The organism is Microbacterium sp. MYb64, assembly GCF_002979495.1.
In the GTDB taxonomy this organism is placed as follows: Bacteria; Actinomycetota; Actinomycetes; order Actinomycetales; family Microbacteriaceae; genus Microbacterium; species Microbacterium azadirachtae_A.
In genome coordinates, this window is sequence record NZ_PCOW01000012.1 from 1 (window position 1) to 55,006 (window position 55,006).

Annotated in this window: 51 protein-coding genes and 1 riboswitch (1 of these 52 cut by a window edge); of the genes, 18 read left to right on the forward strand and 33 right to left on the reverse strand. The window is 71.4% G+C overall.

The features are described 5' to 3' along the window. Positions 1–135: 135 nt before the first annotated feature. Genes CQ044_RS11725 through CQ044_RS11735 form a run of 3 tightly spaced genes read right to left on the reverse strand, consistent with a single transcriptional unit; the run spans position 136 to position 2,856 of the window. Positions 136–1,203 (reverse strand): alpha/beta fold hydrolase, encoded by a 1,068-nt coding sequence (locus CQ044_RS11725; protein WP_105688636.1) that lies wholly within the window; start codon positions 1,201–1,203, stop codon positions 136–138. Between the two features lie 31 nt (positions 1,204–1,234). After that, positions 1,235–2,086, reverse strand: coding sequence for an alpha/beta fold hydrolase (locus CQ044_RS11730; protein WP_219844960.1), 852 nt, complete (start codon positions 2,084–2,086; stop codon positions 1,235–1,237). Further along, the gene (locus CQ044_RS11735) at positions 2,083–2,856 is read right to left on the reverse strand and encodes a 3-hydroxybutyrate dehydrogenase (RefSeq protein WP_045271228.1); all 774 of its coding nucleotides are present in this window, start codon (positions 2,854–2,856) and stop codon (positions 2,083–2,085) included. Before CQ044_RS11735 ends, CQ044_RS11730 begins: the two co-directional genes overlap by 4 nt. A gap of 63 nt (positions 2,857–2,919) precedes the next feature. Between CQ044_RS11735 and CQ044_RS11740 the strand changes: the two genes are divergently transcribed. Both CQ044_RS11740 and CQ044_RS11745 read left to right on the forward strand, forming a co-directional pair. Next, positions 2,920–3,834, forward strand: coding sequence for a LysR family transcriptional regulator (locus CQ044_RS11740; protein WP_105688638.1), 915 nt, complete (start codon positions 2,920–2,922; stop codon positions 3,832–3,834). 286 nt (positions 3,835–4,120) lie between these two features. Next, on the forward strand, positions 4,121–4,597 hold the full coding sequence (locus CQ044_RS11745) for a histidine phosphatase family protein (protein WP_105688639.1): 477 nt from the start codon (positions 4,121–4,123) through the stop codon (positions 4,595–4,597). A gap of 108 nt (positions 4,598–4,705) precedes the next feature. On the opposite strand, the gene rlmN is transcribed toward CQ044_RS11745, so the two are convergent. Further along, entirely contained in the window at positions 4,706–5,959 is a 1,254-nt protein-coding gene (gene rlmN / locus CQ044_RS11750; RefSeq protein ID WP_105688640.1) for a 23S rRNA (adenine(2503)-C(2))-methyltransferase RlmN, read from the reverse strand. 75 nt (positions 5,960–6,034) lie between these two features. Between rlmN and CQ044_RS19840 the strand changes: the two genes are divergently transcribed. Beyond that, on the forward strand, positions 6,035–6,634 hold the full coding sequence (locus CQ044_RS19840; protein WP_258133281.1) for a ribosomal protein L7/L12: 600 nt from the start codon (positions 6,035–6,037) through the stop codon (positions 6,632–6,634). 9 nt (positions 6,635–6,643) lie between these two features. Here CQ044_RS19840 and CQ044_RS11760 read toward each other — a convergent pair whose 3' ends face one another. Next, the gene (locus CQ044_RS11760) at positions 6,644–7,360 is read right to left on the reverse strand and encodes a DUF3592 domain-containing protein (protein WP_105688641.1); all 717 of its coding nucleotides are present in this window, start codon (positions 7,358–7,360) and stop codon (positions 6,644–6,646) included. 162 nt (positions 7,361–7,522) lie between these two features. On the opposite strand from CQ044_RS11760, the gene CQ044_RS11765 reads away from it, so the two are divergent. Continuing rightward, positions 7,523–8,347 carry an ankyrin repeat domain-containing protein gene (locus CQ044_RS11765; RefSeq protein WP_258133282.1) on the forward strand — a complete coding sequence of 275 codons (825 nt, stop codon included), beginning with the start codon at positions 7,523–7,525 and terminating at the stop codon, positions 8,345–8,347. 283 nt (positions 8,348–8,630) lie between these two features. On the opposite strand, the gene CQ044_RS11770 is transcribed toward CQ044_RS11765, so the two are convergent. Beyond that, positions 8,631–9,488: an NAD(P)-dependent oxidoreductase gene (locus CQ044_RS11770; protein WP_045271123.1), complete on the reverse strand. Its 858-nt coding sequence runs from the start codon at positions 9,486–9,488 to the stop codon at positions 8,631–8,633. 43 nt (positions 9,489–9,531) lie between these two features. Continuing rightward, entirely contained in the window at positions 9,532–10,293 is a 762-nt protein-coding gene (locus tag CQ044_RS11775; protein WP_105688642.1) for an SDR family NAD(P)-dependent oxidoreductase, read from the reverse strand. Between the two features lie 351 nt (positions 10,294–10,644). On the opposite strand from CQ044_RS11775, the gene CQ044_RS11780 reads away from it, so the two are divergent. After that, the gene (locus CQ044_RS11780) at positions 10,645–10,839 is read left to right on the forward strand and encodes a hypothetical protein (RefSeq protein WP_105688643.1); all 195 of its coding nucleotides are present in this window, start codon (positions 10,645–10,647) and stop codon (positions 10,837–10,839) included. 24 nt (positions 10,840–10,863) lie between these two features. Here CQ044_RS11780 and CQ044_RS11785 read toward each other — a convergent pair whose 3' ends face one another. Further along, entirely contained in the window at positions 10,864–11,202 is a 339-nt protein-coding gene (locus CQ044_RS11785; RefSeq protein ID WP_105688644.1) for an ATP-dependent DNA ligase, read from the reverse strand. A gap of 243 nt (positions 11,203–11,445) precedes the next feature. Between CQ044_RS11785 and CQ044_RS11790 the strand changes: the two genes are divergently transcribed. Next, positions 11,446–11,664 (forward strand): hypothetical protein, encoded by a 219-nt coding sequence (locus CQ044_RS11790; RefSeq protein ID WP_105688645.1) that lies wholly within the window; start codon positions 11,446–11,448, stop codon positions 11,662–11,664. A 13-nt stretch (positions 11,665–11,677) separates the two neighbouring features. Here CQ044_RS11790 and CQ044_RS11795 read toward each other — a convergent pair whose 3' ends face one another. Further along, on the reverse strand, positions 11,678–12,562 hold the full coding sequence (locus CQ044_RS11795) for an SDR family oxidoreductase (RefSeq protein ID WP_105688646.1): 885 nt from the start codon (positions 12,560–12,562) through the stop codon (positions 11,678–11,680). Between the two features lie 205 nt (positions 12,563–12,767). On the opposite strand from CQ044_RS11795, the gene CQ044_RS11800 reads away from it, so the two are divergent. The 4 genes from CQ044_RS11800 (at position 12,768) to CQ044_RS11810 (ending at position 15,588) form a co-directional block, all read left to right on the forward strand. Further along, on the forward strand, positions 12,768–13,022 hold the full coding sequence (locus CQ044_RS11800) for a hypothetical protein (protein ID WP_105688647.1): 255 nt from the start codon (positions 12,768–12,770) through the stop codon (positions 13,020–13,022). A gap of 120 nt (positions 13,023–13,142) precedes the next feature. Beyond that, positions 13,143–13,307: a hypothetical protein gene (locus tag CQ044_RS19590; protein WP_181158297.1), complete on the forward strand. Its 165-nt coding sequence runs from the start codon at positions 13,143–13,145 to the stop codon at positions 13,305–13,307. 74 nt (positions 13,308–13,381) lie between these two features. Then, complete coding sequence (locus CQ044_RS11805) at positions 13,382–14,107, forward strand: aminoglycoside 3'-phosphotransferase (RefSeq protein ID WP_105688648.1); 726 nt, start codon at positions 13,382–13,384, stop codon at positions 14,105–14,107. Between the two features lie 311 nt (positions 14,108–14,418). Next, positions 14,419–15,588: a sorbosone dehydrogenase family protein gene (locus CQ044_RS11810; RefSeq protein ID WP_105688649.1), complete on the forward strand. Its 1,170-nt coding sequence runs from the start codon at positions 14,419–14,421 to the stop codon at positions 15,586–15,588. Between the two features lie 194 nt (positions 15,589–15,782). Here CQ044_RS11810 and CQ044_RS11815 read toward each other — a convergent pair whose 3' ends face one another. The 3 genes from CQ044_RS11815 to CQ044_RS11825 form a co-directional block, all read right to left on the reverse strand. Further along, a complete protein-coding gene (locus CQ044_RS11815; RefSeq protein WP_105688650.1) occupies positions 15,783–16,193 on the reverse strand; it encodes a cupin domain-containing protein in 411 nt (136 codons plus the stop codon). A gap of 264 nt (positions 16,194–16,457) precedes the next feature. Next, positions 16,458–17,486: a zinc-dependent alcohol dehydrogenase family protein gene (locus CQ044_RS11820; protein ID WP_105688651.1), complete on the reverse strand. Its 1,029-nt coding sequence runs from the start codon at positions 17,484–17,486 to the stop codon at positions 16,458–16,460. Between the two features lie 11 nt (positions 17,487–17,497). Next, positions 17,498–18,772, reverse strand: a complete 1,275-nt coding sequence (locus CQ044_RS11825) for a multidrug effflux MFS transporter (protein WP_105688652.1) — start codon at positions 18,770–18,772, stop codon at positions 17,498–17,500. Positions 18,773–18,874: 102 nt separating this feature from the next. Between CQ044_RS11825 and CQ044_RS11830 the strand changes: the two genes are divergently transcribed. After that, entirely contained in the window at positions 18,875–19,768 is an 894-nt protein-coding gene (locus tag CQ044_RS11830; protein ID WP_105688653.1) for a helix-turn-helix domain-containing protein, read from the forward strand. 226 nt (positions 19,769–19,994) lie between these two features. Here CQ044_RS11830 and CQ044_RS11835 read toward each other — a convergent pair whose 3' ends face one another. Next, positions 19,995–20,786: a class I SAM-dependent methyltransferase gene (locus CQ044_RS11835; RefSeq protein WP_105688654.1), complete on the reverse strand. Its 792-nt coding sequence runs from the start codon at positions 20,784–20,786 to the stop codon at positions 19,995–19,997. Positions 20,787–20,924: 138 nt separating this feature from the next. On the opposite strand from CQ044_RS11835, the gene CQ044_RS11840 reads away from it, so the two are divergent. Then, entirely contained in the window at positions 20,925–21,713 is a 789-nt protein-coding gene (locus CQ044_RS11840) for a helix-turn-helix transcriptional regulator (RefSeq protein ID WP_105688655.1), read from the forward strand. 212 nt (positions 21,714–21,925) lie between these two features. Here the strand turns inward: CQ044_RS11840 and CQ044_RS11845 are convergent, their stop codons facing one another. From CQ044_RS11845 to CQ044_RS11855, 3 genes are all read right to left on the reverse strand, one after another. Further along, positions 21,926–24,040, reverse strand: coding sequence for an MMPL family transporter (locus CQ044_RS11845; RefSeq protein WP_105688656.1), 2,115 nt, complete (start codon positions 24,038–24,040; stop codon positions 21,926–21,928). A 294-nt stretch (positions 24,041–24,334) separates the two neighbouring features. After that, positions 24,335–26,116: a glycoside hydrolase family 3 protein gene (locus CQ044_RS11850; RefSeq protein WP_105688657.1), complete on the reverse strand. Its 1,782-nt coding sequence runs from the start codon at positions 26,114–26,116 to the stop codon at positions 24,335–24,337. 12 nt (positions 26,117–26,128) lie between these two features. Further along, positions 26,129–27,439, reverse strand: a complete 1,311-nt coding sequence (locus CQ044_RS11855) for an MFS transporter (RefSeq protein WP_105688658.1) — start codon at positions 27,437–27,439, stop codon at positions 26,129–26,131. A 209-nt stretch (positions 27,440–27,648) separates the two neighbouring features. Between CQ044_RS11855 and CQ044_RS11860 the strand changes: the two genes are divergently transcribed. Beyond that, on the forward strand, positions 27,649–28,293 hold the full coding sequence (locus CQ044_RS11860) for a TetR/AcrR family transcriptional regulator (protein ID WP_105688659.1): 645 nt from the start codon (positions 27,649–27,651) through the stop codon (positions 28,291–28,293). Positions 28,294–28,364: 71 nt separating this feature from the next. Here the strand turns inward: CQ044_RS11860 and CQ044_RS11865 are convergent, their stop codons facing one another. From CQ044_RS11865 to CQ044_RS11875, 3 genes are all read right to left on the reverse strand, one after another. Continuing rightward, the gene (locus CQ044_RS11865) at positions 28,365–29,162 is read right to left on the reverse strand and encodes an energy-coupling factor transporter transmembrane protein EcfT (RefSeq protein WP_105688732.1); all 798 of its coding nucleotides are present in this window, start codon (positions 29,160–29,162) and stop codon (positions 28,365–28,367) included. A gap of 32 nt (positions 29,163–29,194) precedes the next feature. Then, entirely contained in the window at positions 29,195–30,649 is a 1,455-nt protein-coding gene (locus tag CQ044_RS11870; RefSeq protein WP_105688660.1) for an ABC transporter ATP-binding protein, read from the reverse strand. Position 30,650: 1 nt separating this feature from the next. Further along, positions 30,651–31,292 (reverse strand): ECF transporter S component, encoded by a 642-nt coding sequence (locus tag CQ044_RS11875; RefSeq protein WP_105688661.1) that lies wholly within the window; start codon positions 31,290–31,292, stop codon positions 30,651–30,653. Beyond that, positions 31,288–31,397, reverse strand: a riboswitch (TPP riboswitch). (Overlaps the previous gene by 5 nt.) Before the next feature lie 107 nt (positions 31,398–31,504). On the opposite strand from CQ044_RS11875, the gene CQ044_RS11880 reads away from it, so the two are divergent. Next, complete coding sequence (locus CQ044_RS11880; protein WP_105688662.1) at positions 31,505–33,445, forward strand: D-alanyl-D-alanine carboxypeptidase; 1,941 nt, start codon at positions 31,505–31,507, stop codon at positions 33,443–33,445. A gap of 190 nt (positions 33,446–33,635) precedes the next feature. Here CQ044_RS11880 and CQ044_RS11885 read toward each other — a convergent pair whose 3' ends face one another. The 3 genes from CQ044_RS11885 to CQ044_RS11895 all read right to left on the reverse strand — a co-directional run bounded on the left by CQ044_RS11885 (position 33,636) and on the right by CQ044_RS11895 (position 38,979). Further along, a complete protein-coding gene (locus tag CQ044_RS11885) occupies positions 33,636–35,867 on the reverse strand; it encodes an ABC transporter ATP-binding protein (RefSeq protein WP_105688733.1) in 2,232 nt (743 codons plus the stop codon). Between the two features lie 59 nt (positions 35,868–35,926). Next, positions 35,927–37,654 (reverse strand): ABC transporter ATP-binding protein, encoded by a 1,728-nt coding sequence (locus tag CQ044_RS11890; protein WP_105688663.1) that lies wholly within the window; start codon positions 37,652–37,654, stop codon positions 35,927–35,929. Between the two features lie 209 nt (positions 37,655–37,863). Next, positions 37,864–38,979: an enoyl-CoA hydratase/isomerase family protein gene (locus tag CQ044_RS11895; protein ID WP_258133283.1), complete on the reverse strand. Its 1,116-nt coding sequence runs from the start codon at positions 38,977–38,979 to the stop codon at positions 37,864–37,866. Positions 38,980–39,167: 188 nt separating this feature from the next. On the opposite strand from CQ044_RS11895, the gene CQ044_RS19735 reads away from it, so the two are divergent. Next, a complete protein-coding gene (locus CQ044_RS19735; protein WP_219844961.1) occupies positions 39,168–41,651 on the forward strand; it encodes an ATP-binding cassette domain-containing protein in 2,484 nt (827 codons plus the stop codon). Between the two features lie 122 nt (positions 41,652–41,773). Here CQ044_RS19735 and CQ044_RS11905 read toward each other — a convergent pair whose 3' ends face one another. Both CQ044_RS11905 and CQ044_RS11910 read right to left on the reverse strand, forming a co-directional pair. Further along, entirely contained in the window at positions 41,774–42,238 is a 465-nt protein-coding gene (locus CQ044_RS11905; RefSeq protein ID WP_045271142.1) for a hypothetical protein, read from the reverse strand. Between the two features lie 608 nt (positions 42,239–42,846). Then, positions 42,847–44,169: a glutamate-1-semialdehyde 2,1-aminomutase gene (locus CQ044_RS11910; RefSeq protein WP_105688665.1), complete on the reverse strand. Its 1,323-nt coding sequence runs from the start codon at positions 44,167–44,169 to the stop codon at positions 42,847–42,849. A gap of 172 nt (positions 44,170–44,341) precedes the next feature. Between CQ044_RS11910 and CQ044_RS11915 the strand changes: the two genes are divergently transcribed. Beyond that, positions 44,342–45,469, forward strand: coding sequence for a hypothetical protein (locus CQ044_RS11915; RefSeq protein WP_105688666.1), 1,128 nt, complete (start codon positions 44,342–44,344; stop codon positions 45,467–45,469). A 34-nt stretch (positions 45,470–45,503) separates the two neighbouring features. On the opposite strand, the gene hemB is transcribed toward CQ044_RS11915, so the two are convergent. The 9 genes from hemB to hemE all read right to left on the reverse strand — a co-directional run bounded on the left by hemB (position 45,504) and on the right by hemE (position 53,079). After that, a complete protein-coding gene (hemB, locus tag CQ044_RS11920; RefSeq protein WP_181158298.1) occupies positions 45,504–46,508 on the reverse strand; it encodes a porphobilinogen synthase in 1,005 nt (334 codons plus the stop codon). After that, positions 46,505–47,299, reverse strand: coding sequence for a uroporphyrinogen-III synthase (locus CQ044_RS11925; RefSeq protein ID WP_374954858.1), 795 nt, complete (start codon positions 47,297–47,299; stop codon positions 46,505–46,507). Before CQ044_RS11925 ends, hemB begins: the two co-directional genes overlap by 4 nt. Positions 47,300–47,310: 11 nt before the next feature. Beyond that, a complete protein-coding gene (hemC, locus tag CQ044_RS11930) occupies positions 47,311–48,342 on the reverse strand; it encodes a hydroxymethylbilane synthase (protein WP_181158299.1) in 1,032 nt (343 codons plus the stop codon). Further along, positions 48,339–49,043, reverse strand: coding sequence for a hydrogen peroxide-dependent heme synthase (hemQ, locus tag CQ044_RS11935; RefSeq protein WP_045271146.1), 705 nt, complete (start codon positions 49,041–49,043; stop codon positions 48,339–48,341). The genes hemC and hemQ overlap by 4 nt, the downstream gene beginning before the upstream one ends. A 228-nt stretch (positions 49,044–49,271) precedes the next feature. Continuing rightward, a complete protein-coding gene (locus CQ044_RS11940; RefSeq protein ID WP_045271147.1) occupies positions 49,272–49,547 on the reverse strand; it encodes a hypothetical protein in 276 nt (91 codons plus the stop codon). After that, positions 49,537–49,941, reverse strand: a complete 405-nt coding sequence (locus tag CQ044_RS11945; RefSeq protein ID WP_045271148.1) for a phage holin family protein — start codon at positions 49,939–49,941, stop codon at positions 49,537–49,539. Before CQ044_RS11945 ends, CQ044_RS11940 begins: the two co-directional genes overlap by 11 nt. Position 49,942: 1 nt before the next feature. Beyond that, positions 49,943–50,365 carry a hypothetical protein gene (locus CQ044_RS11950; RefSeq protein WP_105688668.1) on the reverse strand — a complete coding sequence of 141 codons (423 nt, stop codon included), beginning with the start codon at positions 50,363–50,365 and terminating at the stop codon, positions 49,943–49,945. Between the two features lie 108 nt (positions 50,366–50,473). Further along, the gene (locus CQ044_RS11955; RefSeq protein ID WP_105688669.1) at positions 50,474–52,024 is read right to left on the reverse strand and encodes an NAD(P)/FAD-dependent oxidoreductase; all 1,551 of its coding nucleotides are present in this window, start codon (positions 52,022–52,024) and stop codon (positions 50,474–50,476) included. Then, positions 52,021–53,079 carry a uroporphyrinogen decarboxylase gene (gene hemE, locus CQ044_RS11960; protein ID WP_045271151.1) on the reverse strand — a complete coding sequence of 353 codons (1,059 nt, stop codon included), beginning with the start codon at positions 53,077–53,079 and terminating at the stop codon, positions 52,021–52,023. Before hemE ends, CQ044_RS11955 begins: the two co-directional genes overlap by 4 nt. Positions 53,080–53,518: 439 nt before the next feature. Between hemE and CQ044_RS11965 the strand changes: the two genes are divergently transcribed. Together CQ044_RS11965 and arr are read left to right on the forward strand one after the other, a co-directional pair. Beyond that, a complete protein-coding gene (locus CQ044_RS11965; protein WP_105688670.1) occupies positions 53,519–54,853 on the forward strand; it encodes a glutamyl-tRNA reductase in 1,335 nt (444 codons plus the stop codon). Between the two features lie 29 nt (positions 54,854–54,882). Beyond that, positions 54,883–55,006: the 5' portion of an NAD(+)--rifampin ADP-ribosyltransferase gene (gene arr, locus CQ044_RS11970; RefSeq protein ID WP_105688671.1), read on the forward strand. 287 nt of this gene lie beyond the right edge of the window; only the first 124 of its 411 coding nucleotides appear in the window; the start codon lies at positions 54,883–54,885; its stop codon lies off the right edge, out of view.

Sequence of the window (55,006 nt, forward strand, 5' to 3'; positions counted from 1 at the left end):
CAGCCTGATCCTGCGCCCGCGCCCGCGCGACCCGGCGCCCCTCCCTATGCCCCCTCCATCTTCGGGTCGTCCCCCTCAGCGGACGCCATGGCGTCCGCTCACGGGGACGACTCGGAGATAGGGAGAGAGGAGGGCTCAGAAGCCGAGGTGGGTGGCGAGCTCGCGATCGAAGACCTCGGCCTCGTCGAGGTGGGGCGCATGCCCGGCCTCGGGCAGGACGACCTCGCGATACTCCCCGCCGTTCGCGGCGTAGCGCTCGAGCACCGCCCTGGTCTGGGTCACCATCGGCTGCACGGGTGCGACCTCCTCCCCCGGCCAGCCAGGGATCACGCCGAGCGCGCCGAGCTGATTGAGGTCGAAGAACGAGGCGTCCGACACGATCGCGTCCTTCTCCCCGCGGATCCAGAGGATCCGGGGCTTCACGGCGAGATCCACGATGCCCGACAGATCCAGGTGCTGCGGCGCCATCGTGTTGAGCACGCCTCGGGTGCCGGCGGCGAATCCGGGCCAGCGGTCGGATCCGACCGCATCGCCCGGGTAGTTGTCGAGACCCGTCTTCGTGGTGAGCATCGACGCGACCCAGAGGTCCTCGTGCGGGGTCTGCGTCTCGGGCCGCGCCACGTACGCGGTGCGGTAGACGGTGCGCGGCGAGGTCTGCGCCTCATCCGTGGTGTCGCCTGCATCCAGTCGCGCCACGAAGTCGGGGTTCGCCCCGCCGCCGCCTGTGCCGGCGCCGTCGGCGTCGTTGCGCGCCCCGTCCGGGCCGTGCGTGCCGCCGAAGCCGTAGGGCGAGACCGGCGACTCCAGGGTGAGCGAGAGCACGCGCTCCGGCGCATCCAGCGCGACCTGCAGCACGACGCCGCCGCCCATGCTCCAGCCGACGAGGTGCACGGCGTCGAGGTCGAGGGCGTCGAGCACCCCGCGCACGTCGTCGGCGAAGTCGCGCAGCCCGCGGGCCGCGTCGACGGGCTTGGTCTCGCTGTCGCCGAAGCCGCGGAGGTCGATCGCGAGCGCGCGCACGTCCGCCGGGAGGGCGAGCATCGTCGGCTGGTAGAAGAGCGCCGACGACACATTGCCGTGCACGAACACGACCGACGCAGTCGGCGCCGCAGGATCTGCCGCGGGGCGTTCGAGCACGTTGGCGATGTAGCGCGGCGTCTCGATGCGGCGGGCGGTGATGCCCTCGAACAGGGTGGCGGTCATGTCGGCTCCTTCGGGAGAGCGGGGAATGCGGTCAGGGTCGGGCGTCCGCCTCGGCGGCGACGCGCACGGCGCCCCGCTCGGCGAACAGGATCGTGTAGTGGTTCACATCCAGTACTTCGACGATCCGCAGCTGCGGCACGAGTGCGCGGAACCGGTCGAGCGCTCCCGGAGCGTAGAGCGGATCCGCGTCGAGCAGCCCCCGCGGCGCGCGCAGCACCGTCACCGGCATGCGCAGCCCGCGCAGTGCGTCGAGGTACCAATCCGGCCCGTACAGCTCGCCGCCGTCCTGAAGCATTGCGGCGGCGACCGTGGAGGAGCGCAGGTGCGGGGCGGATCCGTCCAGGTCGTGTCGCGCGTAGGTCTCGACCGCGCTCGACCAGTCCCGGGCGAAGGCGGGATGGATCCGCCAGAAGTCCAGATAGGCGTCCTCGTCGGAGAACTCCATGGACAGCCGCTGCGCGGCCGGGCCCAGGAGCGCGGCGATGTCGAGGTCGTCGGCACTCGCCCCCTCCGGCAGCGCGAGCGGGAACCCGCCGTCGACGAGCACGAGGCGGGCAACGAGGTCGGGCCGCCTCGCGGCGAGCGCGACAGCGACGAACGCGCCCATCGAGTGCCCGAGGACCGCGCGCGCACCGCCGCCGTCCGCATCCAGCACCGCGGCGAGATCCTCGGCGTGCCGGCGCAGCCCGTAGGGCCCGGGAAGCGCGTTGCTGCGCGCCCTTCCCCTGAGGTCGGGGGCGAGGATGCGCCGCGCGGGCAGGAGAGCGGCGACCGTGTCCCAGGAGCGGCCGTTGGCGGTGATGCCGTGGATCGCGAGGACGGCCTCGGCGTCGGACGAGGGGCCGAAGGACGTGACGGCGAGTGTCTGGGGCGTGCCGGTCACCGTGCGCTCCATCCGCCGTCCATCGTGTACGACGCTCCCGTGACCGAGCCCGCGGTCGGACCGCACAGCCACCGGGCCAGATCCGCCACCTCCTCGGGCTCGAGAAGTCGCTTGATCGCCGATTCGACGAGCATGACCTTCTCGATGACGTCGGTCTCGGGGATGCCGTGCGTGCGGGCCTGGTCCGCGATCTGCTTCTGCACGAGGGGCGTGTTGACGTACCCGGGGTTGATGCAGTTGCTCGTGACCCCATGCGGGCCGCCCTCGAGCGCCGTCACCTTCGAGAGACCCTCCAGGGCGTGCTTGGCGGTGACGTAGGCCGATTTGTACTCGCTCGCGCGCAGGCCGTGCACGGAGCTGATGTTGACGATCCGCCCCCACCCGCGGGCGTACATCCCGGGGAGCACAGCCCGGATGAGCAGGAACGGCGCCGTGACCATGATGTCGAGCATGCGGCGGAACATCGCGGGGTCGAAGTCGACGATGGGCGCGACGGTCTGGAGCCCCGCGTTGTTCACGAGAATGTCGGCGTCGAAGGCGCGGGCAGCGAGCGCGTCCAGATCGCCGAGGTCGATCGCCAGAGCCTCGCCGCCGATCTCCGCCGCCACCGCGGCGGCCCCCTCCGCGTCGCGGTCCAGCAGCAGCACGTGCGCCCCGTCCTGCGCGAGCGCCCTGGCGCACGCCGCCCCGATGCCGCTTCCCGCTCCTGTGACGAGGGCGGTGCGCCCCCGGAGGTCGGTGTCGGGTCCCGGGGATCGCTGCGCTGCCATGCCTGCACGGTAGTTCACCCTCGCGCACGACGGAAGGGGATCCGGCTATGCAAAACTGCACAGATGGACGCGCACTTCCCCGCACCGCCGCTCAGCGCGGACGACCTGCTCGTGCTGCTCGCCGTCGCGCGCAGCGGCCGGTTCACCGCCGCCGGAGCGCAGCTCGGGCTGAACCACACCACCGTCGCGCGCCGCATCGCCGCCCTCGAGGCGCAGCTGGGCGGACGCGTGCTCTCGCGCGAGGGCGCGGGGTGGGAACTGACTCCGCTCGGCTCCCGCGCCCTGGCCGCGGCCGAGGGCGTGGAGCGGGCGCTCGGACGCCTGGACGGCGGCGACACCGCGCGCATCGGCGGGCTGATCCGGCTTTCCGCCACTGACGGCTTCAGCGGATTCGTGGCCGCTCCCGCGATGGCCGCGCTGCAGCGCGTCCATCCCGAGGTTCAGCTCGAGCTCATCACGGGCACCCGGCAGGCCTCGCATCAGCGCACGGGGGCCGACCTCGAGGTCGTGGTGGGGCGTCCCCAGGTGCGGCGGGCGCGCGCGATCCACCTCGCCGACTACGCGCTCGGCCTCTATGCGAGCCGCGACTGGCTGCGCGAGCATCCGGCGCCGCAGGATCCGGAGGAGCTGGCCGGGCAGCCGCTCGTCTACTTCATCGAGTCGATGCTGCACGTCGACTCCCTCGACGATGCGCGGCGCGCGGTTCCCGGCATGCACGACGCCGTGGCGAGCACGAACGTGTACGTGCACGTCGACGCCACCCGCGGCGGTGCGGGCTACGGGCTGCTGCCCGCGTTCCTCGCGGATCAGCACGAGGATCTGGTGCGCGTGCTGCCGGACGAGATCGACGAGCGACTGCCGTACTGGCTCATCGCGCGCCCCGAGGCGCTGAACCAGCCCGCGATCGCGGCGTTCCTCGAGGCGCTCCAGGCCCGCCTGACCGAGGTGCGCCCGCACCTGCTCGGCAAACGGGCGTAACGCCCCCTACTTCCGAGTCGTCCCCACCAGCGCACCCCAGAGGCTCCGCTCACAGGGACGACCCGAAATGGGTGGTGGGACGTGTGGGCACCCTACTTCCGAGTCGTCCCCACCAGCGCACCCCAGGGGCTCCGCTCACGGGGACGACCCGGAATGGGGGCGGGACGTGCGGGCACCTACTTCCGAGTCGTCCCCACCAGCGCACCCCAGGGGCTCCGCTCACAGGGACGACCCGAAGCATGAGCGGGGGCGTGCGTCGGCGCCCCCTTGATGGCACGCTGGAAATGTGAAGACCCTGCTGCTGGCTCGCCACGCGAAGTCCGACTGGGGCTCGGCGGATCTGCGCGATCACGACCGGCCGCTGAACGCACGCGGCCGCCGGGACGCCCCGATGATGGCCCGTCGGCTGCGCGACGAGGATGTGCGCCTGCAGCGGATCCTGTCGAGCACCGCGATCCGCGCGCGCAGCACGGCCGACGAATACGCGGCGGCGTTCGGACTCGCCGTCGTGGCGGAGCCCGCACTCTACGCCGCGTCCGCCCGCGCGATCCTCGGGATCGCGTCCGCCCTCCCGGATGACGTCGAGGTCGCGATGCTCGTGGGGCACAACCCCGGGATGGCGGATGCCGTGGCCGAGCTCACCGGATCCTTCGTGGAGTTCCCGACATGCGCCGTCGCCGAATGCGCGGTCGACGTCGCCTCCTGGTCCGAGCTGATCGAGGGATCGGGCACCCTGCTCCGCCTGCGCACCCCGCGCGACTGACCCGGGCCCCGCCCCACATTCGCTCTACCTGCGAGTCGTCCCCGTCAGCGGACGCCATAGGCGCCGCTGACGGGGACGACTCGGAAGTAGGGACCCACGAAGAACGGGTCAGGCCATCGCGGCGGCGGCGGCCTCGTCCTCGGTGGTCGCGACGAGCTGGCCGCAGGCGCCGTCGATCTCCTTGCCGCGGGTGTCGCGGAGGGTCGTCGGGATGCCGGCGTCGTTGAGACGGCGGACGAACTCGTCCTGCACGTCCTTCTCCGACGCGGTCCAGATGGATCCGGGGGTCGGGTTCAGCGGGATCGGGTTCACGTGCACCCAGCCGCGGCCGCGCGCATTGAGCTTCTCCGCGAGGAGGTCGGCGCGCCAGGGGTGGTCGTTCATGTCCTTGATCAGCGCGTACTCGATCGAGACGCGACGTCCCGTCTTCTCGAAGTAGCGGCGGGCGGCGTCGAGCGCCTCGTCGACCTTCCACCGCGAGTTCACCGGGATGAGTTCGTCGCGGAGCTGGTCGTCGGGCGCGTGCAGGGAGAGCGCGAACGTGACGGGGATGTCCTCGTCGGCGAGCTTGTTGATCGCCGGGACCAGGCCCACCGTCGACACGGTGATGCCGCGGGCACTCATACCGAGGCCGTCGGGCTGGGACGCGACCATGACGCGCACCGCATCCATCACGCGCTTGTAGTTCGCGAGCGGCTCGCCCATCCCCATGAACACGATGTTCGAGACGCGCTCCATGGAGTGGTCGTCGGCCTTCTTGCCGCCGAGGCCCCCCTCTGCAATCAGGCGGTTGGCACGCACGATCTGCTCGACGATCTCGGCCGTCGACATGTTGCGCGTGAGCCCGGCCTGCCCCGTGGCGCAGAACGGGCAGTTCATGCCGCAACCGGCCTGGCTCGACACGCACAGCGTGATGCGGCCCGGGTAGCGCATGAGCACAGACTCGACGAGCGCGCCGTCGTGCAGACGCCAGAGGAACTTGATCGTGTCGCCGCGATCGGTCTCCAGGCGCCGCACCTCGGTGAGCAGCGGCGGCAGCATCCCCGCGACCAGCTCGTCTCGCTGGCCGGCGGGCAGATCCGTCATGTGCGCGGGATCCGAGGTGTAGTGCGTGAAGTAGTGCGTCGCGAGCTGCTTGGCGCGGAATCCGGGCAGGCCCAGCTCCTTGACCTTCTCGACGCGCTCGGCGGGCGTGAGGTCGGCGAGGTGCACCGGGGGCTTGCCCCGCTTGGGGCTGGCGAACTGCAGCAGCGGGCGCCCCTCGGCATCCTTCTTCTGCGTCCATCCTTCGGTGGCGGGGCGCACCTGGGCGGTGCGCGTCGCGGGCGCGCCGGAGCGGGCGGACGCAGGAGTCTCGGACATGTCTTCCAGGGTAGAGCCTGCAGGGTGCGAAGGCGCTGGGCGCGGCCCGGCGGATCCGCCCCGTACGCTGGCGGCATGGACCTCTGGATCTGGATCCTCCTCGCCGGCGTGATCGTCATCCTCTTCATCGTCATCGCCGTGACCCTGCGCGCGATCCGGCCGAAGGCGCCGGAGCCGCTGGGGACCACCCTCGCGACGCCGCCATCCGCCACGCCCGCCACGCGGGCCGCAGCCGCCACGCCCGCCGCGGCCTCGACGCGCCGGGAGTCGCCGTCGGCGACTCCCGGTCCGCTCGCCCCCTCCGTCGTCGCGGAGATCGACGCGCTGGTCGCCGCCGATCAGAAGATCTCGGCGATCAAGGTGCTGCGCGAACACTCCGGCCTCTCGCTGCGCGCGGCGAAGGACCAGATCGACGCCTGGATCCCGTCGACACCCGGCACGATGAACTCGGCTCCCGTCTCGCTCACCCGCTCCGACTCCCGCCCTGCCGGAGCACCCTCGTACGTCGGCGAGATGTCCGCCTCCGAGGCGGTCGCGCACCTCGACCCGAACGTGCACGCCGAGATCGGACGCCTCATCGCCGCGGAGCAGAAGATCGCGGCGATCAAGCTGCTGCGCGAGGCCACCGGCCTCGGTCTGAAGGACTCGAAGAACGCCGTCGAATCCTGGCGCTGAGCCCGCCCCTCAGACCCGGCGGCGGATCACGATCCGGTTCTCGTCGGACGGATCCTGACGGTCGAACCAGACGTCGACCTCCTCGCCGTTCACGAGCGGGTTGCGCACGTCGATCGTCGCGGCGCGCTTGACCCAGCGCTGCTGCCCCGCGGCGTCGCGGAACGTGTACGTGACCGCGGTGAGGATCCGGCTCGCGTCGTCGAAGTGCGTGTAGCCCTGATTCGTCACCGAGCCGGTGACCGGGGTCGTGGTGCGCACCAGCTCGTCGGCGGCGTCGAGGCGACGCGCCCTGCCAGCGCGCGCGACCAGCCCCAGCCCGAGAAAGGCGACCGCGACGATGGCGAGCCCGAACGCCAGCGGATCGACGACCGGATACTGCAGCAGTTCCGGCGGCAGCGCGACGACCGCGTGGCCGACGGCCGCGCCGAGCACCGCGACGCCGACCGCAGTGAGCCAGCCGGGCAGACGCGGATTGCGCGCGGCGGCGACGGACCACAGACCGAGCGCGATCAGGAGCGCGAAGGACGAGGCGATCGCGGCGATGATCGCGGCGACGTCCTGCTCCTGCACGTCATCGGAGAAGCCCGTCGCGGCGCCACGGGTCAGCGCCCACCCGAGAACGGCACCCGCTCCGAGCAGGAATACGCCGGGGATGACGAGACTCGCCCCCGTGGCCCGCCGGGACGGGCGCTCTCGCCATGCGGCGTCCGGATCGATCGTGCTCATGCCACGATCTCAGCACAGCGAGGTGCTTCTCCGCTCGATGTTTCTTCGCGCAGACTCGACAAGGCTTCTTCGCACGAACCCGCCGAGGGACCGGATCGCCGCTACCCGGATCGAGCGACGCCGCCTCAGGAGATGCCCACCCTCGCGTGGTATACCATTTCCATGCCCGATACCTCGCTCCCGCCGTGCGTCGCCCGCCCTCCGGACAGAGCGCCGCGCCGGGAGGATCCCGCCCCGTTCCGGAAGCGCGCCGCCGGCGCGATCGCCGGGCTCGGCGTGACCGCACTCCTGCTCGCCGGCTGTACAGCGGCCGCGCCGGAATCCACGCCGACCGTCACCAGCACGTCTCCCACGGTGGCGAGCCCCTCCCCCGCATCCCCCAGAACCGAGGCCCAGATGACCGCTCTGAACTCCCGCCTGTTCGACGCCGCAACGGCCGGTGACGCCGCCGTCGTCCGGGCCGCGATCACCGAGGGCGCCGACCTGGAGGCCCGTGGATCCGGTGGCATGACCGCGCTGATCGCCGCCACCAAGGGCAACCGGATCGACGCGGCCCTCGCGCTCATCGATGCCGGCGCCGACGTGAACGCCAAGGACGACATCGTCGACTCCGCGTACCTGTACGCGGGCGCGCGCGGGCACGACGAGATCCTGCGGGCGACGCTCGAGCACGGCGCCGACCTGCGCAGCACGAACCGCTACGGCGGCACCGCACTGATCCCCGCCTCCGAGCGCGGCCACCTCAGCACCGTGAAGATCCTGCTCGCCGCGGGCGTGGATCCGAATCACGTCAACAACCTGAACTGGACGGCGCTGCACGAGGCGATCGTGCTGGGCGACGGTTCGCAGACGTACGTCGACATCGTGCGCACCCTCATCGCCGGCGGTGCCGACGTGACGATCCGCGACGGCGACGGCGTGCTGCCGCGCGACCTCGCCGCCTCCCACGGATACCGCGACATCGTCGCCGCGATCGACGAGGCCTGAGCCTGGCCCGGAGCCGTCCCGCCCGTCCCGACCCTGACTTTGGGGCGCAGCCTCCCGTTTTGGGGCGCGCCACACCGGGAATCAGCGTCGGGACGCGCCCCAAACGGCAGAAGTGCGCCCCAAGGCCAGGAGGAACCAGGATCCCCGGCCCCGGCACCGACACGGTTTTGGGGCGCAGCCTCACGTTTCGGGGCGCACCACACCGGAAATCAGCGTCGGGACGCGCCCCAAACGGCAGGGACGCGCCCCGAAACCAGGAGAAGCCCGAGAGGACCCGACCGACTCAGTCCAGGAAGATGTCCGGGAACAGCTGATCGTCGGGGGTGCCGGGGACGGCGGCGTAGCCGGAGAAGTCGGTGATGCCCGCGGCCTCGAGCACGTCCTCCACGATCAGCGTCTGTCCGGTGTACTCGCGGGCCGGCTGCGCGAGCACGGCGTAGGCGGCGTCGGCGTACACCTCGGGCGTGCGGCTGACCTTCATCATCCGGTCGCCGCCGAGCGCGAACTGCACCGCGGCCGTCGCGATCGTCGTGCGCGGCCACAGCGTGTTGGCGGCGATGCCGTCCTTCGCGAACTCGGCTGCGAGGCCCAGCGTCGCCATCGTCATGCCGTACTTCGCGAGCGTGTAGCCGGTGTGCGCCCCGAGCCATCGCGGCGTGATGTTGAGCGGCGGCGACAGCGACAGGATGTGCGGGTTCGGGGCGTCCTTGAGCACCGGCACCGCGGCGCGGGACAGCATGAACGTGCCGCGCACGTTGACGTCCTGCATGAGGTCGTACTTCTTGGCGGCGAGGTCGAGGGATCCGGACAGGTCGATCACACTCGCGTTGTTGACGACGATGTCGATGCCGCCGAACTCGCCCTGCGTCTTCAGCACGGCCTCGGTCACGCTCTCGTCGTCGCGCACGTCGCCGAGGATGGGCAGCGCCCGGCCGCCGGCCGCGCGGATCTGCTCGGCCGCGGTGTGGATCGTGCCCTCGAGCTTCGGATGCGGGGTGTCCGTCTTCGCCAGCAGCGCGATGTTCGCGCCATCGGCGGCCGCGCGCAGGGCGATCGCGAGGCCGATGCCACGGCTGCCGCCGGACATCAGGATGGTCTTGCCCGCGAGGGGCCTGTCGGTGGTCAACGCAGTCTCGGTCATGTCTTCCTCGGGTTCGTGGGTCGGCGGGCGGATCCGGGTCCGCTTACTTGGGCGCCATCCGGATCGCGCCGTCGAGACGGATCGTCTCGCCGTTCAGGTAGCCGTTCTCGACGATCTGCTGCACGAGCGAGGCGTACTCGTCGGGGCGGCCGAGGCGGGCCGGGTAGGGCACCTGCTCGCCGAGCGAGTCCTGCGCGGCCTGCGGCAGGCCCGCGAGCATCGGGGTCTCCATGATTCCGGGGGCGATTGTGCACACGCGGATGCCGTAGCGGGCCAGCTCGCGCGCGATCGGCAGCGTCATCGCGTGCACGCCGCCCTTCGACGCCGAGTACGCGGGCTGTCCGATCTGACCGTCGAATGCCGCGACGCTCGCCGTGTTCACGATGACGCCGCGGTCGCCGCCGTCCAGGGGCTCGTTCTTCGAGATCACCGCGGAGGCCTGCGAGATCACGTTGAACGTGCCCACGAGGTTGATCCGGACGATCCGCTCGAAGCCGGCGAGGTCGGCGGGGTTGCCGTCGCGGTCCAGCACCTTCGCGGGCGGGGCGATGCCGGCGCAGTTCACCACGATGCGCAGCGGTGCCGCCGCCTGGGCTGCGGCGACGGCTGCGGCGACCTCCGAGGGGTTCGTCACGTCGGCCGGGGCGAAGACGCCACCCAGCTCCTCCGCGATCTCCGCACCCTTCGAGCTCGGCAGGTCGATGATCGTGACGGTCGCACCGGCGGCGGCGAGGCGGCGTGCGGTGGCGAGGCCGAGCCCCGAGGCACCGCCGGTGACAAGGGCTCCGGATCCGTGGATCTGCATTGCCCACTCCTTTCGAACAGCTCTGTTCCGTGAGACGGCACGGCCACTTTTCAGGGCCTGCGACTGAGTCTCAGCTTACGTGAGTCCGCGTCTCACCCCGCACGCACCGTGCGCCCGCACGGATCGGGGACCCGTCGGCACGGACGGCGGGGATCGTCGTCGATGCGAGCCTACGGCCCGCACCAGCGGATGTCACAGGAACCGGCCCTCGACGGGCGGGAGATCCGAGCCCTGGAGAAGAGGACCGATGACAACACGAGGCGGTTGTCAAGGCCCTGGCCGCGAGCGCCGTGATCGCGGATCCTGGGCCGAGACGATGCCCCGCAGAGGGGCTCAGCAGAGGAGAGACCGATGAGCGAGATCGACGAGGGACCCCCGCCGAACGTGCATCACGCGCGCCCGGAGAGAACCGGGTACCGGCATGCGGCGAGCGCCCGGCGCCACGGTCCGGAGGAGTCGGATGACCCGTACGCGAAACCCGGTGAGGATCCGTACGGCAAGCGCGCCGCGGCGACGTCGTCGCGACGGCCCGGTGAGCGGGACTGACGGCCCCGGCGTCTCACCCCGCCGTCACTGGATCTGACCGCTGTCGTCGACCTCCATCTCGTCGACCTGTGAAGGCTCGGGGATCAGCCGGAGACCCCCCGGCGTATTCGCCAGCTGGCTGAGCGCCTCGACCCACAGCCGGTTCAGGGGCGGGCGGCGGCCGCCGTGGTAAGTGAAGACCATGGTGCACGAGGGGTGGATCCAGACGGAGGTGCGACCGTGCCCGATGCTCGGGTCGTCCTTCCAGGTGAAGTAGAACGGCTCCCCGCGGCGGAGCTTGTTGGCGACCACCATCTGCACGTGAGCCAGCGCGCGGTCGTCCAGATCCGCATGCGTCTGACCCTCGTAGCTGAATCTGCCCATCTCGTTCCGTCTCCTTGATCGTTCCCTGCGTATCGCCCCTCACCCCACATCATGGTCTGCGGAACTGCGCGGCGGGACCCCCTCGACGCGCATGGCTCGGGGATGATACGTCTGCACCGCCCGAACCGGAAGTCCCAGGCGCCACCAAGCACGCGCGCGTAGCGTTCGTGCCACGCGGAGCCTCAGGATCAGCACCTTGGACGCGGTGGTCTCTGACGTCCGCCGGTGAAGAAGGAGGAGATCATGGTTCCCGAAATCCACCTGCTGCCCGAAGTCCACAAGTGGTGGCCCCACCTGTCCGCGCGCTCCAAGCAGCGACTAGAAGAACAGGACGACGGGGTCGTGCCCGACGACGTCCGCGAGGAGATCGAGCGGATCATCGGCGAGGCCGTGGATCCGTCGGCGCGGCTCAGCGACGGCGACCGCACGTTCATCCGCACGCAGCAGGAGATGGTCGACTGACGCCCGGTGCCGCTCAGAGGTGGCGCCCGCCCGTGACGGGGATGATGCCGCCCGAGACGTAGGACGCGTCCTCGGAGGCGAGGAAGACATATGCGCCCGCGAGCTCCGCGGGCTGACCGGCGCGGCCGAGAGGAGTGTCCTCGCCGAACGTCGGCAGCTTCCTCGGCCAGCCCGTCGCCGGGATGAGCGGCGTCCAGATGGGCCCGGGGGCGACGCCGTTGACGCGGATCCCGTGCGGTCCCTGCTGCTCGGCGAGCATCTGCACGAAGGCGACGAGGGCGGCCTTGGTCAAGGCATAGTCGAACAGCCCTGGCGACGGGTCGTAGGCCTGGATCGACGTGGTCGCGATGATCGAGGATCCCGGCGACAGGAACGGCAGCGCGGCCTGCGCGAGCCAGAACGGAGCGTAGAGGTTCGTGTGCATGACCTTGTCGAACTCCTCCGGCGGGACGTCGTCGATCTCCCCCCTACTGCGCTGATATCCGGCGTTCAGGACCAGGATGTCGAGCCCGTCGAGGCTTTCGGCGGCATCCGCGACCAGATCCGCGCATCCCTGTTCGTCCGTGAGGTCCCCCGGGAGCAGCACCGCCTGTCGGCCGGCCCTGCGGATCCAGTCCGCGGTGTCCTCCGCGTCCGCCTGCTCTTCAGGCAGATAGCTGAGCGCCACATCCGCGCCCTCCCGCGCGAACGCGATCGCCACCGCACATCCGATCCCGGAATCGCCGCCGGTGACCAGCGCGTGCCGTGCGGGCAATCGGTCGGAGCCGCGGTAGCTCTCCTCGCCGTGGTCCGGGCGCGGGTCCGTCTCCTCCAGCAGGCCTGGCTGGTCGTTCCCCGGATCCGGTGGGTCGGGCAACGGCGGGTACTTGGTGCGCGGGTCGGTCATGCTGTAGCTCATGCCGGGCACGCTAGACAGGGCGCACCGGACCGACGAGGGGGTTGACGATCGCGGGCGGGTTGTCTACGGGTCACGGTCACGCCGATCCTGCACGTCTCTCGATGCAGCGTGCGCGCCAGCGATAGCCCTCCGCCGGCCCGGCTGTCAAGGGCCGTGACGCGGGTCGATGCGGGGCTCATCCTCCTCTGTGGACGAGGGGAGTGAGATGTCGATGACGACACCGGCCCGCTTCGAGATGCGCAGGCTCACGGAGAGCGAATGGCTGATCCTGGACGACGGCTTCGACCGCAGCGACGCGCGGCACACGGTCGCCTGCGTGAGCCGGCTCTCGGCGGAGCAGGTCGAGGTGATCTGGCTCCAGCCCGTGGCCGAGAGGATCCGCTACGACTCGGTCGCGGACGTGCTGGAGGCCGTGCGCAGCGCGCCGCAGCAGCAACGGCGGGCGGGCGGACCGGCGTGAACCGCTGCGAACGGGCCCTGCCATCCCGCACCCCTCGCCGTCAAGCCCCTGTGCAGCGGTGATCGTCACCGCCTACCGTGAGTCGGCGGTCGCACCCGCGGCACCTGGAAGGAGTCCGTCATGAACATCCTCTTCGTCATCATCATCATCGTGGCCATCATCCTGGCCATCACGGGTGGCCTCGTGCAGTCCCTGAACTTCCTGCTCTGGGTCGGCCTGGTACTGCTCGTCCTCGCCGTGATCGCCTGGTTGCTCCGGTCGGTCACGGGTCGCCGGGCGCCGTGACGGCCGCAGGGCACTGACGAGGGAGGGCCGGCGATGCCGGCTCTCCTTCGTTCTCGTGCGGGCAGGATGGATCCATGAGCATCCCGATCGACGACGTGACCGTTCCCGATCGCGTGAGGGAGCTGGCGGGATCCGCCGCGCTCACCCCGGTGTGGGAGAACGGCATCGGCGGTCTCACCTTCCGCACCGACGACGGCCGATTCCTCAAGTGGGGCCCGCGGCACCGGGAGGCGACGATGCGCGCGGAGGCGGAGCGGATGTGCTGGGCGCGCGTCTGGACGCTGGTGCCGCAGGTCCTGGATCAGGGCGAGGATCGCACGCACGAATGGCTCGTGACGGCATCGATCGCGGGCCGCAGCGCCGTGGATCCGTCCTGGATCGCACGGCCCGAGATCGCCGTGCGTGCGGTCGGATCGGCGCTGCGCCGGCTGCACGACGCCCTGCCCGCCGACGAATGCCCGTGGAGTTGGAGCGTCGAGGACCGGATCGCGAACGCCGCAGAGCGCGGGATCGTCGTGCCGGAGAGCCTGCACACGGCGCCGCCGATCGACCGCCTCGTCGTCTGCCACGGCGACGCCTGCGTGCCGAACACCCTGCTCGACGACGCCGGTCGCGGCATCGCGCACGTCGACCTCGGCGCGCTCGGAACCGCCGACCGCTGGGCCGACATCGCGGTCGCCTCGATGAGCACCGAGTGGAACTACGGTCCCGGATACGAGGACCTCCTCATCGAGGCGTACGGAGTGGATCCGGATCGCGAGCGCCTCGCCTACTACCGCGACCTCTGGGACGCGACCTGAGGCGTCGGTGACGCGGCTCGCCTGCAACGCGGCGTCGCCGGTTCGGACGCGGGCTCGCCGGCCCTGGCTCCCCCATCTCCGAGTCGTCCCCGTCAGCGGACGCTTTGGCGTGCGCTCGCAGGGACGACTCGGATTCTGGCTCCCCCCATCTCCGAGTCGTCCCTGTCAGGGGACGCTATGGCGTGCGCTCGTGGGGACGACTCGGAGATGGGGCGGACCTAACCGGAGCGACCTTGGCGCGGGCGGCGGCTCTGGCGGGAATCGCGGACGGCGAGGATCCTGAGAGGACGCACTGACATCGGGAGGTGGTCATGAATGGGTCCGGGAGAGGCGAGGCGGCGCGCTCAGGCATCGCTGCCCTGGTCGCGATCGCACTGGCCGCCTTCGCGCTGACGGCGTGCGCGCCGACGACCGCCCCGACCGTGACGAGAACGCCGACGGGACCCGTCGCGTCCGCGCAGCCCCCGTCGCCCTCGTCCTCGTCCTCGTCTTCGGCGCCGACTTCGGTGCCGGACTCGCCGTCCGTTCTGGTGACGGGGCTCGTCGCGCCCTGGTCGATCGTGCCGATCGGATCGGGGGCGCTCATCTCGCAGCGGGACGACGGGCGCGTGCTCGAGTGGACCCCGGCCGGCGGAGTGCACGACGTCGGCACGGTCCCCGACGTGGTCTCCGGGGGCGAGGCAGGACTCAACGGGCTCGCGATCCACGACGATGGCGGAACGCGCTGGCTCTACGCGTATCACGCGACCGCCGCCGACAACCGCGTCGTGCGGCTGCATCTCACCGGCGATCCGGGTGCGCTGCGGTTCGATCCGGCGAGCGCGCAAGTCGTGTTCGCCGGCATCCCCCGGGCGGGGAACCACGACGGCGGGCGGATCGCGTTCGGCCCGGACGGGATGCTCTACGTCGGGACCGGCGACGCCGGGCAGCGCGATCGCGCGCGGGATCGCGACTACCTCGGCGGCAAGATCCTGCGGCTCACGCCCACGGGCCGGGCCGCGCCGGGCAATCCGTTCGGCACCGCGGTGTACAGCCTCGGGCACCGCAACGTGCAGGGGCTGGCGTGGGACAACGCGGGCACGCTGTGGGCGAGCGAGTTCGGGCAGGACACCTGGGACGAGCTGAACCGCATCCAGCCCGGCGGCGACTACGGCTGGCCCGACCACGAAGGCCGCGCCGGCGCCGCCGACGCGATCGATCCGGTCGTGACCTGGCGTCCGTCGGAGGCCAGCCCGAGCGGCATCGCGATCGTCGATGACGTCGTCTACGTCGCCGGCCTGCGCGGCGAGAGGCTGTGGACGCTCGACACGAGGTCACCGGATCCGCAGCCGCAGGCCGCGTATACCGGCGAGTTCGGCCGCCTGCGCGACGTCGTGGCGGCCCCGAACGGCGCACTCTGGGTGCTCACGAACAACACCGACGGCCGAGGCTCCCCCGGCGATGCCGACGATCGCCTGCTGCAGCTCCCCCCTCGCCGCTGATGCCCCCGCCCGTCTTTCTCCCTACTTCCGAGTCGTCCCCATGAGCGGACCCTATGGCGTGCGCTCATGGGACGACCCCCGCTCCTGGCTGCACCTGTTTCGAGTCGTCCCCGTCAGCGGACCATGTGGCGTGCGCTCACAGGGACGACTCGGAGGTGAGGCGGTACCCGACCGGGGCCCGGACGCGGGCGGGGTCACTCGGAGCGGCGGCGGGCGTACTCCGCGTCGGTGACGTGTTCCTTCCAGATCGTCGTGGTGGCGGGATCGTCGCCGGCCTCGAGCATTGCCAGGTGCTCCATGAAGCAGCCCGCTGTGGCGCCGTGCCAGTGGTCCTGGCCGGGCGGGGTGTAGAGCGTCTGCCCGGGATGCAGCTCGACGACATTTCCGTCCCGATCGCCCACGAGAGCGACGCCGCTCGTCACGCGGAGGAACTGCCCTCGAGCGTGCGAATGCCAGGCCGTGCGGGCGCCGGGTGCGAACCGCACCAGGGCGACCGTCATGCGCTGATCGGCCTCATGCGGCGCGGCGATGCGATCGAGCCAGACGTCACCGTGGAACTGCTCCGGCGGGTTCTTGACCGTGGGCACGGCGGATTCGATGTTCATGCCACATCCTCCTCTGTTGTTTCTTTCACTTCCGGGTCGTCCCCATCAGCGGACTCTATGGCGTGCGCTCATGGGGACGACCGAGATCTGGTCTGGCCGTACGTCCGGGTCGTCCCCGTCAGCGGACCCCATGGCGTGCGCTCATGGGGACGACCCGGATCCAGGCGGCCCCGGCGAGCCACCCGGATCCAGCGGCCCCGGCGAGCCGGGCGGATCCACCGCTGCACCCGAGACCCCGCCGGATCCAGCCGGATCCACCGGGGCTCAGTCGGTCGTGAGCAGCACCTTGGTGGCGCGGCGCTCGTCCATGGCCCGGTAGCCCTCGGCCGCATCCTCGATCGACAGGGTCAGGTCGAAGACGGCGCCGGGATCGACGCTCCGCTCGAAGATGAGGTCCACGAGCTCCGGCAGGAAGCGGCGCACCGGCGCAGGTCCACCGTGCAGGTGCACGCTCGAGAAGAAGACCTCTGCGCCGTCCAGGGCGACGTCGTGGGAGACGCCCACGAAGCCGACGTGCCCTCCCGCGCGCGTGGCTCGGATCGCCTGCTCCATCGACTCCTGGGTTCCGACCGCCTCGATCGTGGAGTGCGCGCCGAGGCCGCCCGTGAGTTCCTTGATCCGCGCGACACCCTCCTCACCGCGCTCGGTCACGATGTCCGTCGCTCCGAAGCGGCGCGCGAGGGCCTGCCGATCGGCGTGACGGGACATCGCGATGACCCGCTCCGCACCGAGCTGCTTCGCCGCCAGGACGCCCAGCAGCCCGACGGCCCCGTCTCCCACGACGGCGACGGTCTTGCCGGGGCCCGCCTCGGCGGCCACGGCGGCGAACCAGCCTGTGCCGAGAACGTCGGACGCCGCGAGCAGCGAAGGGATGAGGTCGGCGGGCGGCTCCCCCGGCGTCACGACGAGCGTGCCGTCGGCGAGCGGGATCCGCGCGTACTGCGCCTGAGTGCCGACCGAGCCCATCATCACCTGATGCACGCAGCGGGACTGATACCCCGCCGCGCAGATCTCGCAGGTGTTGTCGCTCGCGACGAAGGATCCGACGATGTGATCGCCGGGCCGGATCAGGGCCACCTCGCCGCCGACGGACTCGACGACCCCGATGTACTCGTGACCCATGCGCTGCCCGCCGGCGCGGATCGCCTCGGCCCCGCGGTAGGGCCACAGGTCGGATCCGCAGATGCAGGTGGCGGTGACGCGGATGATCGCGTCGGTCGGCTCGAGGATGACGGGCATCTCGAGCTCTTCGGTCCGGACATCGCCCGGGGCGTGCATGACGACTCCACGCATGTTCGTTCTCCTCAGTGTGCGGTGATGACGGTGGCAGTGGTGGTGGAAGGGCCGCCGGGCCCGGGAGCGGGGGCGCCGCCCCGGCGGGGACGGGCGAGCACCGCGAACGAGACCGCGGCGAGGACCGTCGCGGCCACGGTGACGAGTCCGAGCGGCAGGATGCTGGCGGCGCCCGCGATGCCCACAAGTGGAGCGGCGATACCCCCGAACCCGAAGCGGACCATTCCGAGCAGCGACGACGCCGTGCCCGCGATCTGCGGATACTCCACGAGCGCGAGGGTGGTCGCCGGCGGGGAGGCCGTCGCGACGCCGCTCGCGAGGGCGAAGAGCGAGACGAGCACGACCCACAGCGGCATCGGGGCGATCCCCGCGGCGAGCAGCCCGAGGGCGCCCAGGCCGGTGATCGCGACGCCCACGGTGAGCGTGCCGCGCACGCTCCACTGCTCCGCGGCACGGCCCGCGAAGTAGCCGAAGACCATGAAGCCTGCCGAGTTCGCGCCGAACGCGAGGGCGTACCCCTGCGGCGACAGGCCGTAGATGTCCTGAAGCACGTACGTCGCGCCGGCGAGATAGGCGAACACCGCCGCGTACAGGAAGCCCTGACTCAGTACCGCACCGAGGAAGATCCGGTCGGCCAGCAGCGTACGGAAGTCCTGCAGAGTGCGCCGCAGCCCGCCGACCGTTCGGTCGGCGGCGGGAAGGGTCTCCCCGAAGGCGAGCAGGGTGATCAGCAGGATCGCGGATCCGATCACGGCGAGGAACAGGAACAGCCCGCGCCAGTCGGCGACCGTGCTCAGCGCTCCGCCGAGGAGCGGCCCGACGATCGCGGCGAATCCGCCGACCACCGTGAGACGGCCGTAGAAGCGGATGAGCGCTCCGCCCGCATACACGTCGCGGCCCGCCGCCTGCGCGATGACGATCCCGACGCCCCCGGCCAGGCCCTGCACGAAACGGGCCGCGATCAGCAGGCCGACCGAGGGCGCCGCCGCGCAGAGCAGAGAGGTGCCGATGTAGGCGGCAACCCCGATCAGCAGGATCCCCCGTCGTCCGAAGCGATCCGAGAGGGGGCCTGCGACGAGCTGGCCGAGCGCGAGCCCGATGAGGCACGCGGTCACGGTCAGCTGGGCGATCGAGGTCGCCGCCCCGAGCTCGCGTGTGAGGGCCGGGAGTGCAGGCAGGTAGAGGTCCATCGAGATCGGGCCGAACACGGTGAGCAGGAGCAGCAGCGACGGCAGCAGTCTCGAGACTGTGGGGCGCGCGGCGGATCCGGGATCGGTGCGGTTCATGGGGACCACTCTCCGCTCGATCCTGCGCTGGTGGGAGTCCCTGTCGAGGGGTGTACCGGCAGGGCCTCCCTCCGGTGACGGGATCGGCCTACCCTGCTGTGCATGGACAACAGAGCCGAGGTGCGCGAGTTCCTCATGACCCGCCGCGCCCGTGTCTCCCCCGAGGCCGCCGGGCTGCCCGCGGGCGCGAACCGCCGCGTGGAGGGTCTGCGCCGCAGCGAGGTGGCCGCGCTCGCCGGGGTCAGCGTGGAGTACTACGCGAAGCTCGAACGCGGCGCGATCGCCGGGGCCTCGGCGGCGGTGCTCGACGCGCTCGCCGACGCGCTGCAGCTCGACGACGCCGAGCGCGCCCACCTCCTCGACCTCGCCCGCGCCGCCGACGGCATCCCCACCAGCGGGCGCGCACGGCGGCGGGGAAGCGGCCGACCGACGCCACTGCGTCCGAGTCTGCAATGGGCTTTGTCCTCGATCACCGACGGCGTGGCCTTCGTCCGGGATCCGCGGCAGAACCTGCTCGCCACCAACGCACTCGGGCGGGCGTTCTACTCCCCCGTGATCGGCGACGGCGGGCGCACGCCGAACCTCGCCCGCTTCCAGTTCCTGGATCCGGCCGCCCGCGACTTCTATCCCGAGTGGGATCTGTTCGCGCACATGTGCGTGGGCGTGATGCGCGCGGAGGCGGGACGGGATCCGCACGACACGGCGCTGCAGGCGCTCGTCGGCGAGCTGTCCACCCGGAGCGAGGTCTTCCGCCGGCTCTGGGCCGAGCACGATGTGCGTCGCCATGGAGCCGGCACCAAGCACTTCCGCCACCCGGTCGTGGGCGACCTGACCCTCGCGTACGAGGAGCTGGCGATCACCGCGGAGCCGGGCAACGTGCTCCTCGTCTACACCGCCGAGCCCGGTTCGCCGTCCGCCGAGGGCCTCACGCTGCTCGCGTCCTGGGCCGCCACGCAGGAGCCCGAGCGCCCGTCGATCTCCGCCGCAGACGCCTGACCCCCACTTCCGCGTCGTCCCCGTGAGCGGACCCTATTGCGTGCGCTCACGGGGACGACTCGGAGATGGGATGGGGACGCCCCTTGGTGTTCCCCCGGTCGTTTGTGGTGCCCCTGGCCGCTTGTGGTTCCCCTGCTTTCGCAGTCGTCCCCGCCAGCGGACTCTACGGCGTGCGCTCACGGGGACGACTCGAAAGTGGGAAACGGAAACGGGAACCGGAGCAGGGTCACACGCGGCAGAGGATCTCGCCGTGCAGGACCGAGAGCCAGCCGTCTTCGCTGGCCGCCCACTCGCGCCAGCCGTTGCTGACGCGCTGCAGGTCGTCGGGGGTCGCCGCTCCCGATTCCAGGAGCTGGGGCGCGATCGCGGAGTCGAGGATCCGGTCCGCCCACATGCCGCCCCACCAGGCGCGGTCCTCGGCGTTCGCGTAGCACCAGGTGCTCGAGGAGGCCACGACGTCGGTGAGCCCCGCCGCGTGCGCCCACGACAGCAGCACCCGGCCCGCGTCCGGCTCGCCGCCATTCGCGCGGGCCGCGACGTAATAGAGGTCGAGCCAGGTGTCCAGCGCCGGCAGGGCGGGCCACCACCGGAAGCCGCCGTAGTCGCTGTCGCGCACCGCGATGATCCCCCCGGGCCTGGTCACCCTGGTCAGCTCCCGCAGGGCCTGGACCGGATCCGCGACGTGCTGCAGCACCTGGTGCGCGTGCGTCACGTCGAAGCTGTCGTCCGGGAAGTCCAGGGCGTGCACGTCGGCAACGCGGAACTCGATGTTCGTCACGCCGCGTTCGGCCGCCGTGGTGCGGCTGAGCCGCAGCTCCTCCGCGCCGATCTCCGTGGCGACGACCTCGGCGACCAGTCCGGCGAGATCCGCGGTGATCGTGCCGGGCCCGGCACCCACGTCGAGCAGGCGATCCGTCGGACGCAGGTGCGGGAGCAGGTGCGCGGCCGAGTTCTGCGCAGTGCGCCAGCGGTGCGATCGCAGCACCGAATCGTGGTGTCCGTGGGTGTATGCGGCCATCGGGTCTCCTCTGTTCCAGGGGGCTTCGATCCCCAGCGTTCCGGTTCGGCGCACCGCGCGGAAGACCGTAGTCTTCCTAGGAGCGCCGCACCCTCGTTCGGCGGCGCTCGCTGATGCGGAGGATCCAGGAGGCCGCGGATGTCGAACGCACTCGGAGATTTCCTCCGCGCCCGGCGCACCGACGCCCGGCTGCAGACGGAGGCGCCCCGACCGGGCGCTCGCCGCCGCACCACGGGCCTGCGCCGCGAGGAGGTCGCGACCTCCGCCGGCATCAGCGCCGACTACTACACGCGCCTCGAGCAGGGACGCGAGACGCACCCCAGCGACGCCGTGCTCGACGCCCTCGCCCGCGCGCTCCGGCTCGACCAAGACGCCACCCATCACTTGCACAGGCTGCGCGACGCCCACCCCGGTGCCGCACGCCCCGAGCCCGCGGATCCGCCCGCCGCCGACGCCACTCTGGTGGCCCGCATGACGATGCTGGTCGACGCCGTGCGTCCCAATCCGGCCTACGTCCTGGACCGGCTCAGCACGGTCGTCGCAGCGAACCCCGAGGGGCTCGCACTGCACGAGGGACTCGCCGATCTCCCGCCCGCGCAACGCAACACGTGCCGCTCCCTGCTGCTCGATCCGCGCGCCCGGGAGACGTTCGTGGAGTGGGAGGAACTGGCCCGCGGCGCCGTCGCGCACCTCCGCGCCGCCAACGTGGACGATCTGCAGGATCCGCAGCTCTCCGCCCTCGTCGAGGAGCTGAGCGCGCAGAGCCCGCTTTTCCGGACCTGGTGGAGCGGCCATCTCGTGCAGCGCCGTCGCGGCGACATCACACACGTGCGCTCGGCCGACGGCGCCGTCGCCGCCCGCCGCTACGAGGTGCTGCACCTCCCCGAGGACGGCGTGCGGATGACCCTCTGGCTCCCCGCCGTCTGAAGACCCGCTCCCCCCTGGGTCGTTGAGCGAGCGAAGCGAGACCCTGGGTCGTTGAGCGAGCGAAGCGAGACCCGGGGTCGTTGAGCGAGCGAAGCGAGACGAAACGCGGTGCGCTCGCGGATCGAGTCCGCCGGCGCACCGCGTTTCGTCTCAGTCGCCTTCGGCGTCTTCGCTCAACGACCCCGGCAGGAAGCCGCCTTCGGCGTCTTCGCTCAACGACCCGGCAGCAAGGGAACCGGATCCTCGACGCCCGCCTCCGCGGACGCCGTCGCTCGCGCCCCACGGCGCAGCCCGCCGGGCCACCAGATCCGATCGCCGAGGAGGGCGAAGATCGCGGGCACGATCACGGTGCGCACCACGAGCGTGTCCACGATCACGCCGACGCCGACGATCAGGCCGAGCTGGCCCAGGGTCACCAGGGGCAGCACGCCGAGCGCGGCGAAGACCGCGGCCAGCACAATGCCCGCACTCGTGATCACGCCGCCGGTGTGCGCGATCGCCTCGACCATCCCCGCCCTCGTGCCGTGTGACGCGGCCTCGGCACGGGCGCGGTGCACGAGGAAGATCGTGTAGTCGATGCCCAGTGCGACCAGGAACAGGAACGCGAGCAGCGGCACCTGCAGGTCGAGCGCGTGCTGACCGAACAGCACCCGGCTCAGCCACGCACCCGCACCGATCGCGGCGAGCGCGCTGGCGAGGTTCACGACGAGCAGCAGCACGGGGGCCACGACCGAGCGCAGCAGGATCAGCAGCACCAGGAAGCTGACCAGCAGCACTAGGGGCGCGATGAGCAGCAGGTCCTGCTGGTTGCCGGTGCGGGCGTCGACGTCCGTCGCGACCGCCCCGCCGACGAGCGCGTGCGCATCCGGCACGGCGCGCACCGCGTCGCGCAGCTCGGTGATCTGGTTCAGGCTCTTCTCGGTGCTCGGGGCGTAGTCGCTGGTAACCATGATCTTCGTGAGGGCGCCGTCCTCGGTCGTGCCGACCGGCTGCACGCGCACAACGCCTTCGACGTCCTCCGCCGCTGCGACCACGTCCCGTGCCTGCGCCGAATCGGCGACCACGAGGATCGGCTGCGCCTCGCCCGCAGGGAAGTGCGCTGAGAAGACCTCGAGCCCCGCCGCCGACTCCGAGGGCACCCGGAACTTCTCCACCTGGTCGAGCCCGACCGAGGTGCCGAACAGGCCCGCGGCCATCACCGCCAGCAGCGCGCCGCCCGCGAGCAGCGCCATGAACGGGCGCTTCACGACACCGCCGGCGATCCCGCGCCACACCCGTCCCTGCCTGCGCTGCTCACCGGGACGCGGCACGAACGGCCAGAACACCTTCGGCCCGCACACCGCGAGCAGCGGCGGCAGCAGGAACAGGACGGAGGCGAGTGCGATCAGCAGGCCGATCGCCGAGGAGATCCCGAACCCGTGCGTCCCGGGGATCACGGCCAGCACGAGCGTGAGGAGCGCGAGCACCACGGTGACGTTCGAGGCGACGATCGCAGGCGCCGTCTTGCGCCAGGCGGTGCTGAGCGCGCGACGGTGATCGGTCTCCTGCTGCAGCTCTTCGCGGTAGCGCGAGATCAGGAGCAGGGCGTAGTTCGTGCCGGCGCCGAACACCAGCACGCTGATGACGCCCGCGTCGAACTGCAGGCCCCATGCGGATCCGGCCGCCGCGGTCATCCGGCCCGCGAGTCCGTCCGCGAGCGCGACGACCACGAGCGGGATCAGCCACAGGATCGGCGAGCGATAAGTCAGGATGAGCAGGATCGCGACGATGAGGATCGTGACGATCAACAGCGTGAAGTCGGCGCCCTCGAACGATGACGCGATGTCGGCGCCGAAAGCGGGACCTCCGGTGACCTGCAGCGTGAGGCCGTCCGGTGCGTGCGCGGCGACATCCGAGCGCAGCGCGGCGATCGCCTTCGCGTTCTCGGCGTTCGCGTCCGAGGCGGTGATCGGGGTGATGATCACCGCGGCCTTCTCGTCATCGCTGACCACGGGTCCCGACGGGTCCGCCGCCGCGCGGGCGTCCAGCACCGGGACCAGATCCTTCAGCCCCGCCAGATCCGCCTCGGACAGCGCCGCGCCGTCCTCCCGCGACGCCACGACGAGCACCGACTGCCGGTCGGCGTTCGGGAAGGTCTTCAGGAGCTCGGAGACCCTGGTCGACTCCGATGCGGCGGGCGCCTGCGCGTTGCCGCCGGGAGCCTTGGCCGAGCCGAAGGCGCCGAACAGGAGGACCATGAGGAGAAGGACGAGCCCGAGCGAGATCCATGCGCCGCGGCGCGAGGTCAGAGCATCGGAGAGGCGCGAGCGCGCGACGGAATCTGCCATGCCTCCAGTCCACCCGCGTGCACGCCGCGTGCCATCGTGCACAAGGTTGATCGAAAGATCGATCGAAGGGACGAGACCGGATCCCGCCGCTCCGGGGCCGTCGAGCGAGCGAAGCGACGCCCTTCGTCTCGTCGCTGCGCTCCTCGCTCAGGGACCGGTCCGTGGATCGGTCCCTGAGCGAGCCGAAGGCGAGACGAAGGGCGGCCCGGCTCGCTCAACGGCCTCCAGGGAGGAGACCGCGTTCGTGGTGCCGGGCGCCCCGAGATCTCGGGGCGCCCGGGGTAAAGGGGCCGGTCAGTACCGCAGGCCGTGACCGAACCGGAACGTGGGGTTCTCGGTGTCGAATGCCACGTCGGTGCGGCTCGCGGCGACGGCAGCGTCCGAGCGGGGCAGGTCGAAGGGCAGCGCGCCCTGCGGCCCGCGCTCGCCGAACAGCACCCGGAGCACGGCCTCGTCCGAGGCGCCGTAGTCCGCGAGCACGGCGTGCGCCGCCTCCTCGAGACCGCCGAGCACGGCGGGACGGTCGAGGTAGATGTCGATCACCGTCGGCACCGCCACAGCGATCGCCGCCAGGCGGGCGTGCTCCTCGGCCGGGAACTCCAGGGATCCGGAGTGGAACAGGTCGCTGAACCCGCCGCGGTCGCGGTCCTCGAAGGGAGCCTTGATGCGCAGGATCGCGACATCGGCCTCTTCGGGGCTCTCGACGACGGTCGCGTACGCGGCGAGCGCCTCGGCGGCCACGCCCTCGGCGTACACCTTCACGCCACGCGCGAGCGGCAAGATCGGAGATCCTCCGTCGATGGCGTCGTTCGTGAGCAGCGTGAGCGAGTCGCTCTGCGCGTCCAGCCCCTCGGCGACGAAGTCGGGACGCCCGACGACGGACTCCGCGCTCTCCTCGTCCACGAACGGGTTCTCGAACAGTCCGAGCCGGAACTTCTCGCGCAGCAGCCGCCGCACCGACACGTCCAGACGATCCTCCGAGACCTCGCCGCGCTCGACGAGTCCGAGGAGCTCCTCGGTGCACAGTTCGCCGCCGAACTGGTCGATGCCCGCGTCGAGGGCCTTGACCATGCGCTGCGGCCGAGTGAGGTCCTCGACGCCCCACGCGCGGGCGGGCATGTCGGCGCCGAACACGACGACGTCGGTGAGCAGGCCCCAGTCGGTGCAGACGATGCCCTCGAAGCCGAGCTCATCGCGCAGCAGATCCGTGAGCACGCCCTTGTTGAAGCCGAAGCCGACCTCTTCCCAGTCGGTGCCGACGGGCTGGCCGTAGTACGGCATCATCTGGGTGGCGCCGGCGCCGATCGCCGCGATGAACGGACGCAGGTGGTAGTCCCGCGCGTCACCCGGGTAGACCTGCTCCTTGCCCCAGGCGAAGTGCGGGTCCTCGCCGTCGAGCTGCGGACCGCCGCCCGGGAAGTGCTTGACCATCGTCGCGACCGAGTCCGGCCCGAGCTCCTCGCCCTGGAAGCCGCGGATGTAGCCGACCACGAGGCGCGAGGTGAGATCCGCGTCCTCGCCGAACGTACCCGCGATCCGCGACCAGCGCGGCTCGGTGGCGAGGTCGATCTGCGGGTGCAGCGCGACGCGCAGGCCGACCGCGAGATATTCCTGCCGCGCGATGTCGGCGAAGCGCTCGAGGCGCTCCGGGGATCCGAGGGCCGCGAAGCCGAGCGTCTCCGGCCACTGCGAGAACGGACCCGCCATGAGCGAGGTGAGCGGGTTGTCGCTGAACGAATGCCTCGGGTCGGTCGAGAGCGTGATCGGGATGCCGAGCGGGGTGTCCAGCGCCATCCGCTGCAGGGCGTTGTGCCAGGCCGCGAACTCGCGGCCTCCCGGTGCGGCGCCGAGCAGGTTGAAGTGGCTCATCCGGCGCTTGCGCACCATCGACGAGATCGAGGGAAGCCCGAAGGTGGGATTGCCCTCGTCGAGCTCGGCGAAGGCCGCCATGGTGTGGAACAGCATCCCGACCTTGTCGGCGAGCTCCATCCGGCCGAGCAGATCCTCGACGCGCTCGTCGATCGGCAGGGAGGCGTCGCGGTAGGGCAGCACGGCCTCGTTCACGATGTCCGTCATTTCTCTCGTTCCTTACTTCGTGGCCTTGATGAACCAGACGCAGATCGCGCCGAGGATGCTGAGCACGATGCCGATCGGGAACAGCGCTGCGTAGCCGAACGCCAGCACGATTGCGCCGGCGATGCCGGGCGCGAAGGTCTGCGGGAGGGTGGCGGCGATGTTGACCACGCCGAGGTCCTTCGCGAAGTTCTTCGCCGACGGAAGCACCTGGCTCATGAGAGCCGTGTCGACGGCCTGGAACATGCCGAATCCGAACCCGATGATCGCCGTCATGATCAGCCAGGAGGTGAAGTTCGGCCACAACCAGGGCAGCGCCAGGGCGACGCCCATCACCACCGAGGACCCGAACACGAAGGGCTTGCGGCGCCCCACCTTGTCGGAGAGCGGTCCGGAGATGATCGTCGCGACGATCGTGCCGACGAGTCCGATGATCCCCAGGAGCGGGATGACCGTGTTGGGTTCCTTCACGCCGAGGTAGTCACTAAGGATGTAGAGCTGGTATCCCGTGACTCCGAAGTACCCGGTGTAGAGCAGCAGCCGGCCGGTGAAGGCCCAGAAGAAGTCGGGATGCCTGATCGGGTTGACCCAGAACGTGCTGATGAAGTCGCTGAAGCGGAACGGCTCGCGGGCGAAGTTCGTGCTGGGGTGATCCGGATTGAAGACGACGAACAGGGCCAACACGATGAGGGCGAACACTGCGAAGAAGATGTAGCCGGCGACCATGCTGTTGAACAGGAGAGAGCCGACGACTTGTCCACCGAGGGCGCCAGCCATGAGCCCGATGCCGGAAAGCGCGGCGAAGGTGCCTCGCCGCGAGACCGGAACCCGGTCAGGCAGCACGGCGCTCAGCGGCCCCTGAGCGATGTTGTAGCCCACCTGCACGAGGCACCAGGCGATGAGGATGCCGACGAAGGAGTTCGCGAACGCGAGCCCCGTCAGCGCGAGTCCTCCAGCGATTGCGCCGACCAGGATCCACGGCGCGCGGCGCCCGTACTTCGACCGGGTGCGGTCGGAGATCTGTCCCGCGATGGGCTGCGCGACCAGCGCACACAGCGCGCCGACCGTGGCGATGATCGCGAAGGTCGCGACCTTCTGCTTGGGATCCGGGTAGAGCAGCTCGATCTGGTGCGGCAGCAGGATCCCCGGCACCGCGCCCCAGATCACGAAGATCGCGAAGTTCGCGGGGATGATCCAGCCGAGGAGGCGCCGCACGCCCTTGATCGGCGCGGGCGGGTCGTCCTCGCCGGAGGCGGTGGCCACGAACGTGGTCTCGGTGATGGGCGGACGCAGCTCTTCGGGGGCGTCTGAAGAAGTCGACGACATTGTCAGTCCTTGGTTCGGGGTGGGACTTCGGGTTCGGGTCGTACTCACCGGATCCGACAGGGCTGGTCCTTGCCCTGCTCATCCGGTAGACGCACGCTAGCATGAAAACCGGCACAAGTGTAGGTTTTTGTTCCGGAGGCCCCTCCTCCTCCGATCCGGACCGTGCAGAACCCCGCACGACGCCCGCCGACGCATACGATGGGACACCGATGACGACCGAACGCGGATACACGACGGGCCGCGCCCGGCGGGAGCGGATCATCGCGGCTGCGACCGCGCTCTTCGGACGCGTCGGCTTCAACAGCGCCACCATGCTCGAGATCGCGCAGGTCTGCGAGATCTCCCGTGCCGGCCTCGCCCACCACTTCCCCACGAAGGAATCGCTCATGGAGGCGGTGCTGGAGACCAGGGACCTCGAGGATCGCGAGCGGTTCCGGCGCAACGGCTCGCAGGGCCAGGACGGCATCGGGATCCTGCGCGGCATGGTCGATCTCGCCCGCCACAACACCGAGGTGGGCGGCATCATCGCCCTGTACGCCGTGCTGTCCGCCGAGGCGGCCGACCCCTCGCACCCCGCGCACGAGTACTTCGTCCGTCGCTATCAGCGGATCCGCTCCGGCACGGCGAAGGCTCTGCGCGACGCGCGAGCCGCGGGCCACCTCGCCCCGCACGTCGACGAGGACCGCGCCGCCGCCGAGCTCACCGCACTCATGGACGGTCTGCAGCTGCAGTGGCTGCTGGATCCGTCCTCGGTCGACATGGCCGAGACCGTGCGCCGCCGCATCGAGGAACTGCTCGTGGTGCCTCTCGACGTCGCGCCGGTCTCGAGCAGCGAGACTCCCGTCTCAGCGTGAGACACCCTCCTGGCGTGGTGCTTCGCGCTCGAAGTGATGCCTCACGAACCGCGCCCGGCCGTCGACCGACCTCAGCTCCAGACGAACCGGAACGTCCCGAACAGCACCGCGGCGGCGATCGACAGCGCCATGATCGCCGCGCCTCCGGCGAGCGCGATCGCGTCGCGCCCGGACAGCCGGGACGGACGCGACCAGGTGCGCGGGATGTCGGATCCGAATCCGCGCGCCTCCATCGCGAGGGCGAGCTTGGTGCCGCGTCGCACGGCGAACACGAGCAGCACGAACGACATCGTGAAGAAGCGTCGCAACGCGCCGCGGTCGCCCACCCCGCGCGCCCGGCGGGCGAGCGACATGGTGCGCCAGTCGTCCATGAACAGCCCGAGCATCCGGGTGCCCGCCAGCACGCCCAGCACGAAGCGGCTGGGCAGGCGCGCGACCTGGGCGAGGGCGTCGGCGAGCTCGGTCGGATCCGTGCGGGCGAACAGGAGGATCGTCGGCAGCCCCAGCGCCACGACGCGGATCGACACGGCGATCGCGAGCTGGATCGATGCCTCGCTGATGTGCGCGAACCCGAAACTGAAGAACACTTGGCCGCCCGGAGCCGCGTAGAGCAGCATGCTCACGCCGGCCACCGGCGCGATCACCAGCAGCAGCGCGAGCCGGCGCAGCACGGAGCCGAGCCGGAGTCCGGTGAGCGGGATGCACAGCAGCTGCAGCCCGATCGCGACGAGTCCGCTCGTGACGTCGATCGACGCGAACAGCGGCACCGAAAGCAGCAGCGCCAGCACGATCCGGGTGACCGGGTTGACCCCGTCGATCCAGGCCGCGCCCGCTTTCGAAGCGCCCGAACGGCTGCTTTCGGCCGGCATATCGAGCGTTTTGCGCGCTTCGAAACCCGTGCTCATGCGGCCAGCTCGATCCGGTGGCCGCCGAGGTGACGGATCACGTCGTCGTCGTGCGTGACGGCGACGACGGCCGTGCCGCGGGCGATCTCCTCCTGCAGCAGGCTCACGATGCCGATCCAGCCGCGGCGGTCCTGCCCGAAGGTGGGCTCGTCGAGCACGATCACCGCGGGCGCGGCGGCGAGCACGGTCGCGACCGAGAGCCGGCGTTTCTGCCCGCCCGACAGCGTGAAGGGGTTCGCGGCGGCGAGCGCGGTCAGCCCGAGCCGCTCCAGCAGTGCGTCCACGACGGCGTCGATCCGGTCCTTGTCCCAGCCGAGCGCGCGCGGCCCGACCGCGAGCTCGTCGCGCACGGTCTGCATGAGGAACTGGTGCTCGGGATCCTGGAACACCATCCCGATGCGCGTGAGCAACTCTCGCGACGTCCAGCGGATCGGATCCCGGCCGCGTCGCCCCCGGAGACTCTCCGCCGCCTGAACGGTGCCGTCGAGCGCGTCGAGGAGTCCCGCGAGCGTGAGCGCGAGCGTGGACTTGCCCGCGCCGTTCGGACCGACGATCAGCGTCGCCGCGCCATCCGGCACCGCGAGGTCGAGCCCGCGCTGCACGGCATGACGGCGATCCCTGGTGACGGCAAGAGCGCGGGCCGAGAGGATCGCATCGACGGGATCTGCCGCCGGACGCACCGGCAGCGTCGGCAGGCCCACCGGGTGGCCCGGCACCCACACGCCTGCTTCCGCGAGGGCGTCGCCGTGCACCAGGAACACCTCGTCCGGGGGGCCGTCGGCGAGGAGGCCGCCGTCAGCGCCGACGACGATCACCCTGGTCATCAGATCCGCCCACACCGCGGTGCGGTGCTCGATGACCACGAGCGTGGCGCCGGTCGCGGCCACGACGCGCTCGACGCTCGCGCGGATCTCCCGCACGCCGTCGGGGTCGAGGTTGGCCGTCGGCTCATCCAGCAGCAGCAGCCCCGGCTGCATGGCGAGAGCGCCCGCGAGCGCGAGCCGCTGCTTCTGGCCGCCCGAGAGCGCCGCCGTGGGACGGTCCAGCGGCACATCGAGACCGACGGCGCCGAGCGCCTCGGCGACGCGCGCGGGGATGTGCTCCGCGGGCACGCCGAGGTTCTCGCAGCCGAAGGCGACGTCGTCGCCGACCCTGCTCAGCACGACGCCGGCGTCCGGATCCTGCAGGACCAGACCGATCCTGCCCCGCTGGCTCTCCGGATCGGATCCGTCGACCTGCAGGGATCCGCGGCTCTCACCCTCGTCGGCGTCGCCGAGCAGCCCCGCCATGCCGGTCAGGAGGGTCGACTTGCCGGCCCCGGACGCACCGAGCAGGAGCACCCGTTCCCCCGGCTCGATCGTGAACGTCACGTCGCTGACCGCGGGCAGGCGGCGGCCGGCGTAACGCCAGCCCCACCCGTCCGCGACGACGCGAGCGGCACCCGCGGTCATGTCAGACCTCGCGGCGGAGCTCGCGTCCGGCGGCGAAGCGGCTGAGAGCGCCGGTCGCGGCGAGGGCGCGCACGAGCAGCCAGCCGAGGACGCCGGCCAGCAGCGCGCCCGAGACGACGAGGGCGCCGAGGTAGATCGTGTTGAACTCGACGGACTTCAGGATGTTCGGGGAGCTGCCGTAGAACAGCTCGAACAACCACGCGCCCGCGGCCGCTCCGACGCCGGCGAGCGCGGCGACGGGCAGCGAGAACCGGCGGTACAGGAAGATCGCGAAGATCAGCTCGGCCCCGAGTCCCTGCGCGATGCCCTCGAGCACCGTGGAGACGCCCCAGATGTTGCCGATCAGCATCGACACGATCGCCGCCACGACCTCGACGACGAGCGCGGCGCCGGGCTTGCGGATCACGAGCCCGCCGACCACGCCGCCGAGCAGCCAGATCCCGACGGCGATGCCGCCGAGGCCGGGAGTGAGGCCGTCGGCCGCGGTGAACCAGGCGTAGCCGATCGTGTTCCAGACCCAGAAGACCAGGCCGATCGCGACGCCGAGCACGGCGGCCACGACGATATCGACGACGCGCCAGTTCAGGCGGCGTGCGACCACCCCGCTGGTGTTCACGTTCTGTGCGGTTGCAGATGCATGCATGAGAAATGCTCCTCCCTGCGCCGGCATGATCCGGATCAGGTTCGACGGTCGAAGCGCGATTCGCTCCCTCTCAGCCCGGCTCGCCGGACTCCCGTGGTGATCCGCCCATCCTAGCCCCGCTGGGGCGCACCGGCGACCGCCTCGTCACACGGCGTGACGCGAGAACGCCCGCGATACCCGCCGTTGACAGGGCCGCCAGATACGGTAGGGGGGTGAACAATGACGACGGTCCGGGGGCCGCCCAGGTCGATCCGGAGATCGCCGACGCCGACGCACCCGCTGCCGACGCCTCCCGCACGGCCATCGACGAGCCCGCACCGGAACCCGCAGCGCTGTTCCCGGACGCCCCGGAGCCGACCGCACCCGCGCCGCTGTTCCCCCCGCGCGAGGCCCCTGTGGCTGAGCCGCTGTTCCCCGCGCCGGACTCCCCCGCCTCCGCACCGCTTTTCGGAGGCACGACGGATCCGGACCCGTCGGCATCGAAAGTCGTCGACCAGGACCCGGCGATCACGAGCGCGACGGCGTCCGAGGCCACCGCCGCCGCCTCGATGACCTCCGCGACTCCTGCCGCCGGCGCGGCCCTGACAGCCTCCCAGACGTCTGCCACCGGCGAGGCCCCGGCGATCTCGGCGACGGATCCGGCCCCGGTCGAGCCCTCGGACACCCCGGCAGACGCCGCCCATGTCGCGGCCGCAGCCCCCGTCGTCGCGGCGACTGCGCAGGCCTCTGCCCCCGTTGCGACCCCCGCTTCCGGTCCCGCCACCAGGGCGCGCACGAACCGGCCGCTGCCCTCGGCGTCGCTCGTCCGAGGCCCCGACCGCACCCCGACCGCCGCGCTCGCCTGGGTGGACGTGGCCCGGGTCGGCGCTGGCAATGCGGCCGCTGCTGCGGCGTCGTCCCGCGCGCTGCTGGACGACGCCCCGCACCGCACCCTCGCCCGGCCAGGAGTGCTGCTGCCGCTGGGCGGGGTGCTCGCCGTCGTCATCGCGTACGGCGCCGCGACCGCGCTCTGGCCGCTCAATGCCGTGCAGCCCGTCGCAGCCCCCGTCGCCTTCAAGCCCCCGGCCGCCCCTGCCGCCGCTGCGGCATGGCCCGCCATCGGCAGCGCCGCCGTGGGCGTCGCCGGCATCGGCACCGTCGCCTCGGCGGAGCAGCACGCTCCGATGGCGAGCATCACGAAGCTCGTGACGGTGCTCGCCTCACTCGACAAGATGCCGCTCAAGGCCGGCGAGCAGGGTCCGTCCTTCGCGTTCACGCAGGCCGACAGCGACGACTACTGGGACTACCTCCGTCAGGATCAGTCCGCGCTCGACGTGCCGGTGGGCGGATCCCTCACGCAGTACCAGCTGTATGAGGGGATCCTGCTCGGTTCGGCGAACAACTACGCCGACCGCCTCGCTCGCGAAGTCTGGGGCTCGGACGAGAACTATGCGGCCGCCGCGAATCAGTGGCTGAGCCAGCACGACCTCGCCGACATCACCGTCGTGACCCCTTCCGGCTTCGACTTCGGCAACGTCTCGACCCCCCGCGCGCTCATCCAGCTCGGGGAGATCGCCGAGAAGAACCCCGTGATCGCCGGGATCGTGAAGCAGAAGAGCGTCGAGCTGCCCGGCGCCGGTGTCGTCAAGAACACCAATGGCCTCATCGACGACGCCGGCATCGTGGGCATCAAGACCGGCACGATCGGCGACGGCGCCGACACCCGGTACAACCTGCTCTCGGCCAAGGACGTCACGGACGGGGACGCCACCGTGCGGATCTACGTCGCCGCGCTCGGTCAGGACAGCGACGCGGGTCGGGTCGATGCCTCGCGTGCTCTGTACGCAGGTCTCGAAGCAGCCCTGAAGGACCAGCCGCAGACGGTGGACAAGGGCGCGACGCTCGGCACGGTCGACACGGCGTGGGGCGAGACCACCCAGGTGGTGGCCGCCGACAGCGCCCGGGTCGTGCTGTGGAACGGCGCCTCTGCGACGGCGACCACCAAGTTCTCGCTCGGGAACGACTGGAAGGCCGGCGAGAAGGCGGGCACGCTCAGCCTCAAGGGCCCGCTGGACTCCGCCTCGGTGCCCCTGGAGCTGCGCACCACCCTGCACGGCCCGAGCTTCTGGTGGCGCCTCACGCACCCCCTCGAGCTGTTCGGCCTGACGAAGTAGAACCGGATCCGGCCCGACCGCCTCCGCTCAGGTCGCACTTTCTGCCGCTATTGCGGCCCCGGAAGAGCAACTATCGCGACCTGAACGACGCCCCTAGGCGCCGGGTAGGCCGGCCTCACCCGGCCATGCCACGAGAAAGCGCCGTCGCCCTGAGAACAGGACGACGGCGCTCACGTCGGTGCGGACCAGGTCAGACCCTGTCGTCCTCGATCTCCCACGAGGCGCTCTCCGGCGACTCGGCCGACTCGATGACGCGCTCGGCGACGGCGACCGGGGCGGTCCCCGCACCGATCGCAGCGGCGGCACCGGCCTCGACCTCGGACGCGACGGATCCGTCCACCGGAACCGTGACGGTCCCGGTGACGAGCGCCTCGTCCGCGTCGGTGTCGCTCGCGGCCTGCTCGAACTGCGACTGGTACAGCCGCCAGTACGCGCCCTGCGCGGCGATGAGCTCCTCGTGATTGCCCTTCTCCACGATGTCGCCGTGCTCCATCACGAGGATGAGGTCGGCGTCGCGGATCGTGGACAGGCGGTGCGCGATCACGAACGAGGTGCGTCCGTGCCGCAGCGCCGCCATCGCGTGCTGCAGCAGCAGCTCGGTGCGGGTGTCGACGGCAGACGTGGCCTCGTCCAGGATGAGGATCGACGGCTGGGCGACGAACGCGCGGGCGATCGTGATCAGCTGGCGTTCACCGGCCGACACGTTCGAGGCGTCCTCGTCGAGCTTCGTCTCATAGCCCTCGGGGAGAGCGTGCACGAAGCGGTCGACGTACGTCGCCTTGGCGGCGTCGATGACTTCGTCATCCGTCGCGGTCGAACGGCCGTAGCGGATGTTCTCCCGGATCGTGCCCGCGAACAGCCACGGATCCTGCAGCACCATGCCCGTGCGCGCGCGCAGGTCGGAACGCTCCATCTGGGCGATGTCCTGCCCGTCGAGAAGGATCCGCCCGCCGCTCAGCTCGTAGAACCGCATGATGAGGTTGACCAGGGTGGTCTTGCCCGCACCGGTCGGGCCGACGATCGCGACCGTCTGGCCGGGCTCCACGCGGAACGACAGATCCGTGATGAGCGGGCGGTCCTCCGTGTAGGAGAACGCGACGTGCTCGAACTCGATGACGCCGTTGCCGTCGGTGACGGTGGGTGCGTCCTCGGCGTCGGGATCCTGCTCCTCCGCGTCCAGCAGCTCGAACACGCGCTCGGCCGAAGCGGTGCCGGACTGCACGACCGCCGCCATTCCGCCCAGCTCGCTGAGCGGCTGGGTGAATTGCTGGGAGTACTGGATGAACGCCTGCACGTCTCCGAGGCGGAGCTGGCCGCTCGCGACCATGAGGCCGCCCAGCACGGCGAGGCCGACGTAGGTCAGGCTGCCGATGAAGGTCATGGCCGGCATCATCAGCCCGGACAGGAACTGGGCCTTGAATGCAGCCTGGTAGAGCTCCTCGTTCTCGACCTGGAACTTGTCCAGAGCGTCCTTCTCGCGACCGAAGACCTTGACCAGAGCGTGGCCGGAGAAGGCCTCCTCGACGCGTGCGTTCAGACGGCCGACCTTCTTCCACTGGATCCCGAACGCCTTCTGCGAACGCGGTCCGATGACGCCGAAGATCACGGCCATGAGTGGCAGCGCCACGAGGGCGACGAGAGCCAGCTGCCACGAGATCGAGAACATCATGACCAGCACGCCGACCACGGTGAGCACCGAGGTGAGAGCGCCCGACAGCGATTGCTGCATGGTCTGCGTGATGTTGTCGATGTCGTTCGTGACGCGGGAGATCAGCTCTCCGCGCTGCACCTTGTCGAAGTACGACAGCGGCAGGCGGTTGATCTTCGCCTCGACGTCCTCACGCAGGCGCCACATCGTGCGCACCATGATGACGTTGATGACGTAGCCCTGGATCCAGCTCAGCAGAGCGGATCCGACGTAGATCGCGAGCACCGCGGTGATCACCCAGCGCAGCTGCTCGAAGTCGATCCCGTCGCCGACCTTGAACGGCCCGAACGCGGCCACCATGTCGGCGAACTGGGTCTGCTTCATCGCGCGCAGCTGCTCGACGACCTGCGCCTGGTCCGTCCCCGCCTGGAACCCGGGGAAGCCGTTCTGCGGCTTGGCGAGCTGGAGCGAGGTGAATCCCTCGTAGATGATGTTCGTCGCGTTGCCGAGCACCTTCGGCGCGGCCACGGCGAGCACGACGCCGAGCGCCCCGAAGATCGAGACCAGCACGAACCACACGGCGCTGGGCTTCAGCAGCCCGATCATGCGCTTGAAGCTCGGACCGAACTGGTTCGCCTTGCCCGGAGCGGGACCGTCGAACATCCCGCCGCCCTGCTGGCGCGCCTTCTCGGCCTGCTCGGCCTCCTCCTTCTCGGCGTCGGTCATCTCGACGGTCGCCGACGCGCCGGCGTACTTCGCCCGACGGGCCTCCATGCGCTCTGCGCGTGCGGCCTTCTTGTCCACGCCCTCGGTCCCTGAGCTTGTCGAAGGGCTCATGCGTCCACCCCCAACTGCGACTCGACGATCTCTCTATAGGTGTCGCTCGTCTCCAGCAGCTGCTCGTGCGTGCCGACGGCGACCATGGTGCCGCCCTCGAGGACGACGATGCGGTCGGCGTCGGTGATGGTCGAGACGCGCTGCGCGACGACGATCTTGGTCACGTGCGGCAGTTCCCGCCACAGCGCCTGGCGCAGCCGGGCGTCGGTGGTGAGGTCGAGCGCCGAGAACGAGTCGTCGAAGACGAGGATCTCAGGCTGGTGGAGGATCGCGCGGGCGATCGCGAGCCGCTGGCGCTGGCCGCCGGACACGTTCGTCCCGCCCTGGGCGATGTTGGAGTCCAGCCCGTCGGGCATCTCCGACACGAAGTCCCTCGCCTGCGCGATGTCGAGCGCGGCCCACAGCTCCTCGTCGGTCGCCTCCTCGCGCCCGTAGCGCAGGTTGGAGGCGATCGTTCCGCTGAACAGGAACGGACGCTGCGGCACGAGTCCGATGCTCTTCCAGAGCACATCGACATCGGCCTGGCGCACGTCCGTGCCGCCGACGGAGGCGGAGCCGCCCGTGACGTCGAACAGTCGGGGGATGAGCGAGATCAGGGTCGTCTTGCCCGCGCCGGTGGATCCGACGATCGCGACGGTCTCGCCGGGCTCCGCCGCGAAGCTGATCCCGTGCAGCACCGGCGACTCGGCGCCGGGGTAGGTGAAGGAGACGTCGTCGAAGGCCACGGATCCCGGGATCGGGAAGGTCTTCACGCCGTTCTCCGGGCGGGTCATGCTCTGCTCGGCGTCCAGCACCTCGCCGACGCGCTCGGCGGAGACCGCGGCGCGCGGGATCATCATGGCCATGAAGCTGGACATGATGATGCCCATCATGATCTGACCGATGTACTGCATGAACGCGAACAGCGTGCCGACCTCGACCGTGCCGTTGTTCACCTCGATGCCGCCGAACCAGATCACGCCCACGATGGTGACGTTCAGGATCAGCATGAACAGCGGGAAGAGCAGGACGAAGAGTGAACCGACGTTGCGGCCGACGACCATGATGTCGGTGTTGGCGCCGCGGAAGCGCTCCTCCTCGATGCGCTCGCGCACGAACGCGCGCACGACGCGGACGCCGGTGAGCTGCTCGCGCATGATGCGGTTGACGTTGTCGAGCTTGCCCTGGTAGCTGCGGAACAGCGGGACCATGCGGCCGATGATGATGCCGGCGACGATGAGCAGCGCGGGCACCGAGACGGCGATGAGCCAGCTCAGGCCCAGGTTGGTCTGCAGCGCCATGATGATGCCGCCGATCGCGAGCAGCGGGGCGGTGATGAACATCGTCGAGCCCATCATCGCCAGCATCTGCACCTGCTGCACGTCGTTCGTGTTGCGGGTGATCAGCGAGCCGGCGCCGAACTGCGAGACCTCGCGCTCGGAGAATCCGCTCACGCGGGCGAACACGTCGGCGCGGATGTCGCGGCCGAGGCTCATCGCCGCGCGCGCGGCGAAGTAGGTCGCGATGACGGAGGCGATGATCTGGCCGAGCGAGACCGCGAGCATGAGCCCGCCGTGCGACCAGATGTAGGCGGTGTCGGCGTTGGCGACGCCCTTGTCGATGATGTCTGCGTTGAGGCGCGGCAGGTACAGCGAGGCGAAGGCGCTGCCGAACTGGAACACCAGGACGCCGAGCAGCAGCCACTTGTAACGCTTCAGATAGCGGAAGAGGATCTTTCCGAGCACAGGCGGACTTTCCTTGTGGGAGCGGACTTCCCGAGGGGAAGCGGAAGAAGTCGAGAATCGACCACGAATCACCCTGCCACGCGGCACCGACATTCACATCCCCCTTGAGGAGGATCGACTCAGATCTTCGCTGAGGGCGAAACGAATCCCTGCTCGCGCCGAGATTTGCGGATCCGGTTAAGAAACCCGGACACCCTGCGGAACGTTCGCTACGCCCAGAGCGGAACCGGCGGCACGTAGTCGCGCGCCTCGGCGGAGGCATCCGGCGCGAGATCGGCAAGAGTCTGCGGATCCCAGTGCGGATCGCGGTCCTTGTCCACGAGCTGCGCGCGGATGCCCTCCACGAGGTCAGGGTGGTTGTGCACGAACCAGAGAACCCGGCGGTACTCCCCCGCAAGGGCGTCGCGCACGGAGTCCATCCCCCGGGCCTCGCGCACGGCGTCGAGCGTGACCACGAGCGCCGTCGGGGCCAGCGACTCGAGCAGGTCGGCGGTGTCTGCCGGCGTGGGCTCGGGGTCGGCTCCGTCTGCTGCCTCCGGGGCCGGGTCGGCCCGCAGACGGGCCACGATCTCCGGCACGGTGTCGGCGGAGAAGGCCTCGTCGATCCAGCCCTGCTGCGCAGACAGCGGCGAAGGATCCGGCGTCTCGTCGAAGAGCATGACGATCTCGCTCGGCCCGGTCGGATCCGCCCGGTGCGCGAGCGCGTCGCGCAGGGCCTCGAGACGCTCCGACGGGACGTAGAAGTCGGCGAAGCCGGCGTAGAGCGCATCGGATCCGTTCATGGTCCCCGCGGTGAGAGCCAGGAATTCGCCCAGGCGACCTGGCGCGTGGCCGAGCAGCCACGTGCCGCCGACGTCGGGCGTGAAGCCGATCTTCACCTCCGGCATCGCGAGCTGCGATCGCTCCGTGACCACGCGGATCGCGGCATGCCCCGCGACGCCGATGCCGCCGCCCATCGTGATGCCGTCGGCGATCGCGACGACGGTCTTGGGATACTCCGCGATCGCGGCGTTCATCGCATACTCCTCGCGGAAGAACTCCACCGTGTCGGCGCTGCGTCCTGCGGTGATCTGCCGGTGCAGCTCGCGCACGTCGCCGCCCGCGCACAGGCCGCGGTCCCCCGCGCCGTCGATGTAGACGATCTCGATGTCGCTGTCGTCGCGCCAGGCGTCGAGAGCCGCATGCACCGCGCGGATCATCCCGACGTTCAGCGCGTTGAGCGCCCTCGGGCGGTTCAGCGTGATCCAGCCCAGCGCTCCCTCGGTGCGCACGAGCACCTCGGCGTCTGCGGCGGCGGATCCCTGGGCGTCTTCGACGATGCTCACGGATGCCACGTTACCCCGCGCCGTGCTCCGCCCGAGCCGTCGGCGGCCGGACGGACGCAGCGCGCATCCGCCTTCGCGCCGAGGAGGCGAAGGCCCTCGCATTGCGCGGAATGCCCCGGATCAACGAGCGTTTTCAGGTCGCATCCGACAAGATAGAGGGGTACTGCTGTATCTATGAGAGGCCGCGGATGACCGACGGACAAGTGCTCGAGTTCTCGCATGCGACGAAGCGCTTCGGCGTTCTCACCGCTGTCGACGACCTCTCCGCCCGTATCGAGCCGGGGGCGGTGACCGCGTTCCTCGGGCCGAACGGCGCCGGCAAGACGACGTCGCTGCGGATGATGCTCGGCCAGATCCGCCCGACCTCGGGCACCGCGACCATCGGCGGCGTCGCGCACGCCGAGCTGCGCCACCCGCTGCGCACCGTCGGATCCGTGCTCGAGGAGGCCGTCTACCGGCCCCGCCGCACGGCCCCGCGCCAGCTGTCGATCGCCGCGAAGGCGAACGGGATCCCGCTCTCCCGCGTGGACGAGGTGCTCGCCCTCGTGGGCCTGCAGAACGAGACCGAGACGCGCATCGGCGCCTACTCGCTCGGCATGCGGCAGCGCCTCAGCGTCGCCGGCGCCCTGCTCGGCGACCCCGGAGCGCTCGTGCTCGACGAGCCAGCGAACGGCCTCGATCCCGAGGGCATCCGCTGGATGCGCCTGCTCATGCGCCGCCTCGCCGACGAGGGCCGCACTGTGCTGGTCTCGTCGCACGTGCTGAGCGAGATCGAGCAGATCGCCGACAACGTGCTCGTGCTCTCCAAGGGCCGCCTGGTCTATGCGGACAGCATCGGCAAGCTCTCGGATCCGACCACCGGATCGGTCGTCGTCGACGCCGACGACCGCACAGCCCTCGCCACCGCCCTGCAGAACGCCGGGCTGACCTTCGACGTGCTCCGGTCGGGCCTGACCGTGCACAACACCGACGCTGCGGCGGTCGGCGCCGTCGCCGCCTCCGCGGGGCTCGCGCTCACCACGCTGCTGCAGCGCGGACCGAGCCTGGAGGAGGTCTTCCTCGACCTCGTGCACGGCCGTCGCGACCCGCTCACGGGCTCGATCCCGGTCGTCGGCGCTCCCGCGGTCACCGCTGCGGAGCCGGAGGCCGGCGCTGAGCCGGGCGCGACCGAGGCCGGGACTTCGGGCGAGGGCGATCCGGCGGACGCCGAGCACGTTCCGACCGCGGGGCTCTTCGGCGCCGCAGCAGCGGTGCCGGTCGTGGCCGCGGCGGGCGCCGGCGTGGCCGGCCTCTTCGGCGCGGCGGCGGAAGCAGCCCCGGCCGAGGGCACCGTCGCGATTCCGACCACGCGCCGCGAGGCCGCCGAGTTCGCTGCCGCGCAGTCCGCCACGGACGAGGCGGAGGGCGATTCCGGCGCGGAGGACGCCTCGACCGAGGGATCCGGATCCGCGGACGATTCCGAACCGGAGGCTGCCGAGGACGCTGACGGCGCTGACGGCATTGACGCTGGCGCGGAGGGCGCTGCCGAGGGCCAGGCTGAGGACGCTTCCGGCGACGAGGCTGAGGCCTCCGACGAGGGCGTCACCGAGGGAGCGGAATCGTCCGACTCCGACTCCGACTCCGACTCCGACTCCGACGAGGACGGATCCGCGGACGACGCCGCCGGGCTCGACGAGGGCACGGACGCCGAAGCGGCGGCGGATGACGCCGAGCCGGAGGAGTCCGAGACCGAGCAGTCCCCCGCTGAAGCGACCGAGGCAGAGGGCGGGACCGAGGCGGAGACCGAGGCCGGCGCTGATTCCGGCGACGCGGCGGATTCGGCCGACGAGTCCGAGGACGCGCACGACGACGGCGCGATCGCCGCGGGGGTCGCACTGACCGCCCCGATCGTCGCCGACTACACGCCGGGCGAGGCGCACCACGAGGGTGCAGAGGACTCCGAGCACCCCACCGACGCCGAGGCGCAGGACGCCCCGCTCACCCACGCCGCCGATGGTGAGACGGATGACGACGGCGCCGCGCTCGGATCCTTCGAGACCGCCGCCCTGACCATTCCGGATGCGGCGCCGGTGTCGTTCGACGATCTGATCACCGGCGTGCCGTCGGCCGCTCAGACCTCGAACGACGCGAAGGACGCCGCTGCGGAGAACGAGGGCGCCCCAGAGGGCGCTGCCCCGCAGGACGAGGGCGCCGAGCGCAGCGATGACGACATCGACGACGCCCCCACCGCGGCGACGACCATCATCACGACGCCGGCCGCCGAGGGCGAGTTCGCCACCCCCGAGCCGAGCACCGAGACCACCGAGATCGCCGGTATCGAGATCTTCGCGGCCCTCGCCGACGGACGCACCCAGGAGATCCAGGTCATCCTAGACGAGGCGCCCGACGAGGACGACGACCTCGAGGACGTGACGCAGGGCGAGATCCACCAGGACGACGATCCCCGCGCCGCCGCCGTCAGCGCATCGCTCGCCGCGGCCGCGCGCGCGTTCTTCACGGACGACGCCCCCTCGTACACGCCCGGCCCCAGCGACGAGAACGGCGGCGAGCCCGCAGGGCACGACGCGTCCTCTTCATCGGACGAGCAGCACGACGAGGAGGCCCCGCAGGAACAGGGCCAGGACGGCGAGCACCACGAGGGCGACAACCACGGAGAGCACCACGGGCACTGACCCGAGAACGAATCCGAACGGAGCGGCGATCGTCTGAGGACGGTCGCCGCTTCCGCGTTCAGGCGCTGTCGAGCCGGATGCGGACATCGCCGCAGAGGCTCAGCCGGAGCCGCTCCGCGCGGTCAGGCGGGGCGAGGCGAGGGCTTGCGCCTGCGTCCGCGCCCGGGGGTTCCGGAGGGCTCTGCGACGGGGATCGCGCCGGTCGCGGCGATGTCGGTCACCTCGGCGAGCTCGGAGCTCGCATCAAGGCGCAGCGCCTGAGCGAGCGCCAGCCCGTGCCGTGTGGTGAGCACGAGACGCTGGAACTCCGCGCCCTCGAGATCGATCACGACGCTCGGCTTGTGCCGGCGGATGAGCACGAAGTCGTCGCCGTTGGCCGACTTCCAGGTGCCGGCCGCGAGCACGAGGGGCACATGCGTGCCGGGGCTGCCGACTCCGCGCAGCCACGTCCAGGCGTCGTCTGTGAGCTGCACCTTGACGATCGCCTCGCGGGCGATGTGCAGGTTGTCGCGGCGGAAGGAGACAGCGCGCTCGAGCGGAGAGAGCTCCACCTCGAGGCGGGTCCGATCCAGCAGCAGCGTCACCATCTCCCCAGTCTGCCAGCGCCGCCCCGAATCCGCCCGCGAGGCACCTCACAGGACGGCAACGATCCCGCTGGCGAAGTCCGACAAGCGAGACGGCCGGCGGGCGGCGCCGTCGGATGTGCGGTTCGGGGTCGGTTCGGCGGCGGTTCGGGGCGCGTCCGCACGTTTTGGGGCGCGTCGCGACCCGGATTCTTGGCGGGGTACGCCCCAAGACATCGAAATGCGCCCCAAACGAGGCAAGGAGCAGCCGGGCCGGCTCCGGTCGGGGTCTCGTAGGCCCGAACCTGGTCGGGGGGCTGGCAGTTAGGGTTCCCGTCGACGAGCGGCGGCCTGTGCCGGGGACGCAGACTTCGGGGCGCGCCCTCCGTTTTGGGGCGCGTCACGCCCCAGATTCCCGGCAAGATGCGCCCCAAAACGTGAAAGAGTGCCCCAATACCCGGCTTCGACCCCGTCGGACGACCGGGATCCGACCACGATGGGCCTGGATCCGGCCAGATCTAAGCCGTGGATCCGCGGAGTCGGGGCGCATTCCTCCGTTTTGGGGCGCGTCCCACCCGGGAATCCCGGCGGGATGCGCCCCAAAACGTGAGAGAGCGCCCCGAAACCGGCCGTCAGGCCGTCGCGCGGGCTGCGGCCTCGGCGGCAGCGGGCAGCGCCGCCTCGATCGCCGTGAGCTCGGCGTCTCCGTGCGCGGCCGTGAGGAACCAGGCCTCGAACACGCTCGGCGGCAGCGCCACGCCCTGCTCGCGCATCGCGTGGAAGAACGGGGCGTACCGGAACACCTGCTGCGCCTGAGCCGCGGCGTAGTCGCGCGGAGCCTCCGACGCGAAGACCACACCGAACAGGTTGCCCGCGCGCGGCACCGCGTGCGCGACGCCGGCATCGGTCAGAGCCTGGTCGAGAGCCTCCGAGAGCCGGGCGGCCGCAGCGTCGATCCTGGCGTACACCCCGGGCGTCGCGAGACGCAGCGTGGCCAGGCCCGCGGCGACCGAGAGCGGGTTCCCGCTCAGCGTGCCGGCCTGGTACACCGGCCCGGTCGGCGCCAGCTGGTCCATGACCTCGGCACGGCCGCCGAGCGCGGCGAGCGGCATCCCGCCGCCCACGACCTTGCCGAACGTGATGATGTCGGGCAGGTACTCCTCGCCCGCGGCCTGCTGCAGGCCCCAGAACCCGGCCGGGTGCACGCGGAAACCGGTGAGCACCTCGTCGAGGATCATGAGGGCGCCGTGCGCGTGCGCGGTATCTGCGATGAGGCGATTGAATCCGGGCTGCGGCGCGACCACGCCCATGTTCGCCGCGGAGGCTTCGACGATGACGGCCGCGATCCGGTCGCCGTGCTCGGCGAACACCGCCGCGAGCGCGTCCGGGGAGTTGTAGTCGATGACGAGAGTCTGTGCCGCGATGGGCGCGGGGACGCCCGCGGATCCGGGCAGGGCGAGGGTCGCCACGCCGGAGCCGGCCGCGGCCAGCAGACCGTCCGAGTGACCGTGGTAGTGCCCGGCGAACTTCACGAGGAGGTCGCGTCCGGTCGCACCGCGGGCGAGCCGGATCGCGGTCATCGTCGCCTCGGTGCCCGTGGAGACCAGCCGCACGCGCTCGACGGGGCGGGCGTCGCCGTGCCGCACCCGGTCGGCGATGAGGGCGGCGAGCTCGACCTCGCCCTCGGTCGGAGCTCCGAACGACAGGCCACGGGTCGCCGATTCCTGCACGGCCGCGACGACCTCGGGATGTGCGTGCCCGAGCAGCGCAGGGCCCCAGGATGCGACGAGGTCGAGGTAGGTCGTACCTGCGGCATCGGTGACCGTCGCGCCGGAAGCGCTCGCGAGGAACCGCGGCGTGCCGCCGACCGACCCGTAGGCGCGCACGGGCGAGTTCACCCCGCCGGGGATCACGGCACGGGCGGCGTCGAACAGGTCGTCATTGCGGTCGGTCATGGATCCATTCTCCCGGAGGATCCTGTGCCGCTCTCCCGAGCGAACCTCATCGCTTCGAAGGCCGCAGACGGCTCCCTCAGAGAGCCATCGACGCGTTTCGCGTGCTGCAGATCGGCCGGAGCGGCTCAGGGTCTGACGCCGATCGTTCAGGGTGCGCGGCTAGCGTGACGGGATGCAGCAGCATCCGCCGGAGCTCCGGCACCGCACGTCCGCCCTGCGGCGGGCCACCTGGCGGATCTGGCCGTGGCTGACCTGGCTCCTGCCGATCGGCGTGGCCCTGTTCTGCCTGTGGCGTGTGGCCACTGCTCATGGCGAGCTTGCCTTCGGCATCGTGCTGACCTCGCCGCTGACCATCCTCATGGCAGGCGTCCTTGGATCGCTGCCGCGCTTGATTCACCCTCGCGCGGGCGTGCGAGCGACGCCGGCGCGGCAGGTGCCGGTGCTGATCCTGCTGTGGTGGAGCTGGGTGGCGTTCGTGATCGCCATGCCGGATCGCACGATCGCATCAGCCCCCTCCGAGTCGGTGCCGGTGCCGTCGCTGCTGCAGCAGCTGGCCGGCGGTCCCGCGGGCGGAGTGTTCACGAGCTGGGTCTTCGTCGCGGCGATCGTCTGCGGGATCGCGGCCTGGATACTGCTGCTCATGCCGGCATCCGACCGCGTGGCGATCCGCCATGCCCGGCGGTGGGAGCGCCTCGGGTGGGCCGGCTTCGGACTGGCGCCGCTGCTGCTCGCGACCGCCGGAGGGATCGGTGTCACGATCGGGCAGATGCAGGGAGACGCTGCCGGCGAAGTGCGCGCGCAGGCGACGGCCCGCACGGCCGAGAAGCAGATCGCGCTCGCGGAGCAGCGCTACGACGCGGTGCAGCGGGTGGTCTCCGATCTGCGCGCCGCCGTGGCACCGCAGGGGTGGGAAGCGCAAGAGGCGTGCGCGGAGTCTCTGAACGACGACGGGCTCGGGTGGGACGCGTACCGGCTGCGCATCGCATTCCGCCATGCGGCAAGCCTGGAGCTCGACCACGACGCGCTGACGAAGGCGCTCACGAATGCCGGCTGGACGGTCACCCTGGATCAGGAGGCGCCGATGGCGATCTCAGCCAGCGGGCCGCAGGGCGCGGAGCTGAGGTTCACGACGGACGGCGACGCGCCGTTCCAGATCACCGCGACGGCCGGGTCCTGGTGGCAGTCGGCGGATCAGCCGGTGTCGGACGCACGCTGCGGCGCGCACGGTGGAGCCGGAGTCGGCTACAGCGGCAGCACCGGCGGCGGTGCGGACGCGAGCTGGTGGCCGCCGCTGCGATGATGCGTGCGCTGGTCATCCCGGCCAGGAAAGGCCTTCAGTCGCGGGCGAGCCAGCGGGCGGCCTCGGTCGCCCAGTACGTCAGCACGGTGTCGGCGCCGGCACGACGAATCGACAGCAGGGACTCCAGGATCGTGCGCTCTCGATCGAGCCAGCCGTTCTGCGCGGCGGCCTCGATCATCGCGTACTCGCCCGACACCTGATAGGCCCACACGGGCACCCGCACGGCGTCGCGCACTTCGCGCATCACGTCGAGGAACGCCATCGCAGGCTTCACCATGACGACGTCAGCGCCCTCGGCCTCGTCCAGGAGCGCCTCGCGCACGCCCTCGCGCCTGTTGCCCGGGTCGAGCTGGTACGTGCGCCGGTCGCCCTGCAACTGGGAGTCGACGGCCTCACGGAACGGGCCGTAGAACGCGCTCGCGTACTTCGCCGCGTAGCCGAGCAGCAGCACGTCCTGGAAGCCCTCCGCGTCGAGCGCATGGCGCACCGCGGCGACCTGGCCGTCCATCATTCCGCTCAGGCCCAGCAGCTGCGACCCGGCGCGCGCCTGCGCGAGCGCCATGGCGACGTACCGCTCCAGGGTCGCGTCATTGTCGACGGATCCGTCCGCCGCGAGCACACCGCAGTGGCCGTGGTCGGTGAACTCGTCCAGGCACAGGTCGGTCTGCACGACGAGCGCGTCTCCGACCTCGGCGGCCAGCGCGGCGGTGGCGACGTTGAGGATCCCGTCCGGATCATCCGCACCGGACCCAACGGCGTCGCGCACGGCGGGCACGCCGAAGAGCATGATGCCGGTGACGCCGGCCTCGGCCGCCTCGACGGCGGCGCGGCGCAGGGAGTCGAGCGAGTGCTGCACGACACCGGGCATGGATCCGATCGGCACAGGATCCGTCAGCCCCTCGCGCACGAACGCCGGGAGCACCAGATGGCGCGGAAGCAGATCCGTCTCCCGTGCCAGCGAGCGCACCGCCACGGACTGCCGCAGCCGGCGCGGGCGGATGTCGGGGAAGCCGGCCGAGGCGCCGAGTCCGCCGGTCACGGGGCGAACTCGTCGGCCGCGTGCGGAAGGGTGAACTGCGAGACCGCGTCGATGAGGGCGTCGACGGTCTGCTTGTCGGCGACCACGGTGATCGGAAGACCCGCCTTCTTGGCGTCCTTCGCGGTACGAGGGCCGATCGCTGCGAGCAGCGTGGAGTCGGGGATGTCCGGGAACTGCTCGCGCACCTGCTCCGCGACGGATCCGCTCGTGACGAGGATCGCGTTGATCCGCCCGTTCTGCACGTCGCGCATGATCCGCTCCGTCACCGGCACGCCGACCGTGCGGTAGGCGACGACGCTGGACACGTCGTGGCCGGCCTTGATCAGCGACCTGGTCAGCAGCGGCTTGGCGATCTCGCTGCGAAGGGTCAGGATCCGCTTCGGCTCGGGCTCGAGCGCGATGAGCTGCCCGGCCATGCCCTCGGCGGAGTTGTCGTCCTCCGGGACGAGGTCGACGTGGTAGCCGACCGCCGCGAGCGCCGCGGCTGTGGTCTCCCCCACGGCGGCGATCTTCGTGGAGGCGGGGATCTCGGCACGATGCGCGAAGAGCACATCGACCGTGGTCGCGCTCGTGATGGTGAGCCAGTCGAACTCGCCGGCCGAGAGCTTCGCGAGGGCGTCGTCGAGAGCGGCCTGGTCGTTCGTCGGCGCGAAGTTGATCAGGGGGGCCACCACGGGCACCGCCCCCTGCGCGCGCAGGCTCGCGGCGACGCCGTCGCCCCACGGTCCTCCGCGCGGCACGAGCACGCGCCAACCGGTCAACGGCTTGGCCTCTTGCTTCGATTCAGTCATCATCATCGGATTCAGGGGCGCGGAAGGAGGTCAGCCGCCCCACGTTCGAGCAGCCGATGGGCAACAGACAACCCGATCGCGCGTGATGCGCTGATCGGGTCTGCACCATCGGCAGAGTCCGCACCGTTGCCACTGCCGTTGGGATGAATATACTCCTCGCCCGACGCGCCCGCCTTCACGGAGTCTGGATGCAGCGGCTCCGTGACGTCGATCCCGATCCGCCAGCCGTCGCGCGGGGCGTAGACCACGGCCCGCACGCGCAGGTCCCCGTCGATGATCTCGGCGTGCGCGGCCATCGGCGCCTGACAGCCGGAGTCGAGGCCCTCCAGCACCGCCCGCTCGGCCGTGACGGCGATGCGGGTGGCCTCGTCGTCGAGGGCGGCGAGCGCGGCGAGCAGCTCCGCCGGGGCGTCGGCCGTCGTCTCCACGGCGAGCGCACCCTGGCCGGGTGCGGTCGGCCACTCGGCGAGTCCGAGCGGCTCCGCCTTCAGCTCTCCGAGCGGGTCGCCGTCGAGCCTGCTGAGGCCCGCGGCGGCGAGGATCACGGCGTCGAGCTCGCCCGACGCGACGCGCTGCAGCCGGGAGTCGACGTTGCCGCGCAGATCCGCCGTGTGCAGGCGCGGGTTGCGGACGTGCACCTGCGCGATGCGGCGAGGGGATCCCGTGCCGATCGCGGATCCGGTCTTCAGCTCATGCAGCGGCGTGCCGTCGCGGGTGACGGCCACGTCGCGGGCGTCGGCGCGCGCCGGGATCGCGGCGATGACCAGGTCGTCCGGCACCTGCGTGGGCAGGTCCTTCAGGGAGTGCACGAGGATGTCGCACTCGCCCCGCCGCAGCGCATCGCGGAGCGCCGTGGCGAACACGCCCTGCCCGCCGATCTCGCTGAGCGAGGCGCGGTTGGTGTCGCCCTCGCTCGTGATCGGGACGAGCTCGACCCGGCGTCCCGAAGCCGCCTCGAGCGCCTTCGCCACATGGCCGGACTGCGCCTGGGCCAGAGCGCTGCGGCGGGTGCCGAGGCGGATGACGTCGCCGGCAGCGGTCACTGCAGGACCTCTGGGATCTCCTCGAGGCGCAGGCGGCGCCCGGTGTAGAAGGGCACCTCCTCCTTCACATAGCGGCGCGCGTCGGTGTAGCGGAGGTCGCGCATGAGGTCCACGAGCTCAGTCGGGTCGTCCGCCTCGAGCGGCAGCAGCCATTCGTAGTCGCCCAGCGCGAAGGCGGCGACGGTGTTGGCGATGACCCCGCGGAACGCGGCGCCCTTGCGGCCGTGCTCGGCGAGCATGCGGCGGCGCTCGTCCTCCTCGATCAGGTACCACTCCGGCGTGCGCACGAACGGGTACAGGCAGAGCCAGTCCTTCGCATCGACGCCGCGCAGGAAGCCGGGCACGTGCGCGCGGTTGAACTCCGCGTCGCGGTGCACGCCCATCACGTTCCAGGTCGGCAGCAGGGTGCGCAGGAGCTCGGTGCGGCGCAGGCGTCGCAGGGCCTTCTGCAGCTCCTCGGGGCTGGGGCCGTGCAGCCACACCATGAGGTCGGCGTCGGCCTTGAGTCCGGACACGTCGTAGAAGCCGCGGATGGAGATCCCCCCGTCCTCGATGAGTCGGACGATGTCCTCCAGCTCGGTCGCGTCGGACTCGACCACGGGAGCGGAGGGGTCGCGGCGCCACACGGCCCACAGGGTGAAACCCTGGGGCGAGGCGTCGGAGTCGGCGGCGAGCACGGGCGTTTCTGCAGCTTCAGCCATGGATCCAGTCTGCCCCCTCCGGCTATGAGGTGCAGACCGCGAGACCGATCCGGGGCTCGCGACGCCCGGATCCGCCGTCACCTCGCTCACCCCCGGATGGCCGCGAGACTCCAACTGGGCGACGAGACTGCGCATCAGGCACGCAGTCTCGTCGCGGAGTTGGAGTCTCGCGGTCAGGTAGGGGCGGGGGTCAGCGCGAGCTGCGGGGGTCAGCGCGAGCTGCGGGGGTCAGCGCGAGATGCTGCGGGCGACCGCCCAGACGACGCCGCCGACGACCGCCGCGACGCCGACGACCGCCGCGATGGCACCGACCGGGTTGCGGCGCACGAACGAGCGCAGCTTGACCTTGCCTTCGACGGTCGCCTTCTCGAGGCGGCGGGGCACGTTGCCCTTCTCCTCGATCGCGAGCAGCGCCGCCTTCAGCTCGGCACGGGCCGAGGCGACGGGATCGACGATCCCGTTCGGCACCGCCGTGCGCGGGATGTTCACCGGGTCAACGGCCATCGCCGGCCTCCTTCACGATGCGGATGTCGGTGGCCACGGCCTGCGCGGGGTTCTCCCGGCGCAGGACCTTGCGGAACTTCAGGATCCCGAGCAGCGCGAACACGAGCACCGCGAGCAGCAGGATCCCGAAGGTGATGATCGCGGAGAGCCACACCGGGAACCATGACGAGAGCCCGGCGATCGCGAACACGAGCACGACCGGCACGGTCCAGAACAGGAAGAACAGCGCGACCAGGAACCAGACGCTGCCGATGCCTGCGTCCTTCGCGGTCCGTGAGATCCAGGTCTTGGCCGCGTCGATCTCGGCCTTGACGAGGGTGCTGACGAGGTCGGGGAGGTCGCCGAGCAGCGTCAGCAGGCTGTCGTCGGCGCGATCCCGGAAATTGCCGGCCATGTCAGGCGCCTGCGGAAGGCTTCTTCGGCGCGCTCTTCGCGCCGGACGCCGTGCGGGGCTTCGTCTTGCCCTCGGCGGCCGCGACGGTCGCCTCCGCCGCCGCGACGGTCTCCTCCGCGGCCTGCTTGACCTCGGCCGCGACGGTCTTGCCGCTCGCGAGGGTGGAGTCCACGCGCTGGCCCGGCGTGCCGTCGGACGTGGCGGCCTTGACGATCTTCACCGCACCGGTCCACAGCGCCTGAGGCACGGCGGCAGCCTGGGTCTTCGCGAAGTCCTGCACCTTGTGCACCTGCGCCTGCACCGGATCGAGGTGCCAGACCTTGAGCCACTGCTTCTTGATCTGCTCGTAGCGCTCGCGCCCTGCACGGGTGCCCAGCACGTATCCGACGCCGAGTCCGACGACGAGTCCGATCTTCCCCTTCATGGGGTCTCCTCACGATTGCGGTCTCTGCGGACCTCCAGCGTAACCCTGTATGCCGATTTCGGCATCTATCGGCCGGAGGACCGCGGAACGACGGCGATGTCCGAGTCGTCAGCCCCAGAGAAGGGCGTGCCGGATGCGCTCCGCCTCGGCCTTCGCGTGCGGGACGACCTGCGCGAGCCCCGTGCCGCTCAGCCACGCCCCGGTCGCGGCGACGCCAGGCACGGCCGCGACGGCAGCGGCTGCGGCCGTACGCCGCTCTGCCGCGCCGAGCACCGCGGAGGGCTGCGCCTGCACGAACCGCGCCCGGTGGCTGCCACGCAGCTGTGCGGGGCTCAGAGCGACGCCGAGGAGCGCCGAGGCCTCGGTCAGTGCGAGTGCTCCCGCCGCTTCGTCGTCGAGGGCGCCAGTCGCCGGATCCTCCCCCGCCGAGCCGAAGGACACCCGCACGACGTGCCGGGATCCGGCCCGCTCGCGCAGCCAGGCCCACTTCGCGCTGCTGTGCGTGAGGGCCTTCGCGGTGTGGGAACCGGGCACCGTGAGCACGCCGGATCCCCGAGGGGCGGCGTCGAGCTCGGGGGCGTCCAGGACGAGAGTCACGATCTCGATGCGCGGGGAGGAACCGGCCACGACTGCGGCGAGCTCCGGCACATGCGGAGCGAGCAGCCGCCGCGCCGTCGCCTCATCGGCGGCGACGATCACGGCGTCGAAGCGGAGCGGGGCGTCGGAGGGGTCGGCGTCGCCGCCCTCGATCCCGTCGGGCGCCGTCTCGGACTCAGCAGCCGCCGGATCCGGATCCGCGACCCGGACGGTCCAGCCGTCGTCGTCGCGCGAGAGCCCCTCGACCGGAGCGCCGGTGCGCACCTCGGATCCGAGCAGCTCGATGCGGGCGATCAGGGCGTCGACCAAACCGGACATGCCGCCGGCGAGGCCCTGCACCGCCGCACCGGGGGCGCGCCCGGACCCGCCGGTGATCTCGGCGACCGCGCCGGAGAGCGACCCGGCGCGGGTCAGGGCCGCGTTCAGGGTGGGCGCCGCGACGTCGACGTCGATGTCGTCGGGGTGCGCGGAGTACACGCCCGTGCTGACCGGGGCCACGAGGCGGTCGAGCACGCGGGCGCCCATGCGCCTGCGCACCAGACGACCCAGGCTGTGGTCGTGGCCGATCGTGAGCGGAGGCAGCAGGCGATCCAGCCAGGCGCGCCAGGTGCCGTTCCAGCCGATCACGCGGCGCACGTCCTCGGCGAACGGGTTCGCCGGGATGCCGAGCAGCCCGCCCTTCGGCAGCGGAGCCGCGCCGCCGGGGATCCCCGCGACCCAGGCTCCGCCCGGCTCCGGCGAGACGACGCGGTCGTCGAGTCCGAGGTCGGACAGGAGTGCCCGCACATGCCCGCCGCGCACGGCGAAGCTCTCGGCTCCGGCGTCGAAGGCGAGCCCGTCGGCCTCGCCCGACTGCACGGCGCCGCCGGCCCGCTCCTGCGCCTCGAACACGGTCGCGTGCGCGCCGATCGCGGCGATCGACTCGGCTGCGACGAGCCCCGCGACCCCGCCGCCGATCACGGCGACCCGCAGGTGCGCCGCCTTCGCGGCGAGCTCCGGGGTGTGCGCGGGGTCGGAGGCGCGCCCCTGTCCGGGGACGCGCCCCGGATCCGGCGTGCTCATCGCGCCGCTCCGGAGGCGACCGACTCCGCACCGACCTCATGCACGAGCTCGACGATGCGGGTGAGCACCGAGGGGTCGGTCTCGGGCGGCACGCCGTGGCCGAGGTTCAGGATGTGCGCGCGGGCGGCGGTGCCGCGGCGCAGCACGTCCCGGACGTGCGCCTCGAGCACGGGCCAGGGTGCGGTGAGCAGTGCGGGGTCGATGTTGCCCTGCACGGTCACGTCGTCGCCGAGCACCGCGACGGCCTCATCGAGCGGGAGACGCCAGTCGACGCCGACCGCATCGGCGCGACCGTCCAGGCGCATGTCCGCGAGGAACGGACCCGTGCCGACGCCGAAGTGGATGACCGGGGCGTCGATCCCGTCGACGGCGGCCGCCGAGTGCGGGGCGACGAAGGCCCGGTAGTCGGCGGGGCTGAGCGAACCCGCCCAGGAGTCGAAGAGCTGCACCGCGCTCGCCCCTGCCGCGCGCTGCGCGTCGAGGAAGGTGCGCGAGATCCGCGCGAGCCAGCCCGCGAGCCGGTTCCACGAGTCCGGATCCGTGTGCATCATCGCCCTGGCGCGCAGGTGCTCCTTCGAGGGCCCGCCCTCAACGAGGTAGGCGGCGAGCGTGAAGGGCGCTCCCGCGAAGCCGATCAGCGGGATGGTGTCGCCGAGCTCCGCGACGACGAGCCGCACCGCCTCGGCGATCTGCGTCGTGTCGAGGGAGGCCGGGTCGATCGCCGTGATCCGGTCGACGTCCGCCGCGGTGCGCACGGGCGACGCGAAGACCGGTCCGCGTCCGGGCTCGATCTCGACCTCGACGCCGGCGAGGCGCAGGGGCACCACGATGTCGCTGAAGAAGATGCCCGCGTCGACCTTGTGCCGGCGCACCGGCTGCAGGGTGATCTCCGCCGCGAGGTCGGGAGTGAGGCATGCGTCGAGCATCCGGGTGCCGACCCGCAGGTCGCGGTACTCGGGCAGCGAGCGGCCGGCCTGGCGCATGAACCACACGGGCGTGGTGTCGGGGCGGTCTCCGGCGAGGGCGCGCAGCAGCGGGGCGTCGTTGAGGGGCATGGATCCATTCTCCCCGACCTCTGCTTTGCAGCGAATGGGGATCCGTCGGGCGGCCGAATCCGTCGGGCGGCCGGTTTTGGGGCACCCTCCCCCGTTTTGGGGCGCCCCACGCCACCATTCCCTGCTGTGGCGCGCCCCAAAACGACGTGGCACGCCCCGAACCGGGGTCCTCGACCCGACGAGGCCGCGAGGACTCAGGGGTCACCCCGAGCCGGTTTTGGGGCGCCCCCTTCCGTTTTGGGGCGCCCTACGCCACGATTCCCGGCCGTGGCGCGCCCCGAAACAACGTGCCACGCCCCAAACCGAAGACGTGCCGCGCCCCAAAAACGACGAGGCGCGCCCCGAACCGGCGAGACGAACAGACCGAGACCGGCCGGATCCGTGTCGCCCTGCGACGGCGTCCAGGATCCGCAAAGGGCGCGGAGCGTAAACTCTCAGGGTGCTGCTCTGCGTCACGGCGAATCACAAGACCGCCCCCTTCGACCTCCTCGAACGACTCAGTCGCACCCCGGATGACCTGGCCGGATCCCTCTCCGAAGGATCCAAGGGCGCCGTCGTGCTCGCGACCTGCAACCGCTTCGAGGCCTATGTCGACGTCGACGGCACCGCCGACGAGAGCGACGTCGCCCGGATCCTGAGCACCGTTTCGGAGCGCAGCGGGATCCCCGCCGACACGCTCAACGCCTCCTCCGCCGTGCACTCCGGCGCCAGGGTCGTCGAGCACCTCTTCGCCGTCGCGTCCGGACTCGAGTCCGTGGTCTCCGGCGAGGGCGAGATCGCCGGCCAGGTGCGGCGCGCGCTCACCTCGGCTCGCACGCACGGCACGACCTCCCCCGAGCTGGAGCGCCTGTTCCAGCGCGCGAGCGAAGCGCAGCGCAAGGTCAAGAACGACACCGCTCTGGGGCGCGCCGGCCGGTCGCTCGTGCGCCTCGCCCTCGAGCTGGCCGACAGCCGCATCGCCGACTGGGGCGCCGCCCGCGTGCTCCTCGTCGGCACCGGCGCCTACGCCGCGGTGACCCTGGCGACGCTGCGCGAGCGCGGCGCCCACGACATCAGCGTGCACTCCCCCTCGGGGCGCGGCGCCGCATTCGCCGCGAAGCACGGCATCCGCGCGCTGCCCAAGGCCGAGTACGCCCGCGCCGCCGCGCACGCCTCGATCGTGATCACGTGCACGAGCGCCGAGCAGCCCGTGCTCGACGCCGCGCTCCTGCGCGAGGGCCGCGGGCCGGCGCTGGCCGCCCTGCCCGCCCCGGACGGCACGGCCGTCGACTGCCCGATCCCCGGCCACGGCTTCTCCGCCGGCGCGACGCCGTCGCAGCTGATCGTCGACCTGGGCATGCCGCGCAACGTGGCGCCGGACGTCGCCGAGGTCGAGGGCGTCGCCCTGCTCGACCTCGAGACGATCCGGCTGCACGCGCCGCTCGAGGAGCTGCAGGCGACCGACGCCGCCCGCTCGATCGTGCGCGCCGCCGCCGCGACGTTCCACGAGGTCGGCGCCCGCGAGAGCGTGACCCCGGCGGTCGTCGCCCTGCGCGGGCACATCTTCGGGCTGCTCGAGGCCGAGATCGACCGCGCCCGCAAGCGCGGCGACGACGGCGGACAGGTCGAGCAGGCCATGCGTCACCTCGCGGGCGTGCTGCTGCACACGCCGACCAGCCGCGCGCACGAGCTCGCCGCGCAGGGACGCGGATCCGAGTTCATCGCCGCCGTCGAGACGCTGTACGGCCTCAGCGCCGAGGTCGAGGCGCAGCAGGACGACGCCGCCACGGCCTGATTCCGTCCCGTCGCGGCTAGCCTGAGAAGGTGAGCGACGTGACAGACGAAGGACCGTTCTTCCACGGCACCAAGGCGGATCTGCAGCCCGGCGACCTCCTCACGGCGGGGTTCCGGTCGAACTACCGGCCCGAGATCGTGATGAACCACATCT

What these genes read in the sequence shown, in the direction of transcription:
- CQ044_RS11725 (WP_105688636.1), bottom strand. Translation starts at nt 1,203, where the DNA reads ATGACCGCCACCCTGTTCGAGGGCATCACCGCCCGCCGCATCGAGACG.
- CQ044_RS11735 (WP_045271228.1), bottom strand. Translation starts at nt 2,856, where the DNA reads ATGGCAGCGCAGCGATCCCCGGGACCCGACACCGACCTCCGGGGGCGC.
- CQ044_RS11740 (WP_105688638.1), top strand. Translation starts at nt 2,920, where the DNA reads ATGGACGCGCACTTCCCCGCACCGCCGCTCAGCGCGGACGACCTGCTC.
- rlmN (WP_105688640.1), bottom strand. Translation starts at nt 5,959, where the DNA reads ATGTCCGAGACTCCTGCGTCCGCCCGCTCCGGCGCGCCCGCGACGCGC.
- CQ044_RS19840 (WP_258133281.1), top strand. Translation starts at nt 6,035, where the DNA reads ATGGACCTCTGGATCTGGATCCTCCTCGCCGGCGTGATCGTCATCCTC.
- CQ044_RS11760 (WP_105688641.1), bottom strand. Translation starts at nt 7,360, where the DNA reads ATGAGCACGATCGATCCGGACGCCGCATGGCGAGAGCGCCCGTCCCGG.
- CQ044_RS11765 (WP_258133282.1), top strand. Translation starts at nt 7,523, where the DNA reads ATGCCCGATACCTCGCTCCCGCCGTGCGTCGCCCGCCCTCCGGACAGA.
- CQ044_RS11770 (WP_045271123.1), bottom strand. Translation starts at nt 9,488, where the DNA reads ATGACCGAGACTGCGTTGACCACCGACAGGCCCCTCGCGGGCAAGACC.
- CQ044_RS11775 (WP_105688642.1), bottom strand. Translation starts at nt 10,293, where the DNA reads ATGCAGATCCACGGATCCGGAGCCCTTGTCACCGGCGGTGCCTCGGGG.
- CQ044_RS11780 (WP_105688643.1), top strand. Translation starts at nt 10,645, where the DNA reads ATGAGCGAGATCGACGAGGGACCCCCGCCGAACGTGCATCACGCGCGC.
- CQ044_RS11785 (WP_105688644.1), bottom strand. Translation starts at nt 11,202, where the DNA reads ATGGGCAGATTCAGCTACGAGGGTCAGACGCATGCGGATCTGGACGAC.
- CQ044_RS11790 (WP_105688645.1), top strand. Translation starts at nt 11,446, where the DNA reads ATGGTTCCCGAAATCCACCTGCTGCCCGAAGTCCACAAGTGGTGGCCC.
- CQ044_RS11795 (WP_105688646.1), bottom strand. Translation starts at nt 12,562, where the DNA reads ATGAGCTACAGCATGACCGACCCGCGCACCAAGTACCCGCCGTTGCCC.
- CQ044_RS11800 (WP_105688647.1), top strand. Translation starts at nt 12,768, where the DNA reads ATGTCGATGACGACACCGGCCCGCTTCGAGATGCGCAGGCTCACGGAG.
- CQ044_RS19590 (WP_181158297.1), top strand. Translation starts at nt 13,143, where the DNA reads ATGAACATCCTCTTCGTCATCATCATCATCGTGGCCATCATCCTGGCC.
- CQ044_RS11805 (WP_105688648.1), top strand. Translation starts at nt 13,382, where the DNA reads ATGAGCATCCCGATCGACGACGTGACCGTTCCCGATCGCGTGAGGGAG.
- CQ044_RS11810 (WP_105688649.1), top strand. Translation starts at nt 14,419, where the DNA reads ATGAATGGGTCCGGGAGAGGCGAGGCGGCGCGCTCAGGCATCGCTGCC.
- CQ044_RS11815 (WP_105688650.1), bottom strand. Translation starts at nt 16,193, where the DNA reads ATGAACATCGAATCCGCCGTGCCCACGGTCAAGAACCCGCCGGAGCAG.
- CQ044_RS11820 (WP_105688651.1), bottom strand. Translation starts at nt 17,486, where the DNA reads ATGCGTGGAGTCGTCATGCACGCCCCGGGCGATGTCCGGACCGAAGAG.
- CQ044_RS11825 (WP_105688652.1), bottom strand. Translation starts at nt 18,772, where the DNA reads ATGAACCGCACCGATCCCGGATCCGCCGCGCGCCCCACAGTCTCGAGA.
- CQ044_RS11830 (WP_105688653.1), top strand. Translation starts at nt 18,875, where the DNA reads ATGGACAACAGAGCCGAGGTGCGCGAGTTCCTCATGACCCGCCGCGCC.
- CQ044_RS11835 (WP_105688654.1), bottom strand. Translation starts at nt 20,786, where the DNA reads ATGGCCGCATACACCCACGGACACCACGATTCGGTGCTGCGATCGCAC.
- CQ044_RS11840 (WP_105688655.1), top strand. Translation starts at nt 20,925, where the DNA reads ATGTCGAACGCACTCGGAGATTTCCTCCGCGCCCGGCGCACCGACGCC.
- CQ044_RS11845 (WP_105688656.1), bottom strand. Translation starts at nt 24,040, where the DNA reads ATGGCAGATTCCGTCGCGCGCTCGCGCCTCTCCGATGCTCTGACCTCG.
- CQ044_RS11850 (WP_105688657.1), bottom strand. Translation starts at nt 26,116, where the DNA reads ATGACGGACATCGTGAACGAGGCCGTGCTGCCCTACCGCGACGCCTCC.
- CQ044_RS11855 (WP_105688658.1), bottom strand. Translation starts at nt 27,439, where the DNA reads ATGTCGTCGACTTCTTCAGACGCCCCCGAAGAGCTGCGTCCGCCCATC.
- CQ044_RS11860 (WP_105688659.1), top strand. Translation starts at nt 27,649, where the DNA reads ATGACGACCGAACGCGGATACACGACGGGCCGCGCCCGGCGGGAGCGG.
- CQ044_RS11865 (WP_105688732.1), bottom strand. Translation starts at nt 29,162, where the DNA reads ATGCCGGCCGAAAGCAGCCGTTCGGGCGCTTCGAAAGCGGGCGCGGCC.
- CQ044_RS11870 (WP_105688660.1), bottom strand. Translation starts at nt 30,649, where the DNA reads ATGACCGCGGGTGCCGCTCGCGTCGTCGCGGACGGGTGGGGCTGGCGT.
- CQ044_RS11875 (WP_105688661.1), bottom strand. Translation starts at nt 31,292, where the DNA reads ATGCATGCATCTGCAACCGCACAGAACGTGAACACCAGCGGGGTGGTC.
- CQ044_RS11885 (WP_105688733.1), bottom strand. Translation starts at nt 35,867, where the DNA reads ATGGAGGCCCGTCGGGCGAAGTACGCCGGCGCGTCGGCGACCGTCGAG.
- CQ044_RS19735 (WP_219844961.1), top strand. Translation starts at nt 39,168, where the DNA reads ATGACCGACGGACAAGTGCTCGAGTTCTCGCATGCGACGAAGCGCTTC.
- CQ044_RS11905 (WP_045271142.1), bottom strand. Translation starts at nt 42,238, where the DNA reads ATGGTGACGCTGCTGCTGGATCGGACCCGCCTCGAGGTGGAGCTCTCT.
- CQ044_RS11910 (WP_105688665.1), bottom strand. Translation starts at nt 44,169, where the DNA reads ATGACCGACCGCAATGACGACCTGTTCGACGCCGCCCGTGCCGTGATC.
- CQ044_RS11915 (WP_105688666.1), top strand. Translation starts at nt 44,342, where the DNA reads ATGCAGCAGCATCCGCCGGAGCTCCGGCACCGCACGTCCGCCCTGCGG.
- CQ044_RS11925 (WP_374954858.1), bottom strand. Translation starts at nt 47,299, where the DNA reads ATGACTGAATCGAAGCAAGAGGCCAAGCCGTTGACCGGTTGGCGCGTG.
- hemQ (WP_045271146.1), bottom strand. Translation starts at nt 49,043, where the DNA reads ATGGCTGAAGCTGCAGAAACGCCCGTGCTCGCCGCCGACTCCGACGCC.
- CQ044_RS11940 (WP_045271147.1), bottom strand. Translation starts at nt 49,547, where the DNA reads ATGGCCGTTGACCCGGTGAACATCCCGCGCACGGCGGTGCCGAACGGG.
- CQ044_RS11945 (WP_045271148.1), bottom strand. Translation starts at nt 49,941, where the DNA reads ATGGCCGGCAATTTCCGGGATCGCGCCGACGACAGCCTGCTGACGCTG.
- CQ044_RS11950 (WP_105688668.1), bottom strand. Translation starts at nt 50,365, where the DNA reads ATGAAGGGGAAGATCGGACTCGTCGTCGGACTCGGCGTCGGATACGTG.
- CQ044_RS11955 (WP_105688669.1), bottom strand. Translation starts at nt 52,024, where the DNA reads ATGAGCACGCCGGATCCGGGGCGCGTCCCCGGACAGGGGCGCGCCTCC.
- hemE (WP_045271151.1), bottom strand. Translation starts at nt 53,079, where the DNA reads ATGCCCCTCAACGACGCCCCGCTGCTGCGCGCCCTCGCCGGAGACCGC.